At 68.9% G+C, this 54,876-nt stretch carries 59 protein-coding genes and 1 tRNA gene (1 of these 60 only partly in view); 45 read left to right on the top strand and 15 right to left on the bottom strand.

Annotation, left to right across the window (positions count from 1 at the left end):
- From ACIBX3_RS42115 to ACIBX3_RS42090, 6 genes are all read left to right on the top strand, one after another.
- Positions 1 to 691, top strand: the 3' portion of a protein-coding gene (locus tag ACIBX3_RS42115; RefSeq protein ID WP_397126198.1) for an energy-coupling factor ABC transporter ATP-binding protein. 47 nt of this gene lie to the left of the window's left edge; the window shows 691 of its 738 coding nt (coding positions 48–738); its start codon lies beyond the left edge, outside the window; the stop codon is at positions 689 to 691.
- A gap of 105 nt (positions 692 to 796) precedes the next feature.
- On the top strand, positions 797 to 1,135 hold the full coding sequence (locus tag ACIBX3_RS42110; RefSeq protein WP_090946873.1) for an STAS domain-containing protein: 339 nt from the start codon (positions 797 to 799) through the stop codon (positions 1,133 to 1,135).
- A gap of 48 nt (positions 1,136 to 1,183) precedes the next feature.
- Positions 1,184 to 1,957: an SDR family NAD(P)-dependent oxidoreductase gene (locus tag ACIBX3_RS42105; protein ID WP_397126197.1), complete on the top strand. Its 774-nt coding sequence runs from the start codon at positions 1,184 to 1,186 to the stop codon at positions 1,955 to 1,957.
- 73 nt (positions 1,958 to 2,030) lie between these two features.
- Positions 2,031 to 2,795 (top strand): crotonase/enoyl-CoA hydratase family protein, encoded by a 765-nt coding sequence (locus ACIBX3_RS42100; protein WP_397126196.1) that lies wholly within the window; start codon positions 2,031 to 2,033, stop codon positions 2,793 to 2,795.
- A 105-nt stretch (positions 2,796 to 2,900) separates the two neighbouring features.
- Positions 2,901 to 3,530 (top strand): rhomboid family intramembrane serine protease, encoded by a 630-nt coding sequence (locus ACIBX3_RS42095; protein WP_397126195.1) that lies wholly within the window; start codon positions 2,901 to 2,903, stop codon positions 3,528 to 3,530.
- Between the two features lie 248 nt (positions 3,531 to 3,778).
- Positions 3,779 to 4,147: a BlaI/MecI/CopY family transcriptional regulator gene (locus ACIBX3_RS42090; protein WP_397126194.1), complete on the top strand. Its 369-nt coding sequence runs from the start codon at positions 3,779 to 3,781 to the stop codon at positions 4,145 to 4,147.
- Here the strand turns inward: ACIBX3_RS42090 and serC are convergent.
- Entirely contained in the window at positions 4,126 to 5,259 is a 1,134-nt protein-coding gene (gene serC / locus ACIBX3_RS42085; RefSeq protein ID WP_397126193.1) for a phosphoserine transaminase, read from the bottom strand. The two genes, ACIBX3_RS42090 and serC, sit on opposite strands and share 22 nt — an antisense overlap.
- A 139-nt stretch (positions 5,260 to 5,398) precedes the next feature.
- On the opposite strand from serC, the gene ACIBX3_RS42080 reads away from it, so the two are divergent.
- Positions 5,399 to 6,262, top strand: a complete 864-nt coding sequence (locus ACIBX3_RS42080) for a LuxR family transcriptional regulator (protein ID WP_397126192.1) — start codon at positions 5,399 to 5,401, stop codon at positions 6,260 to 6,262.
- 15 nt (positions 6,263 to 6,277) lie between these two features.
- On the opposite strand, the gene ACIBX3_RS42075 is transcribed toward ACIBX3_RS42080, so the two are convergent.
- Entirely contained in the window at positions 6,278 to 7,846 is a 1,569-nt protein-coding gene (locus ACIBX3_RS42075) for a heme peroxidase family protein (protein WP_397126191.1), read from the bottom strand.
- Positions 7,847 to 8,078: 232 nt separating this feature from the next.
- Positions 8,079 to 9,185, bottom strand: coding sequence for a citrate synthase 2 (locus ACIBX3_RS42070; protein WP_397126190.1), 1,107 nt, complete (start codon positions 9,183 to 9,185; stop codon positions 8,079 to 8,081).
- Positions 9,186 to 9,366: 181 nt separating this feature from the next.
- On the opposite strand from ACIBX3_RS42070, the gene pdxH reads away from it, so the two are divergent.
- Positions 9,367 to 10,020 carry a pyridoxamine 5'-phosphate oxidase gene (pdxH, locus tag ACIBX3_RS42065; protein WP_397126189.1) on the top strand — a complete coding sequence of 218 codons (654 nt, stop codon included), beginning with the start codon at positions 9,367 to 9,369 and terminating at the stop codon, positions 10,018 to 10,020.
- Between the two features lie 10 nt (positions 10,021 to 10,030).
- Complete coding sequence (locus ACIBX3_RS42060) at positions 10,031 to 11,290, top strand: MFS transporter (protein WP_397126188.1); 1,260 nt, start codon at positions 10,031 to 10,033, stop codon at positions 11,288 to 11,290.
- Positions 11,291 to 11,318: 28 nt separating this feature from the next.
- Here the strand turns inward: ACIBX3_RS42060 and ACIBX3_RS42055 are convergent, their stop codons facing one another.
- A complete protein-coding gene (locus ACIBX3_RS42055) occupies positions 11,319 to 11,936 on the bottom strand; it encodes a UdgX family uracil-DNA binding protein (RefSeq protein WP_397126187.1) in 618 nt (205 codons plus the stop codon).
- Between the two features lie 103 nt (positions 11,937 to 12,039).
- On the opposite strand from ACIBX3_RS42055, the gene ACIBX3_RS42050 reads away from it, so the two are divergent.
- From ACIBX3_RS42050 to ACIBX3_RS42040, 3 genes are all read left to right on the top strand, one after another.
- Positions 12,040 to 12,744: a metal-dependent transcriptional regulator gene (locus tag ACIBX3_RS42050; RefSeq protein ID WP_397126186.1), complete on the top strand. Its 705-nt coding sequence runs from the start codon at positions 12,040 to 12,042 to the stop codon at positions 12,742 to 12,744.
- A gap of 123 nt (positions 12,745 to 12,867) precedes the next feature.
- Positions 12,868 to 15,090, top strand: coding sequence for a SpoIIE family protein phosphatase (locus tag ACIBX3_RS42045; protein WP_397126185.1), 2,223 nt, complete (start codon positions 12,868 to 12,870; stop codon positions 15,088 to 15,090).
- A gap of 16 nt (positions 15,091 to 15,106) precedes the next feature.
- Positions 15,107 to 15,877 carry an alpha/beta fold hydrolase gene (locus ACIBX3_RS42040; protein WP_397126184.1) on the top strand — a complete coding sequence of 257 codons (771 nt, stop codon included), beginning with the start codon at positions 15,107 to 15,109 and terminating at the stop codon, positions 15,875 to 15,877.
- A gap of 28 nt (positions 15,878 to 15,905) precedes the next feature.
- Here the strand turns inward: ACIBX3_RS42040 and ACIBX3_RS42035 are convergent, their stop codons facing one another.
- Positions 15,906 to 16,268 (bottom strand): MarR family transcriptional regulator, encoded by a 363-nt coding sequence (locus ACIBX3_RS42035; protein ID WP_397126183.1) that lies wholly within the window; start codon positions 16,266 to 16,268, stop codon positions 15,906 to 15,908.
- Between the two features lie 20 nt (positions 16,269 to 16,288).
- Between ACIBX3_RS42035 and ACIBX3_RS42030 the strand changes: the two genes are divergently transcribed.
- Positions 16,289 to 16,711, top strand: a complete 423-nt coding sequence (locus ACIBX3_RS42030; RefSeq protein ID WP_397126182.1) for a MarR family winged helix-turn-helix transcriptional regulator — start codon at positions 16,289 to 16,291, stop codon at positions 16,709 to 16,711.
- Here the strand turns inward: ACIBX3_RS42030 and ACIBX3_RS42025 are convergent.
- Entirely contained in the window at positions 16,708 to 16,869 is a 162-nt protein-coding gene (locus ACIBX3_RS42025) for a hypothetical protein (protein WP_397126181.1), read from the bottom strand. The genes ACIBX3_RS42030 and ACIBX3_RS42025 overlap by 4 nt on opposite strands.
- A gap of 44 nt (positions 16,870 to 16,913) precedes the next feature.
- On the bottom strand, positions 16,914 to 18,059 hold the full coding sequence (locus tag ACIBX3_RS42020) for an acyl-CoA dehydrogenase family protein (protein WP_397126180.1): 1,146 nt from the start codon (positions 18,057 to 18,059) through the stop codon (positions 16,914 to 16,916).
- Positions 18,060 to 18,291: 232 nt separating this feature from the next.
- Here ACIBX3_RS42020 and ACIBX3_RS42015 point away from each other — a divergent pair, with 232 nt between their 5' ends.
- The 6 genes from ACIBX3_RS42015 (at position 18,292) to ACIBX3_RS41990 (ending at position 24,168) form a co-directional block, all read left to right on the top strand.
- Positions 18,292 to 19,635, top strand: coding sequence for a hypothetical protein (locus ACIBX3_RS42015; RefSeq protein WP_397126179.1), 1,344 nt, complete (start codon positions 18,292 to 18,294; stop codon positions 19,633 to 19,635).
- The gene (locus tag ACIBX3_RS42010; RefSeq protein ID WP_397126178.1) at positions 19,635 to 20,426 is read left to right on the top strand and encodes a class F sortase; all 792 of its coding nucleotides are present in this window, start codon (positions 19,635 to 19,637) and stop codon (positions 20,424 to 20,426) included. The genes ACIBX3_RS42015 and ACIBX3_RS42010 overlap by 1 nt, the downstream gene beginning before the upstream one ends.
- A gap of 125 nt (positions 20,427 to 20,551) precedes the next feature.
- Complete coding sequence (locus tag ACIBX3_RS42005; RefSeq protein ID WP_397126176.1) at positions 20,552 to 21,436, top strand: hypothetical protein; 885 nt, start codon at positions 20,552 to 20,554, stop codon at positions 21,434 to 21,436.
- A gap of 5 nt (positions 21,437 to 21,441) precedes the next feature.
- Positions 21,442 to 22,212, top strand: a complete 771-nt coding sequence (locus tag ACIBX3_RS42000; protein ID WP_397126175.1) for a class F sortase — start codon at positions 21,442 to 21,444, stop codon at positions 22,210 to 22,212.
- A gap of 35 nt (positions 22,213 to 22,247) precedes the next feature.
- Positions 22,248 to 22,901 (top strand): hypothetical protein, encoded by a 654-nt coding sequence (locus ACIBX3_RS41995; protein ID WP_397126174.1) that lies wholly within the window; start codon positions 22,248 to 22,250, stop codon positions 22,899 to 22,901.
- Positions 22,902 to 23,022: 121 nt separating this feature from the next.
- Positions 23,023 to 24,168 (top strand): acetyl-CoA C-acetyltransferase, encoded by a 1,146-nt coding sequence (locus tag ACIBX3_RS41990; RefSeq protein ID WP_397126173.1) that lies wholly within the window; start codon positions 23,023 to 23,025, stop codon positions 24,166 to 24,168.
- A 66-nt stretch (positions 24,169 to 24,234) separates the two neighbouring features.
- On the opposite strand, the gene ACIBX3_RS41985 is transcribed toward ACIBX3_RS41990, so the two are convergent.
- Together ACIBX3_RS41985 and ACIBX3_RS41980 are read right to left on the bottom strand one after the other, a co-directional pair.
- Positions 24,235 to 24,375, bottom strand: a complete 141-nt coding sequence (locus tag ACIBX3_RS41985) for a hypothetical protein (RefSeq protein ID WP_397126172.1) — start codon at positions 24,373 to 24,375, stop codon at positions 24,235 to 24,237.
- A 247-nt stretch (positions 24,376 to 24,622) separates the two neighbouring features.
- A complete protein-coding gene (locus ACIBX3_RS41980) occupies positions 24,623 to 25,786 on the bottom strand; it encodes a transcriptional regulator (protein ID WP_397126171.1) in 1,164 nt (387 codons plus the stop codon).
- Between the two features lie 241 nt (positions 25,787 to 26,027).
- Between ACIBX3_RS41980 and ACIBX3_RS41975 the strand changes: the two genes are divergently transcribed.
- From ACIBX3_RS41975 to ACIBX3_RS41965, 3 genes are all read left to right on the top strand, one after another.
- Positions 26,028 to 26,432, top strand: coding sequence for a hypothetical protein (locus ACIBX3_RS41975; protein WP_397126169.1), 405 nt, complete (start codon positions 26,028 to 26,030; stop codon positions 26,430 to 26,432).
- On the top strand, positions 26,429 to 26,878 hold the full coding sequence (locus ACIBX3_RS41970) for a hypothetical protein (RefSeq protein ID WP_397126168.1): 450 nt from the start codon (positions 26,429 to 26,431) through the stop codon (positions 26,876 to 26,878). Before ACIBX3_RS41975 ends, ACIBX3_RS41970 begins: the two co-directional genes overlap by 4 nt.
- 148 nt (positions 26,879 to 27,026) lie before the next feature.
- Positions 27,027 to 27,314 (top strand): type II toxin-antitoxin system HicB family antitoxin, encoded by a 288-nt coding sequence (locus ACIBX3_RS41965; protein WP_397126167.1) that lies wholly within the window; start codon positions 27,027 to 27,029, stop codon positions 27,312 to 27,314.
- On the opposite strand, the gene ACIBX3_RS41960 is transcribed toward ACIBX3_RS41965, so the two are convergent.
- Positions 27,287 to 28,759 (bottom strand): serine hydrolase domain-containing protein, encoded by a 1,473-nt coding sequence (locus ACIBX3_RS41960; protein ID WP_397126166.1) that lies wholly within the window; start codon positions 28,757 to 28,759, stop codon positions 27,287 to 27,289. The genes ACIBX3_RS41965 and ACIBX3_RS41960 overlap by 28 nt on opposite strands.
- Before the next feature lie 69 nt (positions 28,760 to 28,828).
- Positions 28,829 to 29,299, bottom strand: coding sequence for an Lrp/AsnC family transcriptional regulator (locus ACIBX3_RS41955; RefSeq protein WP_397126165.1), 471 nt, complete (start codon positions 29,297 to 29,299; stop codon positions 28,829 to 28,831).
- A gap of 81 nt (positions 29,300 to 29,380) precedes the next feature.
- Between ACIBX3_RS41955 and ACIBX3_RS41950 the strand changes: the two genes are divergently transcribed.
- The 5 genes from ACIBX3_RS41950 to ACIBX3_RS41930 all read left to right on the top strand — a co-directional run bounded on the left by ACIBX3_RS41950 (position 29,381) and on the right by ACIBX3_RS41930 (position 35,862).
- On the top strand, positions 29,381 to 30,607 hold the full coding sequence (locus ACIBX3_RS41950) for an APC family permease (RefSeq protein WP_397126164.1): 1,227 nt from the start codon (positions 29,381 to 29,383) through the stop codon (positions 30,605 to 30,607).
- Between the two features lie 67 nt (positions 30,608 to 30,674).
- Positions 30,675 to 32,546 (top strand): acyl-CoA dehydrogenase family protein, encoded by a 1,872-nt coding sequence (locus ACIBX3_RS41945; RefSeq protein ID WP_397126163.1) that lies wholly within the window; start codon positions 30,675 to 30,677, stop codon positions 32,544 to 32,546.
- Between the two features lie 210 nt (positions 32,547 to 32,756).
- The gene (locus ACIBX3_RS41940; protein WP_397126357.1) at positions 32,757 to 34,016 is read left to right on the top strand and encodes an extracellular solute-binding protein; all 1,260 of its coding nucleotides are present in this window, start codon (positions 32,757 to 32,759) and stop codon (positions 34,014 to 34,016) included.
- 74 nt (positions 34,017 to 34,090) lie between these two features.
- Positions 34,091 to 34,975 carry a carbohydrate ABC transporter permease gene (locus tag ACIBX3_RS41935; protein WP_397126162.1) on the top strand — a complete coding sequence of 295 codons (885 nt, stop codon included), beginning with the start codon at positions 34,091 to 34,093 and terminating at the stop codon, positions 34,973 to 34,975.
- Positions 34,975 to 35,862, top strand: coding sequence for a carbohydrate ABC transporter permease (locus ACIBX3_RS41930; RefSeq protein ID WP_397126161.1), 888 nt, complete (start codon positions 34,975 to 34,977; stop codon positions 35,860 to 35,862). The genes ACIBX3_RS41935 and ACIBX3_RS41930 overlap by 1 nt, the downstream gene beginning before the upstream one ends.
- Positions 35,863 to 35,898: 36 nt before the next feature.
- Here the strand turns inward: ACIBX3_RS41930 and ACIBX3_RS41925 are convergent, their stop codons facing one another.
- Positions 35,899 to 36,636, bottom strand: coding sequence for a class I SAM-dependent methyltransferase (locus ACIBX3_RS41925; RefSeq protein ID WP_397126160.1), 738 nt, complete (start codon positions 36,634 to 36,636; stop codon positions 35,899 to 35,901).
- 126 nt (positions 36,637 to 36,762) lie between these two features.
- Here ACIBX3_RS41925 and ACIBX3_RS41920 point away from each other — a divergent pair, with 126 nt between their 5' ends.
- Positions 36,763 to 37,302, top strand: coding sequence for an RNA polymerase sigma factor (locus ACIBX3_RS41920; protein WP_397126159.1), 540 nt, complete (start codon positions 36,763 to 36,765; stop codon positions 37,300 to 37,302).
- On the top strand, positions 37,289 to 38,149 hold the full coding sequence (locus ACIBX3_RS41915; protein ID WP_397126158.1) for a hypothetical protein: 861 nt from the start codon (positions 37,289 to 37,291) through the stop codon (positions 38,147 to 38,149). The genes ACIBX3_RS41920 and ACIBX3_RS41915 overlap by 14 nt, the downstream gene beginning before the upstream one ends.
- Here the strand turns inward: ACIBX3_RS41915 and ACIBX3_RS41910 are convergent.
- Positions 38,138 to 39,160, bottom strand: coding sequence for an adenosine deaminase (locus ACIBX3_RS41910; protein ID WP_397126157.1), 1,023 nt, complete (start codon positions 39,158 to 39,160; stop codon positions 38,138 to 38,140). The genes ACIBX3_RS41915 and ACIBX3_RS41910 overlap by 12 nt on opposite strands.
- Before the next feature lie 173 nt (positions 39,161 to 39,333).
- On the opposite strand from ACIBX3_RS41910, the gene ACIBX3_RS41905 reads away from it, so the two are divergent.
- Together ACIBX3_RS41905 and ACIBX3_RS41900 are read left to right on the top strand one after the other, a co-directional pair.
- A complete protein-coding gene (locus ACIBX3_RS41905; protein ID WP_397126156.1) occupies positions 39,334 to 39,939 on the top strand; it encodes a hypothetical protein in 606 nt (201 codons plus the stop codon).
- 39 nt (positions 39,940 to 39,978) lie between these two features.
- Positions 39,979 to 40,491, top strand: coding sequence for a hypothetical protein (locus ACIBX3_RS41900; protein ID WP_397126155.1), 513 nt, complete (start codon positions 39,979 to 39,981; stop codon positions 40,489 to 40,491).
- Here ACIBX3_RS41900 and ACIBX3_RS41895 read toward each other — a convergent pair.
- Positions 40,488 to 41,699, bottom strand: coding sequence for a pyridoxal phosphate-dependent aminotransferase (locus ACIBX3_RS41895; RefSeq protein WP_397126154.1), 1,212 nt, complete (start codon positions 41,697 to 41,699; stop codon positions 40,488 to 40,490). The two genes, ACIBX3_RS41900 and ACIBX3_RS41895, sit on opposite strands and share 4 nt — an antisense overlap.
- A gap of 157 nt (positions 41,700 to 41,856) precedes the next feature.
- Between ACIBX3_RS41895 and ACIBX3_RS41890 the strand changes: the two genes are divergently transcribed.
- The 9 genes from ACIBX3_RS41890 to ACIBX3_RS41850 all read left to right on the top strand — a co-directional run bounded on the left by ACIBX3_RS41890 (position 41,857) and on the right by ACIBX3_RS41850 (position 48,756).
- Positions 41,857 to 41,929: transfer RNA gene (locus ACIBX3_RS41890), tRNA-Trp, on the top strand.
- A 79-nt stretch (positions 41,930 to 42,008) separates the two neighbouring features.
- Complete coding sequence (gene secE, locus ACIBX3_RS41885; protein WP_397126153.1) at positions 42,009 to 42,254, top strand: preprotein translocase subunit SecE; 246 nt, start codon at positions 42,009 to 42,011, stop codon at positions 42,252 to 42,254.
- Between the two features lie 70 nt (positions 42,255 to 42,324).
- Positions 42,325 to 43,089 (top strand): transcription termination/antitermination protein NusG, encoded by a 765-nt coding sequence (nusG, locus tag ACIBX3_RS41880; RefSeq protein ID WP_397126152.1) that lies wholly within the window; start codon positions 42,325 to 42,327, stop codon positions 43,087 to 43,089.
- Between the two features lie 200 nt (positions 43,090 to 43,289).
- The gene (rplK, locus tag ACIBX3_RS41875) at positions 43,290 to 43,721 is read left to right on the top strand and encodes a 50S ribosomal protein L11 (RefSeq protein WP_127939574.1); all 432 of its coding nucleotides are present in this window, start codon (positions 43,290 to 43,292) and stop codon (positions 43,719 to 43,721) included.
- Positions 43,722 to 43,785: 64 nt separating this feature from the next.
- Positions 43,786 to 44,505 (top strand): 50S ribosomal protein L1, encoded by a 720-nt coding sequence (rplA, locus tag ACIBX3_RS41870; RefSeq protein WP_397126151.1) that lies wholly within the window; start codon positions 43,786 to 43,788, stop codon positions 44,503 to 44,505.
- A 205-nt stretch (positions 44,506 to 44,710) separates the two neighbouring features.
- Positions 44,711 to 45,532, top strand: coding sequence for an LppX_LprAFG lipoprotein (locus ACIBX3_RS41865; RefSeq protein WP_397126150.1), 822 nt, complete (start codon positions 44,711 to 44,713; stop codon positions 45,530 to 45,532).
- 237 nt (positions 45,533 to 45,769) lie between these two features.
- On the top strand, positions 45,770 to 46,294 hold the full coding sequence (rplJ, locus tag ACIBX3_RS41860) for a 50S ribosomal protein L10 (RefSeq protein ID WP_397126149.1): 525 nt from the start codon (positions 45,770 to 45,772) through the stop codon (positions 46,292 to 46,294).
- Positions 46,295 to 46,365: 71 nt separating this feature from the next.
- Positions 46,366 to 46,755, top strand: a complete 390-nt coding sequence (gene rplL / locus ACIBX3_RS41855; protein WP_397126148.1) for a 50S ribosomal protein L7/L12 — start codon at positions 46,366 to 46,368, stop codon at positions 46,753 to 46,755.
- Between the two features lie 156 nt (positions 46,756 to 46,911).
- On the top strand, positions 46,912 to 48,756 hold the full coding sequence (locus tag ACIBX3_RS41850) for an ArnT family glycosyltransferase (protein ID WP_397126147.1): 1,845 nt from the start codon (positions 46,912 to 46,914) through the stop codon (positions 48,754 to 48,756).
- Positions 48,757 to 48,885: 129 nt separating this feature from the next.
- On the opposite strand, the gene ACIBX3_RS41845 is transcribed toward ACIBX3_RS41850, so the two are convergent.
- The gene (locus tag ACIBX3_RS41845; protein ID WP_397126146.1) at positions 48,886 to 49,278 is read right to left on the bottom strand and encodes a nuclear transport factor 2 family protein; all 393 of its coding nucleotides are present in this window, start codon (positions 49,276 to 49,278) and stop codon (positions 48,886 to 48,888) included.
- Positions 49,279 to 49,364: 86 nt separating this feature from the next.
- Between ACIBX3_RS41845 and ACIBX3_RS41840 the strand changes: the two genes are divergently transcribed.
- From ACIBX3_RS41840 to rpoB, 5 genes are all read left to right on the top strand, one after another.
- Positions 49,365 to 49,931, top strand: a complete 567-nt coding sequence (locus ACIBX3_RS41840; RefSeq protein ID WP_397126145.1) for a TetR family transcriptional regulator — start codon at positions 49,365 to 49,367, stop codon at positions 49,929 to 49,931.
- 40 nt (positions 49,932 to 49,971) lie between these two features.
- Positions 49,972 to 50,973, top strand: coding sequence for an ABC transporter ATP-binding protein (locus ACIBX3_RS41835; protein ID WP_397126144.1), 1,002 nt, complete (start codon positions 49,972 to 49,974; stop codon positions 50,971 to 50,973).
- Between the two features lie 141 nt (positions 50,974 to 51,114).
- Positions 51,115 to 51,615: a hypothetical protein gene (locus ACIBX3_RS41830; RefSeq protein WP_397126143.1), complete on the top strand. Its 501-nt coding sequence runs from the start codon at positions 51,115 to 51,117 to the stop codon at positions 51,613 to 51,615.
- Positions 51,612 to 52,109: a hypothetical protein gene (locus ACIBX3_RS41825; RefSeq protein WP_397126142.1), complete on the top strand. Its 498-nt coding sequence runs from the start codon at positions 51,612 to 51,614 to the stop codon at positions 52,107 to 52,109. The genes ACIBX3_RS41830 and ACIBX3_RS41825 overlap by 4 nt, the downstream gene beginning before the upstream one ends.
- Positions 52,110 to 52,561: 452 nt before the next feature.
- On the top strand, positions 52,562 to 54,876 hold a 2,315-nt coding region (gene rpoB, locus ACIBX3_RS41820), incomplete at its 3' end, for a DNA-directed RNA polymerase subunit beta (protein WP_397126141.1).

Raw genomic sequence — 54,876 nt, 5'->3', positions numbered from 1 at the left:
CGGCACGCAGGCGTTGTTCGGCGTGGACCTGTCGATCGCCCGCGGCGAGCGGGTGGCCCTGCTCGGCCCGAACGGCGCCGGCAAGACCACGCTCGTCATGCATCTCAACGGGATACTCACCCCGGGGCACGGCACTGTCACCGTGGCCGGCACCCCGGTGCGCAAGGACACGCTCAAGGAGGTCAGGCAGCGCGTCGGCCTGGTCTTCCAGGACCCGGACGACCAGCTCTTCATGCCTACGGTCCGGGACGACGTGGCCTTCGGCCCGGCCAACGCGGGCGTGCGGGGCGAGGAGCTGGACCGGGTGGTCAAGGACGCGCTGGAGCGGGTCGGCATGCTGGAGGCCGCCGACCGGCCGCCGCACCACCTGTCGTTCGGCCAGCGGCGCCGGGTGGCGGTGGCGACGGTGCTGGCCATGGAGCCGGAGATCCTGGTGCTCGACGAGCCCTCGTCCAACCTGGACCCGGCCGCCCGCAGGGAGCTGGCCGAGATCCTGCGCTCCTTGGACGTGACGGTGCTCATGGTCACGCACGACCTGCCGTACGCGCTGGAGCTGTGCGAGCGCTCGCTCATCCTCTCCGACGGCGTGATCGCCGCCGACGGGCCCACGCGCGAGCTGCTGGCGGACGCCGAACTGCTGTCAAAACACCGCTTGGAGCTCCCGTTTGGCTTCGCGATCCCGGTGGTGTGAGGTCGTTCAGCCGTAATTGGCGGCTTTTATCCTGCTCTTCGTAGTCTGTGAATGCCCGGTATCCGGGGATGTCGAAGTACAGTGGCTCATCGAGGAGGGGCCCAAATGAAGCTGCGGCTTGCGCGACATGCCCTGGGAGACGCCGTGGTGGTGGCCGTTGAGGGAGAGCTCGACCTGTTCACCGCACCGTTCCTCCGCGACGAGGTACGCGATGCCATCAAGCAGGACGGCGCAAGGCTCGTGCTCGACCTGCAGCAGCTGTCGTTCATGGATTCCAGTGGACTGTCGGTGCTGATCGAGGCCTGGCGGCTGGCGACGGGGGAAGGCGGCGGCGTGTCCCTGGCCGCGCCGCAGGCGCCGGTGGCGCGTATCCTCCGCACCACGGGGCTGGATCGGCGGATCAAGGTGTACTCCGATGTCGACAGCGCGGTGGGTGAGATTTGACCACCCCCGCGTAGAACTTCATTCGGTTGGCGGGTTAGGGTCCGGTCTATGGACGTGAACGGATCTGCAGCAATCATTTCCGGCGGCGCCAGTGGCCTCGGCGAGGCCACGGCCCGCGAGCTGGCCCGCGCCGGCGCCACGGTGGTCGTCGCCGACCTCAACGAGGAGCGCGGCAAGACCGTCGCCGACGAGATCGGCGGCGTTTTCGCCAGGACGGACGTGTCGGACGACGAGCAGGTGCAGGCGGCTGTGGACGCCGCCGTGGCCACCGGCAAGCCGCTGCGCGTGGTGGTCAACAGCGCCGGCATCGGCTGGGCGGAGCGCACGGTCAACCGCGACGGGCAGCCGCACAACCCGGCCACCTACCGCAAGGTCATCGAGGTCAACCTGATCGGCACGTTCAACCTCATGCGCATCGCGGCGGCCGCCATCGCCAAGACCGAGCCCGCCGACGCCGACGGGCAGCGCGGCGTCGTGATCAACACTGCCTCCGTGGCGGCCCTCGAGGGGCAGACCGGGCAGCTGGCGTACTCGGCCTCCAAGGGCGGCATCGTGGGCATGACGGTGCCGGCGGCTCGTGACCTGTCGGCGATCGGTGTACGCGTGAACACGATCTGCCCCGGCATCATCGACACCCCGATCTACGGGTTCTCGGGCAACGCCGAGGAGTTCAAGGCGAAGCTGGTGGCGCCGGTGGTGTTCCCCAAGCGGATGGGGCGGGCCGACGAGTTCGCGCACCTCGTGCGGTCGCTGGTCGAGAACGACTACATCAACGCCGAGGTCATCCGCTTCGACGGCGGCATCCGCTTCCAGCCCAAGTAACCGCCCCCACGGCCCCGCACCCCCTCACCACCTCGCGGGGACACCCGGCGAGGCCTCATCCGAAAGGGTTGTTGTGTCTGACGAAGTGCTCGTCGAGGAGTCCGGCAACGTCGCGATCATCACGATCAACCGCCCCAAGGCCCGCAACGCCGTGAACGGGGCAGTGGCCCGGGGGATCGCGGGCGCCCTGGACGACCTGGACGCTCGCCCTGACATTTCCGCGTATGTCCTGACCGGTGCCGGGGGCACGTTCTCTGCGGGGATGGACCTGAAGGGGTTCCTGGCCGGCGACTTCCCGGTGATAGCGGGCCGGGGCTTCGGTGGTCTGACCGAGTCGCCGCCCAAGAAGCCGCTGGTCGCCGCGGTGGAGGGCTACGCGCTGGCCGGCGGCTTCGAGCTGGCTCTGTCGTGCGATGTCATCGTGGCGTCGTCGGAGTCCACGTTCGGGCTGCCCGAGCCCAGGCGCGGGCTGGTGGCGGGCGCGGGCGGAATCATGCGGCTCCCGCGCCGGATTCCGTACCACGTGGCCATGGAGATCGCCCTGACCGGCGACCACTATCCGGCCTCCCGCCTGTACGAGCTCGGCCTGGTCAACCGGATCACCGAGCCGGGCAAGGCACTGGAGGGAGCGGTGGAGCTGGCCGGCAAGATCGCCGCCAACGCGCCGCTGGCGCTCGCCGCGACCAAGAAGGTGATCATCGAGTCGCAGGACTGGCCGCTGGAGGAGATGTTCGAGAAGCAAGGAGCGATCATCAACCCGGTGTTCGGCTCCAAGGACGCCATGGAGGGCGCCGCGGCCTTCGCCGAGAAGCGCGCGCCCCAGTGGAAGGGCGAATAGCCGGGTCCCTCTCCCGCCCCGGAACGGGAGGGGGACTCTTTTGGCGCGCGCATAGGACTTCCTGCGTACGGTAAAGAGAGAGAAGACGAGCTACCGGGAGTGCGCATGAGCGAGCGCGGCGACTATTCGGGTTCCAGGTTCGGGTCCGCCAAACGCGGCGCCGGAGCGCTGCTCTCGGGGGCGCTGAGCGCCCTCATGATCGTGGTCGCCATGCTCGCCGTGATGTGGGTCGTCGAGGGCGTGGACTACACGATGGGCGGCGCGCTGGACCGGTTCGGCATCCTGGGCTGGGACGCCGACGGGCTGGTCGGCATCCTGTTCGCGCCCTTCCTGCACGGCGGCTTCGGTCACCTCATGGCCAACTCGCTGCCGCTGCTGGTCCTCGGCTTCCTGGCCGGTCTGCGCAGCGTGGGCAGGTTCCTCTGGGCCAGCCTGATCATCATCCTGATCGGCGGCCTGGGCACCTGGGTGACGAGCCCCGAGGTCTACACGGTGGGGGCGAGCGGCCTGATCTTCGGCTACTTCGGCTACATCATGGCCAGGGGCGTGTTCGACCGGCAGCTGCTCGACATCGTCATCGCCGTCGGCGTGGGCATCGCCTACTACGGGATCCTGGCCGGCCTGCTGCCCAACCAGCCGGGCATCTCCTGGCAGGGACACCTGTTCGGCCTCATCGGCGGCGTGGTGGCCGGCTGGGTGCTACGCCGCAAGAAGCTCCACGTCACGGCCTACTGAAGGTGCGGCCGCGTGTGCTCGGCCGGGGACGAACGTCTGCAGCAGGTGCACCGACGAGATGCCGATGATGGCCGCATCGCCACGACCTCGGAGACGTACACCGCCTGGGCCATGATCAACCCCAGATAGAGCGGAACCTGCGGCCATCGGCTGGCGAACATGAGATACCCGAGGCTCGTGGGCCGTAAGGTTGGGGGGATTTCTGGCAAGAATGTTTCCTACTACTTGAGGCGGAAGGAATTGGTCAGTTGGCGAACCTGGGATCCCTGGAACGCGCGATCATGGACGTGCTCTGGGATGCCGGCAAACCGATGCGGGTCAGAGAGCTCCTGAACAGACTCAACGAGGACCGCGATCTCGCCTACACCACGGTCCAGACCGTCGCCGAGCGGCTGGTGAAGAAGGGGCTGCTCGTCCGCACGCCGTACCGCAACGCCTTCAGGTACGCCACGGCGAAGTCGAGGGACGAGCACGTCAGCGACCTCATGCTGGAGGCACTGGCGGCCAGCACCGATCGGCTGCCGGTGCTGGCGAGGTTCGCGCAGGGCGTCGAGGAGGCGGACGCGCTCGCCCTCATAGAGGAGCTGCTACGCCGTCAGAGGCGCTCGACCACGTAGTCGACGCACGTCGTCAGCGCGTCGACGTCGGCCGGGTCGACGGCCGGGAACATCGCGATGCGCAGCTGGTTGCGGCCCAGCTTGCGGTAGGGCTCGGTGTCGACGATGCCGTTGGCGCGCAGCACCTTGGCCACGGCGGCGGCGTCCACGTCGTCGGAGAAGTCGATCGTGCCGACCACCTGCGAGCGGAACTCGGGGGCGGCGAACGGCGTGGCGTACGACGACTTCTCGGCCCACGTGTAGAGGCGCGAGCTGGAGTCGGCCGTGCGGGCGGTGGTCCAGGCCAGGCCGCCGTTGCCGTTCATCCAGTCGAGCTGGTCGGCCAGCAGGAACAGCGTGGCCACGGCCGGGGTGTTGTAGGTCTGGTCCTTGCCGGAGTTGTCGATCGCGACCGGCAGGCTGAAGAACTCGGGCACGTAGCGGCCGGTCGCGGCGATCTCCTCGACCCTGGCCAGCGCGCGCGGCGACATGATCGCGATCCACAGGCCGCCGTCGGAGGCGAAGCTCTTCTGCGGCGCGAAGTAGTAGACGTCGCTCTCGGCGATGTCGACGGGCAGGCCGCCGGCGCCGGAGGTGGCGTCCACGAGCACCAGCGAGTCGTCGGAGCCGACCCGCCTGATCGGCATGGCGACGCCGGTCGAGGTCTCGTTGTGGGTGAGCGCGTAGACGTCGACGCCCTCCTCGGCCACCGCGGTGGGGTGGGTGCCGACCTCGGACTTGATGACGCTCGGCTCGGCAAGCCAGGGCGCCTTCTTGGTGACGGTGGCGAACTTCGAGGAGAACTCCCCGAACGACAGGTGCTGCGACTTCTCCCGGACGAGCCCGAAGGCGGCGATGTCCCAGAACGCGGTGGTGCCGCCGTTGCCCAGCACGACCTGGTAGCCCTCGGGGAGCGAGAACAGGTCGGCGAGCCCGGAGCGTACGCGGCCGACCAGGTTCTTGACCGGCTTCTGGCGGTGGGAGGTGCCCATCAGGCTCGCGCCGGAGGCGGCGAGCGCGGCCAGTTGCTCGGTGCGAACCTTCGAGGGCCCGCAGCCGAAGCGGCCGTCGGCGGGCTTGATGTCAGCGGGAATCACGATGTCAGCCACGTCATCGAGCCTACCGATCGGCATGGAGTGGCTCGCACGGGGTCCGGATTATGAGATCCATGAAAGTTTCACAAATGATCCCAGGTCAACGGCGGCAAGGGTGCCGGGGACTTGACGAAACGCCAGTTTGGTCTCACGTTCCTCGCTAGCAGCGGGAAGCGTGATGACCATGGTCGACGTGGATGTCCTCACCGCCAGAGAGTTGCAAGTCCTCTCCCTCACCTGTGCGGGTCACAGCGCCCAGGAGATCGCCGACCGGCTGCACATCGCCCGCTGCACGGTGGAGAACCACAAGCGTCACATCTACCAGAAGCTCGGCGTCGCCGGCCAGGGGCAGGCCGTGTCGCAAGGGCTCGCGCTCGATCTGCTCGACCTCGGCCCGGCCGTGCCGCGCCCGCGCGTGCCGGCCGGGCGCGACCTCGTGGTGCTCCATGCCAGGTGCCCCGTGGCGACGGAGTCGGTGACGCGGGCCATGATCAGGGACGGCAGGCCGCTGTGCGCCGTGCGGGACACGGTCGGCGGCGACGACGCCGACGCCTGGCCGGGAGCGCTCAGGTTCACGGCGGTGCTCGTGGACCCGCTACCGGCGGACTGGCAGCTGCCGCTGCGCCTCGGCGCGCGCGCCGTCGCCATACCGTCCGCGCCACCGTGCGCGGCCACGGTGTCGGACGCCATGGCGCGCGGCGCGTCCGCCGTGTTGTGGCTGGAGGACGTCCCCGACCACCTCTGCGCGGTCTTGGACCTGGTGGCCAGTGAGTACGTGGTGGTGGGCGCGGACATGTGCCGCCGCCTCCTGCCCACGCCACACCTCACCGGCCGCGAGCACGACGTGCTGGTCACGATCGCCGCGGGCCACACGGTCAGGCAGAGCGCACGCCTGCTGGGCATCGCGAGCAAGACCGTGGAGAGCACGCGGGCCCGCCTGTTCAGGAAGCTCGACGCGCGCAACAGGTCGGAGGCGCTGGCCAACGCCTACCGGGCGGGACTTGTCCCGGCGGAGCCGCCGGCACCTGCCGGGCGGGAGTGATCCCGGCGGAGCCGCTCACTGGCGCCGGCTGGCGGGATCGACCCGCGCGAACGTGAGCAGATCCACCATCCGGAAGTCACCCGCCGCTCCGGTCCTGCGCGGCAGCGTGGGCCGCCAGGACGGGTTGGTCCTGAGGTAGGAGGTCGGATCGAGCTGGAGCAGCCCGATGAAGACCTCGCCGACGATCCTCGCGCCCACCCCGGCCAGCCGGATGCCGCCGGCCAGGATCTCGGCTTCCTTGAGCGCGTAGTACCACAGGGGCGTGCTGGCGGGCAGGCCGTGCCCGAACTGCTGCAGTTCGGGGAAGTGCTGCGACTCCAGCGCCTGCACGCCGATGGCGCGGGCGATGTTCTGCCCGGACGGCATCGACCAGGTGATGTGGCGCAGCAGGTTGCGCTGCGGCAGCGAGGTCGGCGCCTCCCCGCCCGGGATCGCGATCAGCGGCAGGTTGAACAGCGGCGTCGAGATCTTGGTGTCGATGCGCTTGTTCGACCGCACCTCGCCGTCGTCGAAGTTGAAGAACGTCTGCCAGCCGATGAAGCGCCTGGGCGCCCTGGCCTGGCCGCGCAGGTCGACGGGATCGGCCTGGCCCTGGCCCGCCGGGTCGAAGACGAACCCGAAGAACGGCGTGCCGTCGGCGTTCCCCGCGAGGTTGGCCCGGTAGGATGGCCGGACCTGGCTGTGCCCGAACCGGTAGGCGGCGCCCTGGAACTCGACCGGGATGAACTGCTCGCCCTGCACCGGCCGGTAGAAGCGCCGCCCGTTGGCCAGGATGTCGTTGACCGCGCTCTGCCCGATGATCAGCGGCAGGAACTCGTGCAGGGTGATCCACTGATAATGCCACCTGACCTGCTGCCTGGCGGCCTCGAAGATGTCGCCGGTCTGTCCCGCCGCGCGCAGATGGTCGACCACCCGGTTGTGGAACAGCAGGAACGCCGCGTGCAGCCCGGAGATCATCAGGTTCTCGTCGTTGCGGGGGTCGGCGATGATCGCCTGGCGGTTGGCCAGCCGCGGCAGGTCCTCGAATCTGCCCCCGCTCTCCAACCGGAACTTGGCGCGGTCGTTGGGGTCGTAGAACCGCGGGTCGGCCGTGGGACCGCGGCCGTAGACGCTGTCGAGGTCGAGGCCGGGCGTCCGGGTGTTGGGCGACTGCTCGGGAGCGGTGGGGACGCCGAGCGGCGAGGTCTCGTCGAACGTCAGGTCGTGGTCGAGGAACTGGCCCAGGAACGTTATGCCGGCGGTCTGCGCGCCGTTGTCGAGGTTGCCGGGGCTGAGCTCCGGGTTGGTGATCAGCCGGATCGGACCCTCCTGGAGCGGGTCCCGGGCGTCGATCACGCCCCCAGGACGGCCCATCGACATGAGGGCCTGCCGGAGGGTGGGCGCGTTGAAGTCGGCGAACGGGGCGAGGTTGAAGATCCGGCCGAACCTGTCGGGGGACGTGGCCAGGCCGCCGGCCTGGGCCGTGACGACCTTGGCAAGCGCCTCGGCGGGGGTGAGCGTCAGGGCCGCGGCCCCGGCTCCCACGCCGGTGAGGAATCCTCGCCTGCTTAAGCCTGACTTGGCGTCATCGCTGGACTGAAGCATGACGTGCCTCCTTGCGGGCCTCCCACCGGAGGAGGGCAGGCAGGCGTCAGCAACCCGCTGGGGAGGGGGTGTCCGGCCTGCTCGTGGGAGGTTGGGGGGTGCCTGCGCTCAGGCTGGGCCTTTGACAACAGGCGGTCAAGGACGACTTTCCCCTAGTGCTGTTCGCACGGTGGAAACATGAAAACGGCTACCGCGCGGGTGCGAGCCGCGCGGTAGCCGTGACACGAATCGATCAGTACTTGCCGACCACCTCGTCGGCGCCGGGCACCTCGGTGAGCGGGCGCGAGGCGGGGCCCACGTAGTTCGCGCTGGGGCGGACCAGCCTGCCCGTGCGCTTCTGCTCCAGGATGTGCGCGGCCCAGCCGGCCGTGCGGGCGCAGGTGAACATCGAGGTGAACATGTGGGAGGGCACCTCGGCGAAGTCCAGCACCACGGCCGCCCAGTACTCCACGTTGGTGGCCAGCACCCGGTCGGGCTTGCGCGCGTGCAGCTCCTCCAGTGCGGCCTGCTCCAGCGCGGCCGCGACCTCGTACCGGGGCGCGTCGAGCTCCTTGGCGGTGCGGCGCAGCACGCGGGCGCGCGGGTCCTCGGCGCGGTAGACGCGGTGGCCGAAGCCCATGAGCCTGTTGCCCTTGTCGAGCTCGCTCTGGACGTACTTCTTGGCGTCGCCCAGGTGCTCCACGCCCTCGATCATGTGCAGCACCCGGGCCGGGGCGCCGCCGTGCAGCGGACCCGACATGGCGCCCACGGCGCCGGAGAGCGCGGCCGCCACGTCGGCCCCGGTGGAGGCGATGACGCGCGCGGTGAACGTGGAGGCGTTCATCCCGTGCTCGGCAGCGGAGGTCCAGTAAGCGTCGATGGCCTTGACGTGCTTGGGGTCGGGCTCACCGCGCCAGCGGATCATGAAACGCTCGACGATGGTCTTGGCCTCGTCGACCCGGCTCTGCGGCACCATCGGCAGGCCGAGCCCGCGCGCGGACTGCGCCACGAACGACAGAGCCATCACCGAGGAACGCGCGAGCTGGTCGCGGGCCTCTTCGTCACTGATGTCGAGCAGCGGCTTGAATCCGTAGGCCGGAGCCAGCATGGCCAGCGCGCTCTGTACGTCTACGCGGATGTCACCGGAGTGGACAGGAATGGGGTACGGCTCCGCCGGGGGCAGGCCCGGCTGGAACGTGTTGTCGACCAGCAGGCCCCAGACGGCCCCGAACGGGACACGGCCGACCAGCTCTTCGATGTCGACGCCCCGGTATCGAAGGGCGCCCCCTTCTTTGTCCGGTTCCGCGATCTCGGTCTCGAAAGCTACGACGCCTTCGAGCCCGGGTTTGAAGTCGGACATACTCGGCCGCCTCCCTTTCTGCCATGTTCCGGCAATGCAATGCCTTGATGTCGAGATACCGGCGGGTCAATTTAACCCCCTCCCAGCTCATGGTCGGTCTCGGGACCCGCCGTAAGGCCAAACCCGCTGGTGGGGAGGGGTGGATGAGACCCGTCGCACGAGCGCGCAAGAATACCGTCTCGTGGATGCCACCCCGCGCCCGCCCGTACTGGCGGGGCTTCGCCGTACGTACGAGGGCGAGCCGCTGCTCGAATCAGACCTCGCGTCCGACCCCATCGCGCAATTCACCGCCTGGTTCCAGGACGCGCTCGACGCCGGCCTGCCCGAACCCAACGCCATGATCCTGGCCACCGCCTCCGCAGGCGGCCGCCCGAGCGCCAGGACGGTCCTGCTGAAGGGCTATGACGAACGCGGATTCGTCTTCTACACCAACTACGAGTCGCGCAAGGGCCGCGACCTGGCCGAGAACCCCCGGGCCTCGCTGCTGTTCCCCTGGCATCCCATCCGCCGCCAGGTCCGCATCGAGGGCACCGTCGCCAAGATCTCCCACGAGGAGTCGGCGGAGTATTTCAACTCCCGCCCCTACGGCTCGCGCATCGGCGCGTGGGCCTCGCGCCAGTCGGCGGTCGTGCGCTCCAGGGAGGAGCTGGACGCCCGCTACCAGGAACTGGCCGACCGCTGGCCGGACGACCCGCCGGTGCCCGACTTCTGGGGCGGCTACCGGGTGACGCCGGTGGAGATGGAGTTCTGGCAGGGACAGCTCGATCGGATGCACGACCGGCTCCGCTACCGGCGGACCCGACCCGGCTGGGCCTTGGAGAGACTTGCACCTTAATGTGCATTGAGTGGCAATCGGGGAGCTGCTCAAACGTCATTTCGTAGACACCCGGCCGCTCGGCGTGCCCGCGTACCGGCGGATCTGGCTCGGCCAGGCCGTCACGCACGTGGGCGTCGGCGTGACCGTCGTCGCGGTCGGGAAGCAGGTCTTCGACCTCACACAATCCTCGTTCTGGGTGGGCCTGCTCGGCCTGGCCAACCTGATCCCGCTGATCGTCTTCGGGCTGTGGGGAGGGGCGGTCGCCGACGCCGTGGACCGGCGGCGGCTGCTGATCGCAGGCTCGGTGGTGGCCTGGGCGGCGACCTTGCTCATCCTCGCGCAGGCGCTGCTCGACCTGCGCAACATCTATGTGATCTTCGCCGCGGTCGCGCTGAACGCCACCGGGTTCGCGATCACCGGGCCGACCAGGGGCGCGATCATCCCTCGGATCCTGGAGCCGGAGCTGGTGCCCGCCGCGAACGCGCTCAACTCGCTGGTCTACAGCATCGGCTCGGTGGCCGGGCCGATGGTCGCGGGGGTGCTGCTGAACTCCGGCGGGCTGGCGGTCGCGTACGCGGTGGACGCCGTGCTCTTCACCGGCAGCCTCTACGCGGCCCTCAGACTCCCCTCACTGCCCCCGCTGGGCGTGGTGCGGCGCCCGGGTGCACGGGCCGTCTTCGAGGGGCTCAGCTTCATCGTCAGGAGCCCCGTGCTGCTGATGTCGTTCGTCGTGGACATCATCGCGATGGTGTTCGCCATGCCGCGCGCGCTCTTCCCCGAGGCGACCGCCGGCAGGTTCGGCGGCTCGGTGATCGCGCTCGGCTGGATGAGCGCGGCCATGGCCATCGGCGCCGTCGCCGGCGCGCTGTTCTCCGGATGGGTCGGGCGGGTCAGGCGCCAAGGGGTGGCGCTGGTCGTGGTCATCGCCGTGTGGGGCCTGGCCGTGGCCGCCGCCGGGCTCTCGGAACAGTTGTGGCTGGTGGTGGCGTTCATGGCGGTCGGCGGGACGGCGGACGTGATCTCGTCGGTGTGGCGGCAGTCCATCCTGCAGCTGTACGCCCCCGACGAGATGCGCGGGCGGATGCAGGGGGCGTTCATGGTGGTCGTGGCCGGCGGGCCGCGCCTGGGCGACCTGCGGGCCGGGGCGACCGCGACGGCGTTCGGGCTGACCGGCGCGTGGGTCGGCGGCGGCCTGGCGTGCGCCGTCACGGTGCTCGTCGTGGGGCTGTCCGTGGCCGGCTTCAGGAACTACCGGGCGGGCGCCGTGGCCAAGGCCGAGCCCGGCTGAGCGGTCCGAGACGCCGGCTGAAGGCCGGCTAAGCCGCTCGGGCCGCCGCCTGGAGGTCGGCGAGGAAGCCCGCGTAGGCCGCGTCCCTGTCCGGCGCGCGCAGCACGGCCGACGGGTGGATGGTGGCCACGGCGAGGGCGTCGCCGAGCGGCACCGGCTCGCCCCGGCTCCGCGTCACCCGGAACTCCCGTCCCAGCAGCGCCCGAGCGGCCGTCGCGCCCAGCACCACGACCACCCGCGGCGCCACCACGGCCAGCTCGGCGTCCAGCCACGGATGGCACGCCTCGATCTCGGCGGCCGTCGGCTTCTGGTGGATCCGCCGCTTGCCCCTGAGCGTGAAGGAGAAGTGCTTGACCGCGTTCGTCACATAGACGTCGTCGCGCGCGATCCCCGCCTCCGCCAGCCCTTTGTCCAGCACACGGCCCGCGGGCCCGACGAACGGATGCCCCTGGCGGTCCTCCTGGTCCCCGGGCTGCTCGCCCACCAACATGAACCTCGCCTGCCGCGGGCCCTCGCCGAAGACCGTCTGCGTGGCGTTCCTGTAGAGACCGCAGCCTTCGCAGCAGGCCGCCGCGCTCCGCAACGCATCCAGGTCCAGCCGGTCGGGAAGGAAGTCGGCCGCACTGGTGTTGCCGTCCTTAGCCATTGTCGGTCGTTCTCCCAATAGGGTTCCTGTTGACCAATGTGCCCGAGGCGGACGTGCTCAGTCCCCACTACGACCGGCGTAACATTCAGTTGGGAGGACTGTCTTGACCGCACACGGCCTGATCGACACGACGGAGATGTATCTCCGGACGATTTACGAGCTAGAGGAGGAGGGCATCGTCCCCCTTCGCGCTCGGATCGCCGAGCGCCTGCAGCAGAGTGGCCCCACGGTGAGCCAGACCGTCGCGCGCATGGAGCGCGACGGCCTCGTCCGCGTCGAGGGTGACCGGCACCTGTCCATGACCGAGCTCGGCCGCCAGCTCGCCACCCGTGTGATGCGCAAGCACCGGCTCGCCGAGTGCCTGCTGACACAGGTGATCGGGCTCCCCTGGGAAGAGGTGCACATCGAGGCGTGCCGTTGGGAGCACGTCATGTCGGAGTCGGTCGAGGCGCGGCTGGTGACGCTGCTCGACAACCCCACGGTGTGCCCGCACGGCAACCCGATCCCCGGGCTCGCCGAGCTGGGCGCCAAGGAGCCCGCCGAATCCGGGGCCGACGCGTTGACCTCGATGTGCGACCTCGCAGGACCGAGAGGTATACCCGTCGTCGTCCGGCGAATTAGCGAACAAGTGCAAAGTGATCCCGCTGTGATGCTTAAACTCAAGCAAGTTGGGATACAACCCGGACGCGAGGTCACGCTCGCGGCGAGCGACGACGGTGTGCGGGTGACAGGTGACGGTGACGCGAACGACACTCCCGCGGAGCTTCCGCGCGATGTTGCCGCGCACGTTTTTGTCTCCAAGCGCTGACGCGCGCGTAGCGGCACGGTTGAATCCCTCCTGGGAGGCCCTCCACTCTCCCCTGGCCAAGACTGTTGCAGGAGCGCCCGTGGTCTTGTTTGCGTGCTCGCCACCCCGAGGAGTGGTCTCCGGATGAAGCGATGGGGGGATCTGTCACAGGATGCGGCTGATCACCTTGCGGCCGGATCCGTGCTGGACCACGCTGAGATGGCGGTGGTCGTCACCGACCGTTTCAGCAACCTCCTCTACTCCAACCCTTTCGCCGAAAAGCTCTTCGGCCACGCGGGCAGGACCCCGACCAGGGAAACGTCGGTCCTCTCCCTCGGGATCATGGAGAAGGACCACCCGCTGGCGATCGAGCTGGCCAAGCACGTGCTCAAGGGCGGCGTGTGGGAGGGCACGTTCGACGTCAAGCGCGGCGACGGCACCATCATCTACGTCCGCGCCCAGGCCGTGCCGCTGCGTCACCCGTCGGGCGCGGTGACGGGCATCGTCATCATGGCCCGCGAGGCGCTGCGCAGCAACGAGCGGGAAAAGGACCGGTTCGGGCTCCTCGAGCGCATCGGCGAGCGGCTGGCCGGCTCCCTCTACGTCGAGGAGACGCTCAAGCGCGTCGCCGAGATGCTCGTCCCGCAGTTCGCCGACCACTGCTTCATCGAGCTCATGGAGGGCGACCGGCTCGTCCGCCGGGTCTCACAACACGTGCAGGGGTGGACGCCGCCGTCGGGCACATGGAAGCCGGTGGGCGCGGAGATCCGCTACCCCTCCGGCCACTACGCGGACACGGCACTGCGCCGTCAGGAGACCATCCTCGTCGAGGACTTCTCCACCAGCAGCTACCCGACGACCCATGAGAGCAGCGCGCGGCTGTGCGGCGAGATCGGCATGACCTCGGCCATCGTCGCCCCCCTGCTGGTGCGCGGTGAGACGCTCGGCCTGATGTACCTCAGCCTGTCCAACCTCACCGACCGCCGCAGCCCCCACTACGACGCCTTCGACCGTGACTTCGTGGGCGCCATCGCCACCCGGGTCGCCCTCGCGATCGACAACGCGCTGCTGTTCGAGGAGGAACGGCACACGGCGGAGTCGTTCCAGAAATACCTGCTGCCCCGGGCGCTGCCGCAGCTCGACGGCCTGCAGATCGCGGTGCGCTACTACCCGGCGGCCCCGCTGGCCTCTCACGGGCAGGGCATCCAGACCCAGGTCGGCGGCGACTGGTACGACGTGATCCCGCTGTCCGCCGGCCGCGTCGGCATCGTGATCGGTGACGTCGAGGGCAGGGGCGCCAAGGCCGCGGCCATCATGGGCCAGCTCAGGGCCGCGCTGCGGGCCTTCGCGCAGGACGACAAGTCGCCCGCCGACATCCTGGCCAGGCTCGACGAGTGGACCCGCATCATCGCCACCCCCGAGCAGGACGACGCCGGGACCGACGTGAGCATCCCGCCCATCGTGACCTGCCAATACCTGGTCTACGACGCCTGGTCCCGTCAGCTGTCCTTCGCCAACGCCGGCCACGCGCCGCCGCTGCTGCTGGTCGACGGCCAGTGCGTCGAGCTGGACATCGAGGAGGTCGGCCAGCCGCTCGGCGTACGCGCCAAGGGCATGCACGCCGACTTGGTCTACAAGGAGGAGACCCGCACCCTCCCGCCGGGCGCGGCGCTGCTCCTCTACACCGACGGCCTGGTCGACCGCAGGCCGGGGCGCGACGGCCGGATGCCGACCGACGCCGAGACGCTCGGCGTGCTCTGTGACAAGCTCGCCAAGATGTCGGACGCCGACGTCGAGCGCATCGCCGACGTCGCCACGGTCGCGGTGCCAGGCGAGATCGACGACGACATGGCGATCCTGGTCGTCCGCTCCAGCGACGTGGACCTCGACGTCGAGGAGCGCACCTTCCCCGCCCAGCCGATCATGGTCGGCGAGGCGCGCCGCATGGCGTCGGAGGCGTTCGCCGGCTGGAACGTGCCCGAGGAGCGCGCCGAGCTGGCCTGCCTGCTGGTCTCCGAGGTCGTCACCAACGTGGTGCTGCACGCCGCCGCCGCCGGCGTGCCGCGCAGGGATCTGGTCGTGGAGGGGCCGCCGCTTCCGTTCGAGGAGTCCTGGGACATGCCGGGCTTCGAGGACGAGGTGGTCGGCGACAAGGAGTTCACGCTGAGGCTGCGCAGGGGCGACGAGGCGGTCTGGGTCGAGGTGTTCGACCAGGACCTGCGCCTGCCCCGCATCCGCAGCGCGGGGGAGAACGACGAGGGCGGGCGCGGCCTCTACCTCGTCGACCAGTTGGCCAGACGCTGGGGCTCGCGACCCACCAGGGAAGGCAAAGCCGTCTGGTTCGAGATTCCCACGCGCGGCAGGTGAGTGGTCTACTGGCGCCATGGAGCTGGCCTTCGAACGACGGGGCACCGGCCCGCCGCTGATTCTCATCCACGGCATCGGCCACCACTGGCAGGCCTGGTTGCCGGTGATGGACCGCCTGGCCGTCTCACGTACGGTGATCGCGGTGGACCTGCCCGGCTTTGGGGTGTCACCAGGGTTGCCCGACCCCATCCCGTACACCGCCGAGTCGCTGGCCGACGCGGTCGAGTCGTTCTGCGCGCTGCTCGGCATCCGTGAGCCGGACGTGGTGGGCAACTCGCTCGGCGGTTACCTCGCGCTGGAGCTGGCCGCGCGCGGTGTCGTACGAACGGCCACCGCGCTGTCGCCCGCCGGCTTCTGGTCCCGCTCCGAGCTGCTCTACTGCCAGAGCGTGCTGCGCGCGCTGCGGGCCACGGCCCGCTCGCTGCCGCCCGATCAGGCCGTCCGCGTGGCGGAAAACCCGTTCCTGCGGGCCGTGTCCGCAGGGCTGCTGGTCGCCCACCCGTCCAGGCTGGAGCCGGCCGCGCTGGTCGCGGCCACCCAGGCGCTGGCCGCGTCGAGCGGCTTCGACGAGACGCTGGAGGCGTTCTCCGGGGTGATGCCGCCCGCGCCGCCCAAGGCGCCGATCACGATCGCCTGGGGCGAGCACGACCGGCTGCTGCCGCGCCGCCAGGCGGTGCGTGCTGCCCGTTGGTCGGGTCAGCGGGTCAAGCTGCTGAAGGGCTGCGGGCACGTGCCGATGAGCGACGACCCTGAGCTCGTGGCCCGCGTCATTCTGGAGGGCGCGTAGTGCTGGAGGACGGGGGCCACCGAGCAGCCTAAGCCGCGGAGTGCTCCAGGTTGGCGGCCATGCGGCGGAGGACGTCGACGGTCGCCTGATACTCCTCCGGGGTCACGCCCTCGCTCACCCGCCGCCTGAAGCGGGCCACCCGCTCGGCGATCTCCGTGTGCGCGGCCCGGCCCGCCTCGGTGATCCGGCTGTCGGCCAGCCATCCCCGGGCGGTGAGCCGCTCCACGGCCTCGTTCACCCCGTCGAACGGTTCCAGCTCGTCCGGCCGGGCGCCGTGCGCGGTGGTGTTGAGCACCTGCCACTCACGCCGGGACATCTGCAGCGCTTCGTCCATGCTGGCTTCCAGCAGCGTGTCCAGATTCTTCAGCCAGTAGCCGATCTGCTTCTCCATGCATGTACAATAGCAACTATATGTATAAAGACAAGGAAATTGCGGCGATCGAGCGGGCGATGGTCGCCATCAGGCGCAGGCAGAGCCGGCGCGTGCTCGCGAAGACCCAGGGTGCCGGGCCCGAATTCGACGTGCTCGACGTGATCGAGGGCGCGCGCGAGCCCGTCACCGTGACCGCGGTCGCGGAGGCCTTGAGCGTGGACCAGCCGCGGGCGAGCAGGCTGGTCACGGCGGCCGTGGCGGCGGGCGTGGTCAGGCGGGAGGCTGACCAGGGTGACGGGCGCAGGTCCTGTCTCGTGCTGACCGACGCCGGGCGGGCGGCACTGGAGCAGGCCCACCGGGCGAGACGGGAGACGTTCGCGGCGGCGACGGAGGGTTGGTCGGCGGCCGAGCGAGCGGAGTTCGCCCGGCTGCTCACCCGCTTCGTCGAGGCGATCCGTTAGAGCTTGGTCTGGCCCCAGACGAGCAACATGGCGATGATGAACACGATCATCACGCCGGCATAGCCCACGGGCCCCAGGCGGAACGCTCGGCGCACGCGGTTGAGCCCCCAGGCGACGAGCAGCGCCAGGAAGACCAGGAGGATCAGGCCGCCGTCCATGCTGTCCAGTATGCGACGTCCGGCGGCTTCCCGCGCGGCATGGGTCAGAACCCGAATGACCGGCCGATGATCTCCTTCATGATCTCGGTGGTGCCGCCGTAGATCGTCTGGACGCGACTGTCCAGCCACGCCTTGGCGACCGGGTACTCCGTCATGTAGCCGTACCCGCCGTGGAGCTGGAGGCAGCGGTCGATGACCTTGGTCTGCAGCTCGGTCGTCCACCACTTGGCCTTGGCCGCGTCCACCACGGTCAGCTGTCTGGCGTTGAGCGCCAGGATGCACTTGTCGACGTAGTGGCGGGCGATCTCCGTCTCGGTGGCCAGCTCGGCCAGGACGAACCGGGTGTTCTGGAAGGAACCGATGTTGCGGCCGAAGGCCTGGCGGGTCTTGCAGTACTCGATGGTCTGCTCCAGCACGGCCTCCGCCGCGGCCACCGCCGCCACCGCGATCGACAGGCGCTCCTGCGGCAGGTTGTTCATGAGCTGGAAGAAGCCCTCGCCGTCGGCCGGGCCGAGGCGGTTGGCGACGGGAACGCGGACGTTCTCGAAGAACAGCTCGGCCGTGTCCTGGGCCTTCATGCCGACCTTGTCGAGGTTGCGCCCGCGGCTGAACCCCTCCATGCCCCGCTCCACGACGACCAGCGTCGTGCCCCTGGCGCCCGCCTCCGGGTCCGTCTTGGCCACCACGACCACCAGGTCGGCGTTGATGCCGTTGGTGATGAACGTCTTCTGCCCGTTGACCACGTAATGATCGCCCTGGCGGACGGCCGTGGTCCTGATCCCCTGGAGGTCACTCCCGGCGCCCGGCTCGCTCATCGCGATCGCGGTGATCAGCTCGCCGCTGACGAAGCCGGGCAGCCACCGCTGCTTCTGCTCGTCGTCGGTCAGATCGACGACGTACGGCGCCATGACGTCGTTGTGCAGCGAGAACCCGAGCCCGGTCGCGCCGTGCCTCATGATCTCCTCGACGATCACCGTGTTGTACCGGAAGTCCGTGATGCCGGCGCCGCCGTACTCCTCGGGGACCGAGAACCCGAACATGCCCAGTTCTCCGGCCTTCTTCCAAGCCTCGCGCGGGACGACGCCGTCCTTCTCCCACTGCGCGTGGTGCGGAACGACCTCGCGGGCCATGAATTCGCGCACGGTGTCCCTGAAGAGAAGGTGCTCCTCGTCGAAGAGGTCTCGCTGCATCGGTCGCCTCCAAGCAGGTGTGATGCACGCCAGAATACGATTCTGCTATTGCCTGTGGACACGGGTTCATCACAAGTGCTGGAAGATGCGGGATTCGGTATGTGTTGCGGGTGTTTTCGACTCTAGGATCTACCCTCGGTCTATTTGTGGGTGATCGGAGTCTCCCGTGAGTCGGTGGCGCAACGCGTTGATCGCCGCATCGGTCGGTTCTGCGGCGACGTTAGGTCTTGTCGTGTTGCCGAACGTACCAGCATCGGCGGCGCCGGCCGATCTTGTCATCGACTATGAATGCACGCCGGTCGGAACCAGCAGCATCGTCAGGCACGGCCCGGTGCGGCTGACCACCAACCTCACCTTCGCCACGGACCTCATGGTCGGTGACCCGCTCAACTTCGCCTGGTCGCTGAACTACACGGGTGACGGCAGCCGGCTTCAGGCGCCCGGCTACTTCGGCACGGGCGGCCAGGTGCACGCCACCGGGAACGTCGAGCTTCGCAGCAGCTGGGTGGGCATCCTCCAGCCCAGGGGCAGCTCCGACCCGGAGGACGCGCTCCGTCCCGACGACCCCCTCGGCCTGCCCCCGATGCTGAACGACCCCGGCCTGACCAACAAGGCCGGCAAGATCAGGATCACACCGAAGAACATCGAGCTCGACTTCACCCCGCCGGACAACAGCGTGGTCATCAACGACGGGGAAGACACCGACAACCCGAGCGACATGAAGATCGTCTACAGCGGGGGCTGGGACTCGGTGGACGACCGTCCGAGCTCGGAGCACCACGTGCACAATGACCTGCACGAGACCACCACGATGGGAGCCTCCGCCGAGCTGAAGTTCGTCGGCACCAGCGTGGAGTACATCGGGCCGCACGACAAGGACGCGGGCCCGGTCGACATCTACATCGACGGCAACAAGCGGGCCACGGTGGACCCCTCCCGCGACGCCAACGACGACCCCGTCAACGACGATCTCGACGGCGGCCACACGCTGTGGACGTCGCCGGAGCTGACGTACGGTGAGCACACGATCAAGGTCCAGAGCGCCTCGGTCAAACCGGTGTGGGTGGACGCGTTCGAGGTGTCGACCGCCACGTCCCAGACGCCGACCGGCTACCACAGCGCGCTCTGCAAGCCGGTTGCCACGCCGGTGTCGATCGAGGTGACCGTGCGGGAGCGGACGAGCCCCACGGACACGGGGACGCCCACCGGCACCCCGACGACCCCAACGCCTGACCCGACGAACCCGACGAGCAACCCGACGGGTTCCTCCCCCTCGGCCAGCCAGACCCACGCGGCTACCATCGCGCCCCCGCCGGTCATCGTGGTCCCGAGAGTGTCGGGAACGGGCACGACCACGGCCACGCCGAAGACCACGGGGCCGACCGCGACCAAGTACGTCAGGGCTCAGGTGTCGAAGATCCCCAAGGGTGGCGTGGACAGCGGTGAGGCGCCCGATGGTCCGCAGGAGGCGCCGTACGGGCTGTTGGCCGGCGGGGCGATGTTGATGATGGGCAGTGCGGGCGGCGGACTGCTGCTGCGGCGGCGTAAGGCCGCGCACGCGGGAGGAGTGAACTGATGGCCGAGACCCCGACGCAGAAGACCCCCATGCAGAAGGCGATGCCGGGGCTGCTGATCGCCGGGTCGCTGGGCGGCATCGGCGCGATCATGGTGGGCCTGCTGTCGCTGGCACCCCCGGTCGACGACGGCTCGGGCACTCTCGCCGCGGGCCAGGACGAGCCGACCGCGGTTCAGATCGAGAACGCGGGCGCGTTCGTCCTGCCGGCCACGGTGGGTCCCGGCGGCAAGAACGCGCCGCTGACGCCTGCCCGACTGGACGCGCCGCCGCCGCTGGCGGCCCTCCCGGCCATCGCCCCGATCCCCGCGCCCAAGACCAAGGTCGCCAAGGCCAAGGCCAAGCCGACCCGCATCAAGATCCCCAAGATCAAGGTCAACTCCACGATCGGGTCGGTCACCGTGGACCTCAAGGGCAACCTGGGCGTCCCCCCGCTGAGCAGGCCCAACCGGACCGGCTGGTACCGCTTCTCGCCGGTCCCGGGCGAGGCCGGCCCGGCGATCATCAACGGTCACGTGAGCACCCGCAAGGGGCCGGCCGTCTTCGATCGGCTGCGGGAGCTGGCCAAGGGAGATCACATTTACGTGTACCGGTCGGACGGGAAGGTCACGCGGTTCACGGTGAGCGGGATCGAGCAGGTCAGCAAGTCCACGTTCCCGACGTCGCGGGTGTACGGGAACACGAACGACTCGCAGCTCAGGCTCATCACGTGTGGCGGTGTCTACAACAAGCAGGCGCACAGCTACACGGACAACATCATCGTGTATGCGACGTTGTCCAAGAAGAAGGGGTGAGGACGTAGGTGTGGCACAATCAGCGGTTTACCGGAAGTTGACAGGGACAGTTCGTAAGATCTCAACCAATCTGTGACCAATGGCTGGGATTCTGGCACGACTGTTGATACTGCGCTGAAATGGAGATGGAAGTGCTGACGTCAAAGGCGCGGCGCCGCCTCGCCCTCAAGACATCTGCCATGGCCGTCCTAGGCGCAGGGATTTTCGGTGGTCTGCCGGTGATGGCAGCCATCGCCGCCCCGGTGGATGTGCTGTACAGCTGCGGGCCGCAAGGGGGGACGTCATCATCGTCCGCCTGGTTCGCCATGGAGCTGAGGACTCCGGCCGGGGCCATCACGCCCAGCTCCACGGTGACGGTCACGTGGGACGTCCTTCCTCCGACTGGTGTGGCCTCGCATACTCCGGCACTGACGGCGACCGCGACGGCGACGCTCACAGCGGGCAGCACCATCGCGGCGGCGGGAACCGTGAGCCCGAGCGGGTCACCAGTGCCTTCGGCTCCGATCACCGCTGGCGGCGTTGCTACTCAGCAGGCGCTCGCGACGGTGACGCCCGGCGCCACCGTGTCCGTGCCGGCCATGGCGGTGGTGGTCACGCCCACCGCATCGGGGACCGTGGCCCTCAAGGGCGGTGGGTTCTCGCTCCAGGCCAACGGCGTCACCTATAACTGCGTGCCGGGCGCCTCCGGAGGTCCCTCAACCAACCTGGTCGTCGGCACCAGCACCGCCACAGGGACCGCCTCGAACACGGCGACCAGCACTGCGACCAACACCCCGACGACGACACCGCCCACGTCGAGCACCCCCAGAAACACCAAGACGACCACCGCGACGGTCACTGTGACCCCGACCGAGCGCAAGTCCAGAACCCCCAAGGCCGGCGCCGACACCGGAGCCGGTGGGGAGATGGGTCCCGATGGGCGGATGTTCATCCTCACCGGCGGCGCGCTGATCGTGGCCGCCGCCGTGGGCGGGCTCGTCATGCGTCGTCGTAACGTCACCCGGGGCTGACCGAAGTGTCCGGCTACTACCCGTACGGCGGCAGCGGCGGACCCGCACCCACGCCGCCCGACGACAAGGGCAGCACAGCGCTCAGAACCGTGCTGCTCGTGGCGGCCATCGCGGGCGTCGTGACCGTGGTCGCCGGTCTGGTGATCGTGCTGCGCTCCCCGGACGAGTACGGCCTCGCCTCGAACAGAGACGCCCTGACGGTGCAGGCGCAGCCGGACGGCAAGGCCACGGGGCAGCCGGAGCAGGCGCTGTTCCAGGCCGCCCCTGACGTGCCGCCGCCGCTGCCGCAGATCACCCCGGCTCCGCCGATGCTGCCGTCCACCCCCATCCGGATCGTGGTCAAGAGGCTGGGGATCAACGCGCCGATCAAGTCCGTCGGCCTGGCCAAGGACGGCACGATCGAGGTGCCGCCGCCGAACGACCCCAACCTGGCCGGCTGGTACCGGAACATGTCCACCCCGGGCGAGGCCGGTCCCGCCGTGCTGCTCGGGCACAAGGACACCAGGACGCGCCCCGCGGTGTTCAGTCCCTTGTTCAAGATCAAGAACGGTGACACCATCGAGGTCAAGCGCCAGGACGGGACCACGGCGGTCTTCACCGTCGGCGGCGTGGAGCAGGCGAACAAGAAGACGTTCCCGACCCAGCGGGTGTACGGGACGCAGGAGAACGCCCAGCTCCACCTGATCACCTGCGGCGGGACCTACGATCGGCGTACCGGGCACTACACCGACAACATCATCGTCTACGCGACGATGACAAGCTCCTACCGAAGCTGAAAAGCTGACCGAGCGCGGAGGCGGGCATGGGCTGGATGGCGAAGCGGAGACTGCGTACTGGCCCGACGGCGGCGCTGCCGGCGAAACCGAGTCCGGCCGAGCTGCTGCGCATTGTCCAGCTGGCCGATCCGGGCGCCAAGGCGGACGGCGACGACGTCGTGGCGACCGACGTCCGGGTCTGTGCGCCCGTGGAGGCGGAGCCCGACCTGGTGGGCGGTGAGCTGGAGAAGGTCTGGGCGGTGCGGGTGGCCGCCGAGGGGCCGCTGCCGCTGGACTTCTTCGACCGCTACCTCGCCGAGGGCATCGCCTTCCGGCTCAAGGGGCTCGCGGTCTGCCGGGGCGAGGTGAGCGATCCCTCAGACGTGGAGAACACGGGACCGGCGGTGATCCTCCCGGTACGGCCGACCGCCGAGGAGCTGGCCCCGCTGCTGGAGCCGCAGGAGGACGACGAGTTCACGTTCACCGCGGGCGACGTCAAGGCCGTGCTGGTGCCGCAGAAGGGCCAGCCGCCGGCCGTACAGGAGCTGCTGCCCTTCGCCACCGAGCTGACCGCGATCGAGCTGCGCGGGGACGAGCGGGTCAAGCTGGCGACGCTGGCCCTGGAGCTGGCCGACAAGCTGAACGGCCTGGTCGTGGACCGGTGGCGGTTCCGGGTGGACGTGGCGGAGGACCTTCTGCCGCCGGAGTAGGCGCGGAAATCGCCGCCTGTGGCCGGACCGCTGAACGCGGCCTGCCGTGATCGCCGCAGAACGTCGTTCTGTTGTAGTCTGCCCCTAGTAACCGAATAATGCTCGGTTTCGAGGAGGCACTGTGGCAGAGGCGTACATCGTCGGGGCGGTCCGCACCCCGGTCGGCAAGAAGAAGGGCGGCCTTTCCACCGTCCACCCCACTGACCTGGCCGCTCACACGCTGAAGGCGCTGATCGACCGCACCGGCGTCGACCCCGTCGCGGTCGAGGACGTCATCATGGGGTGCGTCATGCAGTTCGGCCCCCAGAGCATGGACATCGCGCGCAACGCCTGGCTGTCGGCGGGCCTGCCGGAGACCACCGCGGGCGTCACGATCGACCGGCAGTGCGGCTCCTCGCAGCAGTCGATCCATTTCGCCGCCCAGGGCATCTTGTCCGGCACGCAGGACCTGGTGGTGGCCGCCGGCGTCGAGTCGATGAGCGTTGTGCCCATGGGCTCCTCGATCACGGCCGCCCTGGAGAAGGGCATGCCGTTCCCGTTCGGCGACAAGTGGGTGGAGCGGTACGGCAAGCAGGAGATCTCGCAGTTCCGCGGCGCGGAGCTGATGTGCGAGAAGTGGGGCTACACGCGGGAGGTGCTGGAGAAGTACGCCCTCGAGTCCCACCAGCGGGCCGCCAAGGCCATCGCGAACGGTCACTTCAAGGACCAGATCGAGCCCGTCAACGGCGTCGAGGACGACGAGGGCCCGCGCCCGGACAGCACGCTGGAGAAGATGGCCGGGCTGAAGACGCTGAAGGAGGGCGGCCAGATCACCGCCGCCACCTCCTCGCAGATCTCCGACGGCTCCGGCGCCGTGCTGATCGCCTCCGAGCAGGCCGTCAAGGACCACGGGCTGCGTCCGCGCGCCCGGATCCACCAGCTCGCGCTCATGGGCGACGACCCCGTCTACATGCTGACCGCGCCGATCCCCGCCACGCAGCGGGCACTGAAGAAGGCCGGCATGTCGATCGACGACATCGACGTCGTGGAGATCAACGAGGCGTTCGCCCCCGTCCCGCTGGCGTGGATGCAGGAGCTCGGCGCCGACCCCGCCAAGGTCAACCCCAACGGCGGGGCCATCGCGCTCGGCCACCCGCTCGGCGGCACGGGAGCGATCCTGATGACCAAGCTCCTGCACGAGCTGGAGCGTACGGGCGGCCGTTACGGGCTGCAGACGATGTGCGAGGGCGGCGGCCAGGCCAACGTCACCATCATCGAGCGGTTGTGAGATGTGGAGCGCCGCCTCCAGGCGTAACAGGGGAGGCGGCGCTCCGAACTACCATCCCGGTAGTTGTCAGCGGCCCTTGGACGGGATGCGCCGGGGCGGCGCGATCGGACGCTGCGGCATCCGGGGCATCTGCCTGGGCACGGGCATCGTCTCCCGGCCGGGGAAGGCCGAGGTCTTCTTGCCCTTCTTGGCTGCGCGAACTCGCATAAGAGGCTCCTCTACGTAATTCACGACGCGGCTCACTCACGAAGGCCGGTCGGCATGCTCAGCTGCCGCGTCTGGATGGGCGGACGGACTGAAGCGGCGAATTACAGGTAAAGGCGCATGTCCATGACATTAGGACCCCACCGGAGCGCCGTGCAACCGAATTAAATCGGCGTGGCCAGCCAAGGACGTTCGCGGCGATCCGTGGCGTGGCTGGGATCGCTCACTTCCCGTGGCCGGACTCGGATGCTCATGGCCGGACAGGGTGGCTCACGAGGAGTTCTCGAACTTGCGGAACATCTCGATAGGGCTCCAGATGCTTGAGCACCACCTGTGCCCGCCGTGCGGTCCGATCGCTGGCCACATCCGCGGACAGGTCCAGCACCCGTCCCGCGGCGCGGGCCGCCTCCTCCGGCTCGTTCGCATCGGCCAGGGCTACGGCGAGCCACGACATGTATAGAGCCAGTTCCCGAGCGTGGGTGGCGTTGTAGCGCCGCAGGACCTCGGTCAGCAAGGGCACGGCGCGCAACGGACGGCGCAACTCGGTGTAGACGCGAGCTTCCATGACCTGGAGTTCATTCGCGTCCACCCAGTAGAGGTAGCCCGGGTCTTCCTCGCCGTTGTGGTCACTCAGGGCTGTTGCCGCCTCACCGAGAGCGCGCATAGCGTTCTGCGGCTGGCCTGCTCGCGCGTACGCCCATGCGAGCCGATCCCATGCCAGCGCCCTAGCCCGTGCAGGCACCTCAATCCCGGCCATGTCCACGGAGACCCGGCCAAGCGCCACGCCATCGCGGGGATCGCCGACGTTGGACACCTGGTACGCCAGGCAACCGATGAGGTTCGACTCCAGCGTGCGATCTCCGGCCTCGTGCGCGGCACGGATCCCGAGTCGATACGTATGCGCCGCCTGCTCATGCGCTCCAGCATCGCTGGCGATCCACCCTGCGATCTGCGCGAACTCCCCTATGGTGCCCAGCAGTGCGCGGCCTATCCCTTCGGGGAAGACGCTTCGATGGTAGGTTCGCGCGGCCGTGTCCAACTCACGGAAGGCGGGCCGGATGAGGTCCTTTCCCGCGATCACGTCATCGGCCAGTCGCAGGCCGTGAACCCGCGCCGCCAGATCGTCCACCGTGCTCTGGCCGAGCCGTCGCCCCCCAAGACCGCTGTGGGTGCCGAACCGCTCGGTCGGGCCGAGCAGGTCCGCGAGCACTTCGTCCGGCGTGCTCTCCGGCGTGACCTGCTTCTCGTCGAACAGGTCGGCCTCGTTGAGGTCGAACACGCGACAGTACAGCAGCCGGTACGGGTCCTTGGGCTGATGCCGGCCAGCCTCCCAGTCCTTGATCATGCGGACCAGGGAGTCCCGTTCGGGCAGCCGGACATGACCATCCGCAGCGTCGGTGAGCTGCCTGGCCACATCCCGCTGAGTCCAGAACCGCTCTCGTCTCATGGCCCGCAAGCGCGCGGCCCAGGTCGGTAGATCGTGCATCCGCATCAACCTCGGGCGACTCGGCTCCGCCTGTCTCCCCAAGTCTCCCCTACTCACACTGACGCCGGGGGCTACCTCGGAGATCTGATGAAGATGTCTCCATTAACGGGACCCGCAGGCGTTCGCACCGCCGTACGGGTCCCTGAACCGCACGTCGGAGGTGCGATCCATGGCACAGACTACGGCCACCCCGCCCTACGGGATCGAACAACCGCGACCGCACGCCGGAAGCCATCCAATGTTGAGCGCCGAGGCGGCTCACCAGCTCCGTGCACAGCTTCAGTCCCTCGACATCCCATCGGACGTACACGTCGGCAACGGCTACGACCTCGCGCTGGTCTCGGTCTGGGTCGGCCTCGTGGTGTGGTGCGACGGCGACTGGTTCTGGTGGCGCGCGGGCTGGGACGACAGGCGCAAGAGGGTCGTGTACGCCCGGCACCGTGCGATCGAACCGGCTCGGGCGGCTCGACGGGTGGCCTTCCGGTACGTCGATCTCCGCAAACACCATCCTCTCTCAGAGGTGGTGGATGATCTTCCCTCTTCCATACGACCCTCAGACGAGAGCCCTGAATGAGCACTCCCTCGTCGCTGGTGGGGTGCCGCGCAAAGATCGTGGACATGCTGCACAGCCCGGCGCGGACACGGGCCGTCGACAACTGGCTGCTGGGCCGACGCGGGACCGTGGTGGGCGTCCTGCGGAACGGGACCTTGGCCCTCGTCGAAGTCGACGGGAAGCCGGACGAGATGCCCGGCGGGGTGCGACGCTGGCCGGTCCACTGGGACGACCTGCATGTGCAGACGGTACAACCTGCGCCGCAGGAGCGCCGCACCACGTACCAACTGGGTTTATCACACACCGAACGGGATGCCGTGCACCATGCCGTACCGGCCAACCAGGAGATCAGCTTGTGCGGCAAGTCAGTGCACCCGTTGCCAGTCCTCGGCTGGTCCCTGTCGTTCCTGCCCACGGCCAAGCGAGCCTGTCCGACCTGCGTCCACCTGATCGAACGGGGCTCATAGGCGAGGCGGCGGCGCAGGCGGCCCTGTCAGCGTTACCCGATGCGCTGACAGGCCGACCGCCTAGCGTCGCCGCCGTGGTCGGCGCATCCCACGGTCACTCTTTGGCGCATCAGCCACGGTGCGTCGTGAGTCCGCCATAATCGCCATCGTGGACGCCGACAGACTGCGCTACTACCTCCCTGCGGCTGCTCGGTCTCGTGCGCAGGTGGTTTCGGAGGACGGCGGTTGGTCGATCTTCATCCCCGGGTTGCCGATCGCGGCGGACGGCCACACCTTCAATGAAGCCATCACAGAGATGGTGGGTGCCCTGCGTGAGTACGCCGAAGACTGGCAGGACCACTTGCTCGATGCACCGAACCACCGTCAGAACTGGGGGCTGGTGCAGTTGATCAGTCTCAATGATGACGATCAGCTGCGTGAATGGCTGGTGGGGTAATCGGTGGCCTGACCTCGGACAGTCGGCCGCCGCTGAGTCCGCACCGGTGCCCGCCCGTGAGAGAGCCGTAGCTGGAACGCACGGGCCGTCACTACGAGCACTCCTGCGAGCGCCGCCACGAGCAGTGTGATCGACATCGGTGCGGGGAAGTACGTGAGCTGCTCCCACGTGACCGTGCGCCCGTTCATCAGGAACGAGATCAGGTCCGGGTAAGCCACCAGCACCATCACTGGCAGGAGCGAAGGCACCAGGCGGAGCCCGGTCCGCCACCGCGGCTTCCCTGCCCGCCGGGCGGCCCAGCGCCGGGCCCGCACCACGCCCACGGTCCCGAGCCCGAGCGCGGCCAGGGCGATCACGCCTAGGACCAGCTCGAACAGCTGCCGGTCACCCCCGGGCGGCTCCGAGGTCCGGCCCTCGCTCATCGCTGCGAGCCCCAGCATGATGGTGTAGGCGTCGTCCTGCAGCGCGGCGCTGTTGGCCATGACGGCGATGCCGTAGCCGGTCTTCGGGGAGATGGCCTCGACGGCGGTGTATGTGAACAGGTTCCCCGAATGCATGAGAAGCCCGGTCTCGTCGTCCACGCCCCAGCCCATGCCGTAGTCGCGGATCTCGGTGGGCGCGTGCATGGTTTCCAGGCTCTGACGCTTGACCAGCGGGCGGCCGTCGCCGGTCTGGGTGATGAGCCATTTGCCCATGTCGGCGGCCGTGGTGATGACGCCGCCGGAGCCGCTGCCATCGAGGAAGGCAGGCAGCTCGGGGCGGGGGAGCCAGGCACCGAAGATCGAGTTGTAGCCGTCGGCGGGCTTGACGATCCGGTCACTGACGGCGCTGGACTTCATGCCGAGCGGGCCGAAGACCCGGTCGCGCAGGTAGTCGCCGAACGGCCGGCCGCCCGCCACCTCGACCAGCCTGGCGGCCAGGTTGTAGTTGACGTTGCAGTACTCCCAGCGGGTGCCGGGATCGGCACGCAGCCGGTCGTCGGCCAGGCGGGCGGTGTAGTCGGCGAGCGACGTGGCGCCGTCCAACTCGCTGATGTCGACCGTGGTGTCCGACAGACCGGAGGTCTGGTTCAGCAACTGCCGAACGGTGATCCGGGCCGCGCGAGGGTCGTCCATCGTGAAGTCAGGGAGCTGCGCGGCCACCGGCTCGTCCAGCCGGATCTTGCCCTGCTCCACGAGCGTCATGACCGCCATCGCGGTGAACGACTTGCTCACCGAGGCCACCCGCATCGGGGTGTCCTCGGTGATCTCGCGGCCTTGGGAATCGTGGCCGTATCCAGCGGCGTGCACCACCTCGCCGCCATGTGTGACGACCACGGACACGCCGGGCAATCCGGTGGACTCCAGCGCGTCGCGCATGTAGGCGTCGATGGCGGCGGGGGCCATGGTGGGAGCCGGGGCGGCGATGGACATGGCCGCGTAAACGCCGATCATGAGTATCTTCACGCGAGAAACCTAGAAAAGGGCGACCTCCCGCCGGATCCGCCGTCCGTCCAGTACGACCCCTGACGAAAGTCAGGTCTCGCCGAGCGCCGGCAGGCGCGTCGGGACGGCCTTCTGGACCTGCTGGAAGATCACCGACGTGCGGAAGCCGACGATCTCCTTGCGTTTGCTCAGCTTGTCCAGCAGGAACGCGTGCAGCTGATCGAGGTCCTGGACCGCCACGTGGAGCAGGAAGTCGTCCCCGCCCGCGAGCACGAACACGCTGAGCACCTCGGGCATCTCGGCGGCCGACGACTTGAAGGCGTTGATCACCGCTCGGCTCAGCGGCCGCACCTGGACCGACACCATGGCCTGCACGCCGCGGTTGAGCGCGGCCGGGTCGATGTCGGCGTGGTAGCCGCGGATGACGCCGCGGCGGGTGAGCGCCCGGACCCGCTCGAGACAGGTCGAGGGGGCGATGCCGAGCTGACGTGCGAGCTCCCTGTTGGACTGCCGCGCATCCGTTTGGAGCAACCGCACGATCGCCGAATCAAGTTCATCCATGGAGCGATATTTGCACATCGAGTCGGCCGGACGTTCGGCACAAAGGGCATAGGCCCGCTCATATGGATTAATTTCAAGCACATGACACAACGAATGAGCGCGGGTCAGGGTACGGCGCTGCTGGTCGGGGCGGTGCTGGGGCCGGGGATGCTGGTGCTGCCGCACCTGGCCGCCTCCGCCGCCGGGCCGGCGTCCGTGCTGGCCTGGGCGGGGCTGCTCGCGCTGAGTGTCCCCGTCGCGCTGACCTTCGCCGCGCTCGGCACGCGCTACCCGGACGGCGGGGGAGTGGCGAGCTTCACGGGGCTCGCGTTCGGCCGGCGCGCCTCCGCCGTGACCGGATGGTGGTTCTTCGGCGCGGTCCCCATCGGCACCGTCGCGGGTGCGCTCGTGGGCGGCCAGTACGTCGAGGCGTGCTTCGGCGTGAACGGCACCCTGGCCGCCTGGCTCATCATGATCGCTGCTTTCGCGGCCAACGCCGCGGGCCTGCGTACGTCCGGGCGGCTGCAGATCGGCTTCGTCGTACTGCTGGTCGGGCTGCTGGCCGCCGCCGTGATCAGCGCCGCCCCGCACACCGACCCGGCCAACTTCACCCCCTTCGCCCCGTACGGCCTGGAGGGCGTGGCCAGCGCGGCCGGTGTGCTCATGTTCGCGTTCGTCGGCTGGGAGGCGGCCAGCCATCTGTCGGCCGAGTTCACCGACCGGACGAACGGACTGGTCAGGGCCACGGTGGTGACGCTCGCCGTGATCACCGTCCTCTACGTGGGGGTGTCGGTGGTCTCCGTCGCCGTGCTGGGCGCGGACATGACCGAGGTGCCGCTGACGGCGATGCTGGAGATGGGCATCGGCGAGGCGGCGCGGCCCGTGACCGGCGTGGTCGCCGTGCTGCTGACGTTCGGGGCGGTCAACACCTACATCGCCGGGGCCGCGCGGCTCGGGGCGGCCATGGCCAGGGACGGGGCGCTGCCCGGCTGGTTCAGGCGGGGCGGGGAGCCGGGGCGCACGCCGTACCGGAGCCTGGGGTTGCTGGCCGGGTTGTGCCTGCCCGTGCTGGTGTGGGCGGTGGACCTGGACCTGCTGATGCGGGCGACCTCGGCGTGCCTGGCCGCCGTCACGGCGGCCGGCGTGGCGGCGGCGGTGCGGATGTTGCCCGCGGGGCCGCGCCGGAACACGGCCGTGGTGGGGGTCGTGCTGTCGCTGGCGGCGCTCGCGTTCTGCGGTGTCTACCTCGTGGTTCCCGCCGTGCTCGCGCTCGTGGCGGCGGCCGTGCAGGCGGTCGGCGCTCGCCGTCCGGATAAAAAGGGCATATAAACGGCGAAGGGCGCCGTCAGGCGGGCACTACTCATAAGCACAGGACGGCGCAACGTCGGGAGGTGCTATGACCGAGCACGCCAAATACGCGGAGTCCAGGGCAGTCGGTGAGCAGGCCCGTGAAAAGGAATGGACGCTGCCGAGCTTCGCCAAGCAGCTGTTCCTGGGAGACTTCCGGCTGGATCTGGTGTATCCGGCGCCCACGCTGCCCGACGAGGCCACCAAACGCGGCGAGGAGTTCGTCCGCACGGTGCGCCGCTACCTCGACACGCATGTCGATCCGGCGCTCATCGAGCGGACCGGGCAGATACCGGACGAGGTGGTCAAGGGGCTGGCGGGGCTCGGCGCGTTCGGGATCACGATCGGCGAGGAGTACGGCGGCCTCGGCCTGCCGTACCTGTACTACTGCCGCGCCCTCATGCTGGTCGGCTCGTACTGCCCGGCCCTGGCCACGCTGCTGTCGGCGCACCAGTCGATCGGGGTGCCGCAGCCGCTGAAGTTGTTCGGCACCGAGGAGCAGAAGCGGGAGTTCCTGCCCCGCTGCGCGGCGGGCGAGATCTCGGCGTTCCTGCTGACCGAGCCGGACGTGGGCTCCGACCCGGCGCGACTGTCCACGACCGCCGTCCGCGACGGCGACGACTACGTGCTCGACGGCGTCAAGCTGTGGACGACGAACGGCGTCGTCGCCGATCTGCTCGTGGTCATGGCCAGGACCGGCAAGAAGATCAGCGCGTTCGTGGTCGAGGCCGACTCGCCGGGCATCACGGTCAAGCGGCGCAACGGCTTCATGGGGCTGCGCGGCATCGAGAACGGCGTCACCGAGTTCTCCCAGGTCAGAGTGCCTGCCAGGAACCTGATCGGGCGCGAGGGCGAGGGTTTGCGGATCGCGCTCACCACGCTCAACACCGGCCGCCTGTCGCTTCCTGCCACGTGCGCGGGCAACGCCAAGTGGGCACTGAAGATCGCCCGCGAGTGGGGCAACGCCCGTGTCCAGTGGGGCCAGAAGATCGGCACGCACGAGGCCGTCGCCACCAAGCTCGCCTTCATCGCGGCCACCGCGTACGCGCTGGAGGCCGTCATGGAGCTCACCAGCCGCCTGGCCGACGACAAGCGCAACGACATCAGGATCGAGGCGGCGCTGAGCAAGCTGTACGCGACGGAGCTGTCGTACCAGGCGCTCGACGAACTGGTCCAGATCAGGGGCGGGCGCGGCTACGAGACCGCCGAGTCGCTGGCCGCCCGCGGCGAGCGCGGCGTGCCCGCCGAGCAGATGCTGCGCGACTCGCGCATCAACCGCATCTTCGAGGGCTCCTCCGAGATCATGCGCCTGATGATCACCAGGGAGGCGGTGGACGCGCACCTGTCGGCCGCCGGAGAGCTGATCAACCCGGAGGCCTCCCGCCAGGAGCGCACCCAGGCGCTCAAGCGGGCCAGCCGCTTCTACGCCAAGTGGCTGCCCACGCTGGTGGCCGGCACCGGCAACCTGCCCACCGCGTACGCCGAGTTCGGCCCCCTGGCCGCGCACCTCCGTTACGTGGAGCGGACCAGCAGGAAGCTGGCCCGGTCCACCTTCTACGGAATGTCCCGATGGCAGGGCAGGCTGGAGCACAAGCAGTCCTTCCTGGGCAGGATCGTGGACATCGGGGCGGAGCTGTTCGCCATGACCGCCGCGTGCGTCAAGGCCGAGGAGGACGCCAAGGACCTGGGGCGGCGGCCGTACGAGCTGGCCGACACCTTCTGCCACCAGGCACGACGCCGCGTGGACGCGCTGTTCGACCGGCTCTGGGACAACAGTGACGCCCAGGACGCGCGGCTGGCCGGCTACGTCCTGGAGGGCCGCTACGGCTTCGCCGAGGAAGGCATCCTCGACCCGTCCACCGAGGGGCCGTGGATCGGCGCGCCCGAGGGCGGGGAGAACCTCAGGAGAAAGATCCTCTGACATCCGGTCTAGACCGGATGTGCGTAGTTTCTGGCAGGTTTGTTTCCAAATCGAGACAAGCCGGTATAGACCGGCTCCTTAACACAGGCTTACGCTGTCGCAAACGCGTCGAGCTCCCGCCTCACGCGTGCCCATCCCCCAGGGCGGGGTCCGGTGGCTGGTACGGACCAGCGTCACCCGTCCGACGAGAAGGCGGTATCTCCAGTGAACATGAAGCTTGTGGGCGGCGCCGCTCTCGGCCTTGCCACGGTGCTGGTCCTGTCCAGCTGCGGCTCCGGTGACTCCGGTGGCGGCACCCAGGCGTCGGCAGGCGGCCAGGTCACGCTCAAGATGGTCGCCGCCGACTACGGCGACGGACCCGGCAAGCCGAACTCGGGCGAGACGTTCTGGAAGGGCGTCGTGGACGAGTTCCAGGCCGCGAACCCGAACATCAAGGTCGAGGTCCAGGTCATCAACTGGAACGACATCGACAAGCAGGTCGCCACCATGGTCCAGAACGGCCAGGTGCCCGACATCCTGCAGACCGGCGACTACTCCGGCTTCGTCAAGGACGGCCTGCTCCACAAGGTCGACGAGGTCCTGTCCCCGAACGTGTCCGGCGACATGCTGCAGAAGTTCGCCGAGTTCGGCAAGGTCGACGGGGCCGCGTACGGCATCCCGTTCGTCTCCTCCGCCCGCGCCCTGTTCTACAACAAGGACCTGTTCACCAAGGCCGGCATCGCCGAGCCGCCGAAGACGTGGGACGAGCTCAAGGCCGCGGCCGAGAAGCTGAAGAAGGCCGGCGTGACGCAGCCGTTCGGCCTGCCCCTCGGCCAGGAGGAAGCCCAGGCCGAGTCGTTCCTGTGGATGCTCGGCAACGGCGGCGGCTACAAGGACGCCTCCGGCAAGTGGGCGATCAACTCGCCGCAGAACGTCGAGACCTTCACGTACATGAAGGGCCTGGTCGACGCCGGCCTGACCACCCCGAACCCGGGCACCAAGGACCGCAAGACGGTCTGGGAGGACTTCGGCGCCGGCAAGGTCGGCATGGTCAACGGCGGCCCCATGTCCATCCCGATCTTCGACGCGGCCGGGCTGAAGAACTACGGCGTCGCGCCCATCCCCGGCAAGGCCGGCCCGCTCGACACCACGCTCGGCGTCATGGACTGGATCATGGCGTTCAACAAGAACGGCCACGCCGCCGAGATCAAGAAGTTCTTCGACTTCTTCTACACCGGCAGCGCCGCGGAGAAGATCTCCGACACGTACAAGCTGCTGCCCGTCACCAACGGCGGCATCCAGAAGCTGTCGAGTGACGAGAAGCTCAAGCCGTTCCTGGACGCGCTCCCGAACGCCAGCTTCTACCCGTTCCAGGACCCCAAGTGGGCCGAGGTGAACCCGGCGATCAAGCAGACCATCGGCGGAGCCGTCAAGGAGGACCCGGCCAAGGTCCTCGGCGAGCTCCAGAAGACCGCCGAGTCCGCCGGCTGATCGTCTGCGGCCCGGCGCCCCGTGACGGTGCTACGTGACGGGGCGCTGGGCCGCACCCTTCTGGAAGGTTTCGCATGAAAAGGTTGCGCGCCCTCGAGCCCCTCGCCTGGGTCGGGCCGGCCGTGGCGCTGATCGCGGTGGTCGTGCTCTGGCCTGTGATCGAGATGATCAGGTCGTCGTTCCTCAAGATCAGCCGATTCGGCGTGGTCCAGGGCGGCAACGGGTTCGCCAACTACGAGAAACTGTTCGGCGAGAAGGACTTCGCCGACATCATGGTCCGCAGCGTGATCTGGGTGGTCGCGGTCGTCGCGCTCACCGTGGTGATCTCGCTGGCCCTCGCCCAGCTGTTCAACCAGAACTTCCCGCTGCGCAAGGCCGCCCGCTGGGCGCTCATCGCGCCGTGGGCCGCCTCGGTGCTGATGACGGCGATCATCTTCAAGTGGATGCTCGACCCCGAGGTCGGCGTGATCAACCAGATCCGGCTGAAGCTGGGGCTGATCGACGCCATGGGAGGGGCCGCCGCCGACCAGCTCGGCGACGCGTCCACCGCGATGCCGTGGCTGGTGTTCGTGGCGGTCTTCGTCTCGGTGCCGTTCACCACGTACGCGCTGCTGGCCGGGCTGGCGACAATCCCCGGCGACGTCTACGAGGCGGCCAGGATGGACGGGGCCGGACGGTTCCGTACGTACTGGTCGATCACGCTGCCGCTGCTGCGCCCCGCGCTCACCGTGGCGGCGCTGATCAACGTGATGAACGTCTTCAACAGCTTCCCGATCATCTGGGCGATGACCCACGGGCAGCCCGGCTATTCGACGGCCACCTCGACGATCCTCATGTTCATCCTCAAGGGATCCAACATCGGTGAGTCGGCGGCCATGTCCGTCGTCAACTTCGGCATGGTGATCGTGCTGACCCTGATCTTCCTGCGGGTGTCCCGGTGGAACAAGGAGGTGGCGTGATGGCCGTCAAGACCATGCCGGCGCAGGCCAAGCCGCATCATCACGCCAGGCCGCGGGGCGCCGCGCCCCGGCGGATGCCCCGGCTCAAGACCGTGATCGTCGCGGCGAGCGCGTACGTCATCGCGTTCGTCTTCCTGTTCCCGTACGTGGTGATGTTGCTCACCTCGCTGCGGGCCCAGGACTCGCTGCGCGACGTCACGTTCTGGCCCGACGAGTGGGTGTGGTCCAACCTCACCAACTTCTGGACCAGCGGACTGGCCGGGAACCTCTGGGTCACGATCAAGGTGGCCGCCGGATCGACGATCCTCGTGCTGCTGGTGGCGCTGCCCGCGGCGTACTACTCGGCCAGGCACCACTTCAGGGGGCGCACCGCGTTCCTGATCCTGGTGCTGATCACCCAGATGTTCCAGCCCACGGCCATGCTGGTCGGCATCTACCGCGAGTTCTTCCAGTTCGGGCTGGTGGACTCGATCTGGTCACTGATCCTGGTCAACGGCGGGTTCAACCTGGCGTTCGCGGTGTGGATCCTGAACGCGTACTTCGCCTCGATCCCGCGCGAGCTCGAGGAGGCCGCGTTCATCGACGGGAACGGGCGCTTCGGCGCACTGTTCAGAATCACGCTGCCGCTGGCCATGCCGGGCGTCATCACCGCGCTGATCTTCACGTTCATCGCGGCGTGGAACGAGTTCGTGGTCGCGCTGACCCTGACCACGACGCCCGAGAACCAGCCGCTCACGGTGGCGCTGAACTCGTTCATCGGGCAGTACCAGGTGGACTGGCAGAACCTGTTCGCCGGATCGGTGATCGCCACCATCCCGGTGATCATCCTGTTCGCCCTGATCGAGCGGAAGGTGGTCGGCGGTCTGACCGCAGGCTCCATCAAGTGAGGCCCGGGGGGAGAGGATCTCCCCCCGGCCGCCTGCTTACTTCTGCGGCACCCGCGCGACGCAGAACACCGTCTGGCCGAACGGCGGCCGCACGAACCGCTCGATGAGGCGCGTCAGCGGGACCACCGTCCGGTCGTAGATCTTGACCAGCCGCGGGTCCGGGTAGCCGACGCCGCCCCGGCGCACCGCCACCCACCAGGCGATGCCGCCCAGGAAGTTGATCGGCTTGAGCACCTCGACGTCCAGGCCCGCCTTGGCGACCGCGGCGGCCAGCGTCTTGGGCGTGTAGCGCTGGACGTGGCCGACCTTGCGGTCGAAGTCTCCGTACAGCTGCATGTAGCCGGGCACCCATATGATGATCCGCCCGCCGGGCAGCGTGACCTTGGCCAGCGAGCGCAGCGCCTCGGCGTCGTCCTCGATGTGCTCCAGGACGTTCATCATGACGACGGTGTCGACCTTGTCCTTGAGCGGGATGTCGGTCGGGAGCCCGAACTGCAGGACGTCGATGTCGTCGCGGTCCGCGAACCGCTTCTCCAGCTGCTCGACGCAGTAGGGGTCGAAGTCGCTGACGACGAGACGGTCGAGCCGGGGCAGGAACTGCTCGGCGAAGTGGCCCAGCCCCGAGCCGATCTCCAGCAGCGAGCGGCCGACATGCGGGGCGACCATGTCGAACTCGTACTGCCGATAGTTCTTGGCCTCGTCCCCACCTAGGTGGTTCTCCAGGGCCTCATCACCGGCCGCCGGTTGTACTACACGGTCATACCCAGAAGACATAGTCCCGTTCCTTCTCGGGGGCTCATGGATTGCCCGAGTCTAATGCCCCGGTCAGCGATCAGGGTCACGCGATCTGCCGAACGCCCTTCCCCGCGGGCCCTCCGGTGCGGTGGAATCTGACTCGCCATGGATGACGACGAGGCGGTCACGCGCTCGCTCGACGGCGACCTAGCCGCCTATGAGGTGCTGGTCGCCCGCTACAGCGCGCTCGCCCACCGTACCGCGTACCTGCTGGGTGCGGGTGACGAAGCCGAGGACGTGGTGCAGGAGGCGTTCGTCAAGGCGTTCCGTCACCTGCCGAGCTTCCGCAGGGACGCGCCGTTCCGGCCCTGGCTGCTGCGTATCGTGGCCAATGAGACGCACAACCTGACCCGGTCGCGGGGGCGGCGCGCTGAGCTGGCGTTACGCCTTGGGGCCACCGCCGACGTGCGGGCTCCCGACGACCCCGAGGGCGAGGCCGTGGCCACCGACCGGCGTGCCCGGCTCCTGGCGGCGGTGCGCGGGCTGCCCGAGCGGGAACGTCAGGCCGTCGTCTGCCGGTACTTCTTACAGCTGACGGAGGCGGAGACGGCGCAGGTGCTCGATTGCCCGGTGGGCACCGTCAAGTCCAGCACCCACCGTGGACTGGCTCGGCTGAGGGAGGAGGTGGGGAATGAGCTCGCGTGAGCCTTTCGAGGAGCTGGAGGCGGAGCTGCTCGCCCTCGGCGACCTTCTCGACGTCCCGGCCCCACCCCCGGCCGACGTCGCCGCCGCCGTCCGCGCCCGCCTCGAACCCACCTCCCAGCCCACGTCCCCCGCCGCCGAACCATCCACAACCCCCGGTCCTGTAGGTCCGCCCGGCGACGCCGAGAGCGGGGGAGGACCTGATCCCGCCCATGGGCCCCATGCCACGCCCGTCAGGCCGCACACCCGCGCACCGCGGCGGCGGGGCCGGCAGACGCGGTGGAAGGTCGTGACGGCGGTCGTCGTCGCGGTCATCGCCATCACCGCCGCCACCCCCCAGGGCCGGGCGGCCGTGGTGAAAATCCTGCGGTTCGCCGGGATCGAGCTCCAGATAGGCGGCACCCCGCCCCCGCCGGTCACCACCACGGCCGACCTGCCGGGCGAGCGGACCGTGCCGCCGTCCGAGGTCCCGAGCCGGGCGAGGTTCCAGACCAGGACGCCGTCCCGCCTCGGCGCCCCGGAGCGCACCTCCGTCTCCGACAACGGCAGGGTGGTGTCGATGTTCTGGCCGGACGGCATCAGGCTCGACCAGTTCGACGGCACGATGGACCCGTACTTCTTCAAGAAGCTCGGCCCGCCGTTCCCGGATTTCGTCGACGTCGGCCCGTACCAGGCGTGGTGGCTTCCGGGAGAGCATCCTCTGGGCTACATCCAGCGCCAGGACGGCTCGACGGTGCCGCTGCGCCAGGCGGCCGCGACCCTCATCTGGCAGCAGGACGGTGTCAACTACCGCCTGGAGGGCGTCCGCACCAAGGAGGAGGCGATCAGGATCGCCGCGTCACTCCAGTGACCCGGACAGCCAGTCGTCCACGCCCTTGAGCAGCTCCTTGCGCACCGACTCGGGAGCCGCCGACGAGCGTACGGACTGCCGCGCCAGCTCGGCCACCTCGGCGTCGCCGAACCCGTGGACGTCCCGGGCCAGCTCGTACTGCCGCAGCAGCCGCGCGCCGAACAGCAGCGGGTCGTCGGCCCCCAGCGCGAGCGGCACCCCCGCGTCGAACAGCCGCCGCACCGGCACGTCGGAGATCTGCTCGGCCACCCCCAGCCCCAGGTTGGAGGTCGGGCAGATCTCGCAGCAGATCTGCCGGTCGGCCAGCCGGTGCATCAGCCGCTCGTCCTCGGCCGCCCGCACCCCGTGCCCGATCCGGTCCGCACCCAGATCGTCCACGCACTGGGCCACGCTGCGCGGCCCCATCAGCTCGCCCCCATGCGGCACGGCCAGCAGCCCGCCCCGCTTGGCGATCCTGAACGCCCGCTCGAAGTCCCGCGCCTCGCCCCGGCGCTCGTCGTTGGAGAGGCCGAAGCCGACCACGCCGTGGCCGGCGTACTGGATGGCCAGCCTGGCCAGGGTGTTCGCGTCGAGCGGATGCCGGGTCCTGTTCGCCGCCACGATCACCCCGATCCCGATCCCGGCGTGCTCGGCCGCCTGTTTCACGGCGTCCAGCACCAGCTCCAGCGTGGCCGTCAGGCCGCCGAAGCGCTGCGCGTACCCCGAGGGGTCAACCTGGATCTCCAGCCAGCGCGACCCTGCCGCCGCCTCGTCCTCCGCCGTCTCGCGCAGCAGCCGGTAGACGTGCTCGGGCTTGGTCAGCACGGACCTGGCGATGTCGTACAACCTTTGGAACCTGAACCAGCCGCGCTCGTCGGTGGCCCGCAGCTTCGGCGGCCAGTCCTGCTCCAGCGCGTCGGGCAGATGCAGCCCCTGCTCCCTGGCCAGCCCGATCAGCGTGGCGTGCCGCATCGAGCCGGTGAAATGCAGGTGGAGATGGGCTTTCGGAAGCGCGTGTAGGGGCCTTGGCATTTGCTTATCTTGCCACTCAACCTGGGGACGGGTTCGCACGTCGGGGAGGTCGAAAGGGGGACGGCACTGCCGCGGTCGCCGGCGGCGAGCAGACGCGGCCGGCGTGGTTTCGATCGCGGAACGCATCCGGGTGACCAGGTGATGACTGGGAGCTGACCGGGGATCTACCCTGCATGCTCCCTGAGAGGCGCGGCGGTGGACAGGGGTGGCGCGCGGCGCTCGCGGTGCTGGCGTTCGCCGTGACAGCTCTGATCATCCACGCGCTCTTCTCGTCGGGGTTCGGGCGCGTCCCGCGTCCGGCCGGTGGGACGCCCGAGCCCGTCGCCGCGCCCACCCCGCCGGGGAATGAGCCGGGCGCGGCCGGGGCCGCCCGCCTCGCGGTCTCCCCGGCCACCCTCGCGGTCGTCTCCGACGACTTCTGGCTGACGTACCTGCCCCGCGGGCTCGCGCGCTGCGGCGGCGGCTTGATCGAGCCGGAGCCGGGCGTCGAGGGCGGCCGGGCCAGGTTCGGCGCCGCGGACAGGTTCGTCGAGGCGCAGGTGGAGCACGGGGCCGTGGCCGCCGACTGGCGGAGCTACCGCGCGCGGGCCACCGTGCTGGACGCCCGCGACACCACCGTGCGCGGCAAGCCGGCCGTGGTCGGCGGGCACCCGGACGGCGGCCGCGTGATCGTCTGGCTGGAACGCGCAGGCACGGGCGCGTGGGTCAGGGTCAGCGAATCCCTTCGCGAGGAACTGATCGCAGTTGCCGTCTCTGTCAAGGCTCCTGTAGGAGACTAGGACCCCTTTCCGGGGATCCACACACGTCATGGGGGGTCGATGCGGCGTCTGGCGGCGGTGCTCCTCGTGTGCGCGCTCACCGGCTGCGCCGGCGGCGACGACGTGCCGACCCCGCGCGCCACCACCTCCACCGCCGTTACCCCCACCACGCCTCCGTCCCCCGAGCCGGCGCGCGCCCGGGGGCTCTCGCTGTCCTGCGGCGCCATCAATGTGACGCTCCCGGCCATGCCCCTGGGCCTGTCCCGGGCCGGCTCGTTCACCCGCCTGGCCTCGCTCACCCGCCGGCTCGACGTCGAGGGCCTGGTCTGGCGCCGCGACGACGAGCACATGTACGTCGGCGTCGTGTGTGGCGTGCGGACCGCCGAGCAGTTCGCCACGCTGGTGGCCAGGTCGCGGCTGACGGCGTACAAGGGCAGGCCCGCGCTGCGCTGGACCACGCGGGGCGGGCTGCGCAACTTCATGTGGCTGGAGCAGCCCGGCACCGCGGTCTACATCGGCGCGACACCCGGCCTGGCCGGCCAGATCAGGGACATCGCCGCGGGAGTCGGCTAGGAGCGGGCCTCGGCCAGCAGCTTGCTCAGGCGGCTGACGCCCTCGACCAGGTCGTCGTCGCCCAGCGCGTACGACAGGCGGAAGTAGCCGGGCGTGCCGAACGCCTCCCCGGGCACCACCGCCACCTCGGCCTCCTCCAGGATCAGCTCGGCCAGCTCGCCGGACGTCTGGGGACGCCGGCCCCGCAGCTCCCTGCCGAGCAGCTGCTTGACCGACGGGTACGCGTAGAACGCCCCCTTCGGCTCAGGGCAGAACACGCCCGGGATCTCGTTGAGCATCCGCACCATCGTCTGGCGGCGCCGGTCGAACGCCGTGCGCATCTCGGCCACCGCCGACAGGTCGCCGGAGACGGCCGCCAGCGCCGCGATCTGGGCGACGTTGGAGACGTTGGAGGTGGCGTGCGACTGCAGGTTGGTGGCGGCCTTGACCACGTCGGCCGGGCCGATCATCCAGCCCACGCGCCAGCCGGTCATCGCGTATGTCTTGGCCACGCCGTTGAGGATCACGACCCGGTCGCCCAGCTCGGGGACGGCCGTGGCGATGCTGGTGAACTCGGCGTCGCCGTACACCAGGTGCTCGTAGATCTCGTCGGTGACGACCCACAGGCCGTGCTCGGCCGCCCAGCGGCCGATCGCCACGGTCTCCTCGCGCGAGTAGACGGCGCCCGTCGGGTTGGACGGCGAGACGAACAGCACGGCCTTCGTCCGCTCGGTGCGCGCCGCCTCCAGCTGCTCGACGCCTGCCAGGTAGCCGGTGGACTCGTCGGTCACGACGTCGACCTGCACGCCGCCGGCCAGCTTGATCGCCTCGGGATAGGTCGTCCAGTAGGGCGCCACGACCAGGACCTCGTCGCCCGGGTCGAGCAGCGTCGCGAACGCCTCGTAGACGGCCTGCTTGCCGCCGTTGGTGACCAGTACCTGGGACGCCTCGGCGGCGTAGCCGGAGTCGCGGCGCGTCTTGGCGGCGATGGCCTGCTTCAGCTCGGGAAGCCCGCCCGCCGGGGTGTACTTGTGGAAGCGCGGGTCGCGGGCCGCCTCGATCGCCGCCTCGACGATGTAGCCGGGTGTCGGGAAGTCGGGCTCGCCCGCGCCGAAGCCGATGACGGGCCGTCCGGCCGCCTTCATCGCCTTCGCCTTGGCGTCCACGGCGAGCGTGGCGGACTCGGAAATCGCGGAAATTCTTGCGGAGATGCGAGGTCGGGTGGACATGCCTCCATCGTCCCACGCACTCGTGACCTGGGCGATCGGGTTCGGGTTCGACGTACCGGGCATTCCCCCGTATGCTTTCGCCTGGTCCTTCCGCCGCATGTCGGCGAGCGGTTCGGTCCGGGCAGTGAGTCGATCAGGGTAGTCTGGTTGACGACATAGGGCACTGGCGCAATTGGTAGCGCACCGGTCTCCAAAACCGGCGGTTGGGGGTTCGAGTCCCTCGTGCCCTGCGAGTGCGGTCCGCGCAATGATTGGCGTGTAAGCGCGCCGCAATAACTGCGTTGGATACGACGAATTCAGGTGAGGACTGTGGCGATCGACACGCGCGGCGAGACCGCAGACAAGCCCAGTGGCGACAAGAAGACACGCACTTCACCTGCCCTTTTCTATCGGCAGGTCGTTGGCGAGCTGCGTAAGGTCATCTGGCCGACACGCAAGGATCTCGTCACCTACACCACGGTCGTTCTGATATTCGTTCTGATCATGGTTGCCATCGTGTACGGGCTCGACACCGCCCTGGGGTGGTTGGTCCTCCGCGTCTTCGGCGGAGCCTGACCCCGGACGTCGCCTGTAGCCTTGTAGGTACGGAGCCGCCATTCGATACGACGAAAGAGGAAGAGTCACCGTGTCCGAGTCTTCAGTTCCGGCGGACGAGTCCCGCGACGAGTGGGGCGACGAGCTGGAAGAGGCCACTGAGGAGGCCGCCGAGGCGGCTCTCGATGAGGCCGAGGTCGCGGAGAGCGACGAGGCAGCCGATGCCGAGGCTTCCGCCGTCGAGGACGGTTCGGATCTTCCCGACGTCGACCCCGTCGAGGAGTTCAAGCAGTCGCTGCGCGGCCTGCCCGGCGAGTGGTATGTCATCCACTCCTACGCCGGTTACGAGAACCGCGTGAAGTCCAACATCGAGAGCCGCAACGTGTCGCTCAACATGGAGGACTACATCTACCAGGTCGAGGTGCCGACGCACACCGTCCAGGAGTTCAAGAGCGGCAAGAAGGTGCCGGTCAAGGAGCGCGTGCTGCCCGGCTATGTGCTGGTGCGCATGGAGCTGACCGACGAGTCCTGGGCCGCGGTGCGCAACACGCCCGGCGTGACCGGCTTCGTGGGTCTGTCCAACAAGCCGAGCCCGCTCAGCCTCGACGAGGTCGCCAAGCTGCTCGCGCCCGAGCCGACCGAGGAGACGAAGAAGGCCACGGCCAAGACGCCGTCCGGCCCTGCCGTCGAGTTCGAGATCGGCGAGTCGGTCACGGTGATGGACGGCCCGTTCGCCACGCTGCCGGCCTCGGTGAGCGAGATCAGCCCCGAGTCGCAGAAGCTCAAGGTGCTCGTCTCGATCTTCGGCCGCGAGACCCCGGTCGAGCTGTCGTTCAACCAGGTCTCCAAGATCTAGGACGATCACCTACACTTAGACGTTCGGCCGGCCGCCTTTCGCGACCGATGAGAAGTCTGCACAACGGACTGCCGCTACGGTCCTGACCGGTTACGGCAGTTCGAGAGCAGGTTTCTCGTTGGGGAGGCGGCCTCCGACATGTCCGGACCCGCAACCCGCGGCCCGGACGGCATCGCAATCAAGGACCCGGAGAAGGACAAATGCCTCCGAAGAAGAAGATCGCCGCGTTGGTGAAGGTCCAGCTTCCCGCTGGCCAGGCCACCCCGGCGCCGCCGGTGGGTACCGCCCTCGGTCCCCACGGCGTCAACATCATGGACTTCGTCAAGCAGTACAACGCTGCGACGGAGGCCCAGCGGGGCAACATCATCCCCGTTGAGATCACCATTTTCGAGGACCGCAGCTTCACCTTCATCACGAAGACGCCGCCGGCCCCCGAGCTGATCAAGAAGGCCCTCGGCCTCGACAAGGGCAGCGCGGTCCCGCACCGTGACAAGGTCGGCAAGCTCAGCCGCGAGCAGCTGCGCAGCATCGCCGAGACCAAGATGCCCGACCTCAACGCCAACGACATCGAGGCCGCCGAGAAGATCATCGCCGGCACCGCCCGGTCGATGGGCATCACGGTCGCCGAGTAACACCCTTTCCCAGACGCCGTGGGAGGGCCGGAGCAATCGGCCCGCACACCACTAGGAGTGAGAAATGAAGCGCAGCAAGGCGCACAAAGACGCGGCCGCCAAGGTCGACCGCGACAAGCTCTACACGCCCGTCGAGGCCGCGAAGCTCGCCAAGGAGACGTCGACCACCAAGTTCGACGCGACCGTCGAGGTCGCGCTGCGGCTGGGCGTCGACCCTCGCAAGGCCGACCAGATCGTGCGCGGCACGGTCAACCTTCCGCACGGCACCGGCAAGACCGCCCGGGTCCTGGTCTTCGCGACCGGTGAGCGTGCCGAGGCCGCCCGCGAGGCGGGCGCCGACATCATCGGCGCCGACGAGCTGATCGACGAGATCTCCAAGGGCAACAGGCTGGGCGAGTTCGACGCCGTCGTGGCCACGCCGGACCTGATGGGCAAGGTCGGCCGCCTGGGCCGGGTGCTCGGTCCGCGTGGTCTCATGCCCAACCCGAAGACCGGCACCGTGACGCCCGACGTCGCCAAGGCCGTGACGGAGATCAAGGGCGGCAAGATCGAGTTCCGTACCGACCGGCAGGCCAACCTGCACTTCATCATCGGCAAGACGTCGTTCGGCGAGCGCCAGCTCCTGGAGAACTACGCCGCCGCCCTGGACGAGGTGCTGCGTCTCAAGCCGTCGGCGGCCAAGGGCCGTTACCTGAAGAAGGTCACCTTCTCCACGACGATGGGCCCGGGCGTCCCGGTCGACCCCAACGTCACCCGCGGCATCACCGCCGAGCTGGAGAGCTGATCCTCCTGCATCTGTGAAGGCCCTCGCCCGCGCTGCGGGCGGGGGCCTTTCCGTTTCGGGGGTGAGCCGTCTCTGTCTGTCACGCTGGAGAGGTACAGGCGGTTGTGCAGGACTTGTGCAGCCTGTGTGGGGGATAACCCTGGGTTTTCCCCTAATTCCGTGGGGAAGTTGCTACGGCGGCGCAATGTAAACGTAAGGTCAAGACATGCTGAAGCGCACTATAAGTCTCGCCGCGGCGGGAGCCGCACTGGTCGTGGCCGCGGTTGCCGGTTGTGGCACGAATGCCCAGCCCATCCAGGTCAACCTGGCGGCCTCTGAGGTGCTGGCGCAGGCCGCGCAGAAGACCGCGGAGGTCACCAGCTACACGGTCGACGCCGTGGTGAACGCGACACACCCCCAGCAGGGCAACGGCCGGGTGCAGGGGCGCATGATCTACCAGAGCAAGCCCCAGCTGGCCGTGGATCTCACCCTCGACACGGTCGACATGGGCGGTAAGAGCCTGCCGGGCGGCGTACGCGCCGTGCTGCAGGGCGACACCGTCTACGTGAAGGTCGAGGCGCTCAAGGACCTCGTGGGCGGCACCAAGCCGTGGATCAAGGTCTCGCTGAGCGAGATGGGTGACTCCGCGCAGGTCAACCAGTACCTCGCCCAGATCCAGCAGTTCGACCTGGCCAACGTGACCAAGCTCGTCACGGCCTCGCAGGACGTCAAGTCGGTCGGCAACGAGAGCGTCAACGGCGAGGACACCACCCACTACAGCGGAACCTTCCCGGTCGAGGCGGCCGTGCTGCTGCTCCCCGCGGACAAGCAGGAGCAGGCGCGTACGAACCTCGCCGAGCTCAAGGACGTCAAGTTCGATCTCTGGGTGGCCGCCGACGGGCTGCCGCGCAAGCTCGCGCTGAACGGCCAGAAGGAGGGCGGCACGCTCGACGCCACCCTGTTCTTCAAGGACTTCAACAAGCCCGTGACCATCGAGGCCCCGCCCGCCGACCAGGTCGGCGAGCTGCCCAAGACCACCACCAACTGAGAGCGATTTGGAAACTCGGCGACCAGCACGTAGTCTGGTCGTTGCCGAAGACCGCCGGTCGTCGTCAGGTGCTCAAACCTGACGGCCGAAGGTTCCACGTCATGTGGACGACCCGCGCAGGTGTGATGCGAGTTTCCCACATGGTGTGATTCATGTGAGCGAAGCCCCGTGCGCCCTGCGCCCGGGGCTGTTCTCATTTCGAGGGCCTTCGCCGGCGGCACATCTGGAAGGAGGCCCATGGCGAGGCCGGATAAGGCGACAGCGGTTGCCGAGCTCAAGAGCGAGTTCGAAGGCAGCTCCGCCGCCGTTCTGACCGAGTACCGCGGTCTCACCGTTGCTCAGCTCAAGGAGCTGCGCACCTCTCTCGGTGAGAATGCGAAGTTCGCCGTGGCGAAGAACACCCTGACCAAGATCGCGGCCAACGAGGCCGGCGTGACGGGTCTGGACACCCTGCTGGTCGGTCCGACGGCCGTCGCCTTCGTCAAGGGCGATGTCGTCGAGGCGGCCAAGGGTCTGCGTGACTTCGCCAAGGCCAATCCCCTTCTGGTGATCAAGGGCGGTGTCCTCGAGGGCAAGACGCTCGACGCCACCGAGATCACCAAGCTCGCCGACCTCGAGTCCCGCGAGGTCCTCCTCGCGAAGCTTGCCGGTGCGCTCAAGGCGAAGCAGAGCGCCGCTGCCGCGATGTTCGCCGCGCTGCCCACGCAAATGGCTCAGCTGGCCGACGCCCTCCGCGCGAAGCGCGAAGAGGCGGGCGAGTAACACGGGGGTTGCCGCACCTACCGCGGTCCCGTTCCTAGTTTTCTGCAAGTCCTAAACGTAAGGAAAACATCATGGCGAAGCTCAGCACCGACGAGCTGCTCGACACGTTCAAGGAGATGACCCTCCTCGAGCTGTCCGAGTTCGTGAAGCAGTTCGAAGAGGTCTTCGACGTCAAGGCCGCCGCCCCCGTCGCGGTCGCCGCCGCCCCCGCCGGCGCTGGTGCCGAGGCTCCGGCCGTTGAGGAGCAGGACGAGTTCGACGTCGTCCTCGAGGCCGCCGGCGACAAGAAGATCCAGGTCATCAAGGAGATCCGCGCCCTCACGTCCCTGGGCCTCAAGGAGGCCAAGGACCTGGTGGACGGCGCTCCGAAGAACGTCTTCGACGGCAAGGTCAACAAGGAGCAGGCGGAGAAGGCCAAGGCTGCCCTCGAGGGCGCCGGCGCCACCGTGACCGTGAAGTAACTCACGCTCGCAGCTCTACGGAAAGAGGCGGACGCACCCTGGTGCCGGGTGCGCCGCCTCTTTTTCTATGTCCGGGTTTTCTGTGTCCAGGCGGGGCTCAGGGGATTTTCATACGCGTCTCATCGCCTCCCGAGGCGGCTTGCCTAGCGTCGCGGTGTGGTTAGGGAAGCGAAGTATCGTTGGGCGCCGGCCGCCCTGTTGATAGGCGCCGGCGTCCTGTACGTCTGGGGCCTGGGTGCCTCTGGATGGGCCAATTCGTACTACTCGGCGGCCGTTCAGGCGGGCAGCCAGAGCTGGAAGGCGTTCTTCTTCGGCGCCTCCGACGCCGCGAACGCCATCACCGTGGACAAGACGCCCGCCTCGCTGTGGCCAATGGTGCTCAGCGTGCGGCTGTTCGGGCTGAACACGTGGGCCATCCTCGCCCCGCAGGCGTTGATGGGTGTCGGAACCGTGGCCATGGTGTACGCCTCCGTCCGCCGGCTGTTCAACCCCTGGGCGGGGCTGCTGGCGGGAGCCGTCATGGCGCTCACGCCGGTGGCCGTGCTGATGTTCCGGTTCAACAACCCCGACGCGCTGCTGGTTCTGCTGCTGACCGTCGCCGGCTACTGCGTGGTACGCGCCCAGGAGCGCGGCGCCACCCGGTGGCTGGTGCTGGCCGGGGCCGCGATCGGGTTCGCGTTCCTGGCGAAGATGTTGCAGGCGTTCCTGGTGCTGCCGGGGTTCGCGCTGGTCTACCTCGTGACCGCGCCGGTGGCGTTCTGGCGGCGGGTGTGGCAGCTGCTCCTGGCCGGGGCCGCCATGGTGGCCGCCGCCGGGTGGTGGCTGCTGGCTGTGGCGCTGGTGCCCGCGTCGGAGCGGCCGTACATCGGCGGCTCGCAGACCAACAGCGTGCTGGAGCTGGCGCTCGGCTACAACGGCATCGGGCGGCTCAACGGCGGCGACTACGGCGGGCTGGGGAACCTCGACCAGCAGGCCGGCTGGCTGCGCATGTTCGACACCGAGGCGGGCGGGCAGATCTCGTGGCTGCTGCCGGCGGCGCTGGTGCTGCTGGTCGCGGTCACCTGGCTCACCCGGCGGGCGCCTCGTACCGATCCGGTCCGCGCCGCCCTGTGGGTGTGGGGGAGCTGGGTGATCGTGACGGGGCTGGTGTTCAGCCTCATGCAGGGGATCTTCCACGCGTACTACACGGTGGCGCTGGCTCCGGCCATCGCGGCGCTGGTCGGGATGGGGGTCGCCGTGCTGTGGGAGCGAGGGGCGCGCCGGCTGCTCGCCGTGCTCACCGCGGGCACTGCCGTGTGGTCGTACGTCCTGCTGTCCCGCAGCTCCGACTGGAACCCGTGGCTGGGCGTCGTGGTGCTGGTGGCCGGTGCGGTGGCCGCGCTGGGCATGCTCCTGACGCGCCGGGTGACGGCCGTGGTGGCGGTCGCGCTGGTGGCGTGCCTGGCTGGGCCGGCGGCGTACGCCGTGGACACGGCCGCGTCATCGCACACCGGGGCGATTCCGACGGCCGGACCCTCCACGGGTGGTGGGTTCGGAGGGCCCGGCGGTGGCGGGTTCCAGCGTCCTGGTGGCGGGGGCCAGGGGCGCGGTCTCACGGATGGGCGGGGCGGGATGGGGCGTGGCGGCATGGGCGGGCTGCTCAACGCCGGTACGCCGGCCGCCGAGCTGACCGCGCTGCTGAAGGACGGCGCCTCCGGCCACACGTGGGCGGCGGCGACCGTCGGGTCGAACAACGCGGCCGGCTACCAGCTCGCGAGCGGCGTGCCGGTGATGGCGGTGGGCGGGTTCAACGGCACCGATCCCGCGCCGACGCTGGAGCGGTTCCAGCAGTACGTGGCGGAGAAGAAGATCCACTATTTCGTGGGCACCGGGATGGGCGGCTTCGGCAGGCGGAGCGCGGGCGGGAGCGACGACGCGGCGCAGATCGCCGCCTGGGTCCAGGAGAACTTCGCCGCCACCGCCGTCGGCGGCACCACGGTCTTCGACCTCACCCGCTCCTGACCCGCCCGACGGCATCCCCGGCCGGGGCCCGCCGCCTGTCCAGGCAGCCGGCCTCCCCGGCGGGGGAGACCGTGCCGATCTCGGCCACGGGTGTCTCCGGCCGGGCCGATGTGGCGTTCCCGGGTGCGGCTAGCTCGCGGCGGCGCGGACCTGGGTGACGGCGCTGGTGTCCATGTAGTCCCTCGTGTGGACGATCTCGCCGTTCCTGATCCTGAGGACCAGGAGACCGGGGACAGTGATGGGCCGGTCCCCGACCGTGACGTGGACGTTCTGCTCCACCACCACGACTTCCGGATCCTCCGTACGGTGCAGGGCGAGCCTGCGTACCTCCCGGACCTCGGCCGGCGATGTGCCCCACGACGCGCGATAGCCCGCGCGGACCTCCTCCCGCCCCCGGTACGGCGGCAGCCCGCCGAACGGGAACTCGTGCAGCCCATCCGCCGCGTAGAGGTCGGCCAGCGCGTCGGCCGACTTGCGCAGCATCGCGTCGTGGAAGCCGGTGACGATCTCTTCGATGGACATGGACGCCCTACTTTCGCTCAACGTGCGTTGACTCAACGAGCGTAGAGCGAAGGAACGAGAAAGGTCAACGCATGTAGAGTCAGAGCGTGAGCGAGAAGCTGCTTCCCCGGGCCGAGAGGCGGCGCAGGACCGAGGGAAGGATCCTCGGCGCGGCCAGGGCGCTCTTCGCGGAGATGGGGTTCGAGCGCACCACGATCAGGGCCGTCGCCCGGGCGGCCGAGGTCGATCCCGCCCTGGTCATGCAGTACTTCGGCAACAAGCAGGAGCTCTTCCGCCAAGCCGTGCGCGTGACGCCGGTCCCGGACGCCGGCCTCGACGCGGACGGCCTCGTCGAATACCTCCTCGGCACCATCACCATGAAGATGGGCGAGCTGCCGCAGGGCTCGCTGGCCATGATGCGCTCCATGCTGACCCACCCCGAGGCCGCCGCATCGGCGCGGGAGGTGCTGGGCAGGCAGATCGACCGGCTCGCGGAGTCCATCCCCGGCGACGACGCCCGCCTGCGGGCGGCGCTCATGACGACGATCATGCTCGGCCTGGCGGTCGGCCACCAGTTGCTGGAGCTCGACGAGCTGCGCGGGGTGCCGCAGGAGGAGATCGCGCGGTTGCTGCGCCCGACCCTCCGGACGCTTACTGGACCAGAAGTCTCATAGCGGCTACGGTGGTACTCCCCTCGGCAAGGGAAGGTGACCAGTGGGCGTGGAAGTCGTCGTGGACGGTCTCACCAAGTCGTTCGGACGCCAGGTCATCTGGGAAGACGTGTCGCTCACGCTGCCCGCCGGCGAGATATCGGTGCTGCTCGGCCCGTCCGGCACCGGCAAGTCGGTCTTCCTCAAGACCCTGGTCGGGCTGCTGCGCCCCGATCGCGGCCACATCTGGATCGACGGCTACGACCTCGCCAACTGCACCGAGAGCAAGCTGTACGAACTGCGCAGGCTCTTCGGGGTGCTTTTCCAGGACGGCGCGCTGTTCGGCTCGCTCAACCTCTACGACAACATCGCCTTCCCGCTGCGTGAGCACACCAAGAAGACCGAGACCCAGATCCGCCAGATCGTGATGGAGAAGATGGAGCTGGTCGGCCTGCTCGGCGCGGAGCGGAAGCTGCCCGGCGAGATCTCCGGCGGCATGCGCAAGCGGGCGGGGCTGGCCAGGGCGCTGGTGCTGGACCCGGAGATCATCCTGTTCGACGAGCCGGACTCCGGCCTCGACCCGGTGCGGACGGCGTACCTCAACCAGCTCATCGTCGACCTCAACGCCGAGGTCGAGGCCACGTTCCTGATCGTGACGCACGACATCAACACCGCCCGCACGGTGCCCGACAGCATCGGGCTGCTCTTCCGGCGCGAGCTGATCATGTTCGGGCCACGCGAGATGCTGCTGTCGAGCGACGAGCCCGTCGTGCGGCAGTTCCTCAACGCCAGGAGACACGGCCCGATCGGCATGTCGGAGGAGAAGGACATCTCCGAGCTGGAGGCCGAGGCCCAGATGGGGCACGACCCCGGCGCTCTGCCGCCGATCCCGCCGCAGCTCATGCCGACCGGCAACCGGATCCGCCGCACCCAGGAGCCGCCCGGCACCTGGCTGGCGGCCAACGGCGTGATCCCGCCGCCGGGCTCGTTCGTGGACGAGCGCGGCCGGAACTGGCTGGAGGAGTACCCGCGCCTGGTCAACGCCCACCTGCACGGCATCGCCTGAGCGAGGCGCTCAGCGAGCCTCTGAGAGCCTTCTGGAGGCATTTCTCGCCCTCCCTTACCGCCTTCGTCGTTTTGGGGGCTCCAGGCGTGACGGTCGCGTTATGATCCGGCGACCGGCCCGGCGGGGAAGGGGTGATCGGACGTGGCAGGGCTCGCCGTTCGACCTGCTCGGATCCTCATCGCGGCGCTCAGCGGGGCGCTCGCGGTGCTCGCCGGCTCGGGCGTGTGGATCGCCGCGCAGGCTCGCGACGAGCAGGGAAGAGCGGGTGACAAGGAGGCCGCCCTGCTGGCGGCCGGGGCTCATGCCAGGAACCTGATCTCGCTGGACTACCGGACCGTGGAAGCCGACCTGCAGCGCATCGTCGACACCTCCACCGGGGCGGCCAGGGCCGAGTACGTCGCCACCGCGGACAAGCTGAAGTCCACCACCGTCCAGAGCAAGGTCGTCCAGCACGGCGTCCTGCGCGCCACCGGACTCGTCTCGCTGGCCGGCACCAAGGCCAAGGTGCTGGCCGTGGCCGACGTGGAGATCCGCTGGGACGGCTCCAAGAACCCGCCGCAGGCGCGGTACCACCGATGGTCGATGGACCTGGACAAGATCGGCGGCGTCTGGCTGGTGTCGAAGGCGGTGCAGGTGTTGTGAGGACCTTCGTGATCGTGCTGCTGGGCGTCCTGGTGATCGTGGCGGGCGTGCTGGTGCCGACGATGTGGTTCAACCTGCGCGATCTGCGCGACGCCGACATGGCAGCCGCCGAGGCCGTGGCCGAGGCCAGGAAGGTCGCGCCCGACCTGCTCTCGTACGACTACCGGACCGTCGAGGAGGACCTGGCGCGGGCCGGCGCGCACACCACCGGCGAACTGACCAAGCACTACAAGCAACTGACCACGAGCCTGGTCTCCAGGGCCAAGGCGCAGAAGATCGTGCAGACCGTGGCCGTGGCGGGGGCCGGGGTCGAGCGGGCCGAACCCGACCGTGTCGAGGTCCTGCTCTTCGTGAACACTGGTACGGTCAAGGAGATCCCCGGCAAAGCCGGGGCCCAGCAGCAGTTCACGCAGAGCCGGGCCAGGTTCGTCATGGTGCGGAGTGACTCTCGCTGGCGGGTCGCCGAGCTGTCGACCTTGCTGGGGACCGCCTGACGCCCCAGCCTTGGCCCCCGGCGGGCGCGCCGCTTCTTTCAATTGTTACCAAAAATCTGGTTTAGCGAAGCCTCCGACAGGGGTACGCCAGTCACAGCTACACCGGTTGTCGGCATGGGTTCGGCCCTCGGTGTGACGGAGCGTTAACCGCCCCCGTTCGCGGGTATCGTCTTGGGCCTGGCGGTAGGCGACTGGTCACACAGGGGAGAAAACCCAGCGTCCGGGCCCTTGTTCGACTAAAAGTCGGGCTCGTGGGCTTGACGTTTCCGCCTGAACGGGCGATGCTGCGACCAACGTGAAGCATGCAGCGAGAGCGAAGTGGACAGGCGTGTGCCGTTCGGCTACACTGCCCCTTTGCGCTGCCCTTTGACGACCCGCGATGCTTGCTCACGTTGCGAGGTTGTCTGGCGTGCGTGTAGTCAGTCCGCCGCGAGCCCTCGGAAGGACATCTGTTGGCAGCCTCGCGCAACGCCTCCGCCGTACCCGCTGGTCCCCGTCGCGTCTCTTTCGCGCGTATCCAGGAGCCTCTCGAAGTTCCTGACCTTCTTGCCCTGCAGACCGAGTCTTTCGATTGGCTGCTCGGAAACGAGAAGTGGAAGGCCCGGGTAGAGGCGGCTCGTCAGGCCGGGCGCAAGGACGTCCCGACCCAGTCGGGCCTCGAAGAGATCTTCGAAGAGATCAGTCCCATCGAGGACTTCTCGGGGACCATGTCCTTGTCGTTCCGCGACCACCGCTTCGAGCCGCCGAAGTACTCCGTAGACGAGTGCAAAGACAAGGACATGACCTTCTCCGCCCCGATGTTCGTCACGGCGGAGTTCATCAATAACACCACCGGTGAGATCAAGAGCCAGACGGTCTTCATGGGCGACTTCCCGCTCATGACCCCGAAGGGCACCTTCATCATCAACGGCACCGAGCGTGTCGTCGTTTCGCAGCTGGTCCGTTCGCCGGGCGTCTACTTCGAACGCAACGTCGACAAGACCTCCGACAAGGACCTCTACGGCTGCAAGGTCATCCCGTCCCGGGGTGCCTGGCTGGAGTTCGAGATCGACAAGCGCGACAGCGTCGGTGTGCGCATCGACCGCAAGCGCAAGCAGGCCGTCACCGTGCTTCTCAAGGCACTGGGATGGACCAACGACCAGATTCTCGAGCGTTTCGGCCAGTACGAGTCGATGCGGGCGACCCTGGAGAAGGACCACACGGCCGGCCAGGACGACGCGCTGCTCGACATCTACCGCAAGCTGCGGCCGGGTGAGCCGCCGACCAAGGAGTCGGCGCAGACCCTGCTGGAGAACCTGTACTTCAACCCCAAGCGGTACGACCTGGCCAAGGTCGGCCGATACAAGATCAACAAGAAGCTGGGCGTCGACTCGGAGATCACCCAGGGCACGCTGACCGAGGACGACATCGTCGCCACGATCGAGTACATCGTGCGTCTGCACGCCGGCGAGGAGTCGATGCCGGGCGTCAACCGCGAGATCATCGTCGAGGTCGACGACATCGACCACTTCGGCAACCGCCGCCTGCGCAGCGTCGGCGAGCTGATCCAGAACCAGGTCCGCCTGGGCCTGGCCCGCATGGAGCGGGTCGTGCGCGAGCGCATGACCACGCAGGACGTCGAGGCGATCACGCCGCAGACCCTGATCAACATCCGCCCGGTCGTGGCGTCGATCAAGGAGTTCTTCGGCACCTCGCAGCTGTCGCAGTTCATGGACCAGACCAACCCGCTGGCCGGGCTGACGCACAAGCGGCGTCTGTCCGCGCTCGGTCCCGGTGGTCTGTCGCGTGAGCGGGCCGGCTTCGAGGTCCGTGACGTGCACCCGTCCCACTATGGCCGGATGTGCCCGATCGAGACCCCTGAAGGTCCCAACATCGGCCTGATCGGCTCGCTGGCCTCCTACGGCCGGATCAACGCCTTCGGCTTCGTCGAGACGCCGTACCGCAAGGTCGCGGACGGCAGGGTGACCGAGCAGATCGACTACCTGACCGCCGACGAGGAAGACCGCTACGTCAAGGCGCAGGCCAACACGGTGCTCAACCCCGACGGGTCGTTCGCCGAGTCCCGCGTCCTGGTCCGCACCAAGGGCGGTGAGACCGAGCTCGCCCGTGCCGAGGAGGTCGACTACATCGACGTGTCGCCGCGCCAGATGGTGTCGGTGGCCACCGCGATGATCCCCTTCCTCGAGCACGACGACGCCAACCGCGCGCTCATGGGCTCCAACATGCAGCGCCAGTCGGTGCCGCTGCTCAAGAGCGAGGCGCCGCTGGTCGGCACCGGCATGGAATACCGTGCCGCGACCGACGCCGGCGACGTCATCAGCGCCGAGAAGGCAGGCGTGGTCGAGGAGGTCTCCGCCGACTACGTCACGGTCATGAACGACGACGGCACGCGGACGACGTACCGCGTGGCGAAGTTCAAGCGCTCCAACCAGGGCACCTCGTTCAACCAGAAGCCCATCGTGGCCGAGGGCGACCGGGTGGAGGTCAACCAGGTCATCGCCGACGGTCCGTGCACCGACAAGGGCGAGATGGCGCTGGGCAAGAACCTTCTGGTGGCGTTCATGCCGTGGGAGGGCCACAACTACGAAGACGCGATCATCTTGTCCCAGCGGCTGGTGCAGGACGACGTGCTGTCCTCGATCCACATCGAGGAGCACGAGGTCGACGCCCGCGACACCAAGCTGGGTCCCGAGGAGATCACCCGCGACATCCCGAACGTGTCGGAGGAGGTCCTGGCCGATCTCGACGAGCGCGGGATCATCCGCAT

This window comes from Nonomuraea sp. NPDC049480, assembly GCF_044465905.1.
Classification (GTDB): domain Bacteria; phylum Actinomycetota; class Actinomycetes; order Streptosporangiales; family Streptosporangiaceae; genus Nonomuraea.
Note: the sequence above shows the minus strand (reverse complement) of the source record. Positions and strands in the feature narration are given on the sequence as shown.

Excerpts from the sequence above, each read along its gene's own strand:
- ACIBX3_RS42095 (WP_397126195.1), top strand. The coding sequence starts at position 2,901 with ATGAGCGAGCGCGGCGACTATTCGGGTTCCAGGTTCGGGTCCGCCAAA.
- ACIBX3_RS41900 (WP_397126155.1), top strand. The coding sequence starts at position 39,979 with ATGCGGCGTCTGGCGGCGGTGCTCCTCGTGTGCGCGCTCACCGGCTGC.
- ACIBX3_RS42045 (WP_397126185.1), top strand. The coding sequence starts at position 12,868 with ATGAAGCGATGGGGGGATCTGTCACAGGATGCGGCTGATCACCTTGCG.
- rplA (WP_397126151.1), top strand. The coding sequence starts at position 43,786 with ATGAAGCGCAGCAAGGCGCACAAAGACGCGGCCGCCAAGGTCGACCGC.
- ACIBX3_RS41915 (WP_397126158.1), top strand. The coding sequence starts at position 37,289 with ATGAGCTCGCGTGAGCCTTTCGAGGAGCTGGAGGCGGAGCTGCTCGCC.
- rplK (WP_127939574.1), top strand. The coding sequence starts at position 43,290 with ATGCCTCCGAAGAAGAAGATCGCCGCGTTGGTGAAGGTCCAGCTTCCC.
- ACIBX3_RS42070 (WP_397126190.1), bottom strand. The coding sequence starts at position 9,185 with ATGTCCGACTTCAAACCCGGGCTCGAAGGCGTCGTAGCTTTCGAGACC.
- ACIBX3_RS42040 (WP_397126184.1), top strand. The coding sequence starts at position 15,107 with ATGGAGCTGGCCTTCGAACGACGGGGCACCGGCCCGCCGCTGATTCTC.
- ACIBX3_RS42075 (WP_397126191.1), bottom strand. The coding sequence starts at position 7,846 with ATGCTTCAGTCCAGCGATGACGCCAAGTCAGGCTTAAGCAGGCGAGGA.
- ACIBX3_RS41905 (WP_397126156.1), top strand. The coding sequence starts at position 39,334 with ATGCTCCCTGAGAGGCGCGGCGGTGGACAGGGGTGGCGCGCGGCGCTC.
- ACIBX3_RS41975 (WP_397126169.1), top strand. The coding sequence starts at position 26,028 with ATGGCACAGACTACGGCCACCCCGCCCTACGGGATCGAACAACCGCGA.
- ACIBX3_RS42020 (WP_397126180.1), bottom strand. The coding sequence starts at position 18,059 with ATGCAGCGAGACCTCTTCGACGAGGAGCACCTTCTCTTCAGGGACACC.
- ACIBX3_RS41950 (WP_397126164.1), top strand. The coding sequence starts at position 29,381 with ATGACACAACGAATGAGCGCGGGTCAGGGTACGGCGCTGCTGGTCGGG.
- ACIBX3_RS41920 (WP_397126159.1), top strand. The coding sequence starts at position 36,763 with ATGGATGACGACGAGGCGGTCACGCGCTCGCTCGACGGCGACCTAGCC.
- ACIBX3_RS42030 (WP_397126182.1), top strand. The coding sequence starts at position 16,289 with ATGTATAAAGACAAGGAAATTGCGGCGATCGAGCGGGCGATGGTCGCC.
- ACIBX3_RS42005 (WP_397126176.1), top strand. The coding sequence starts at position 20,552 with ATGGAAGTGCTGACGTCAAAGGCGCGGCGCCGCCTCGCCCTCAAGACA.
- ACIBX3_RS41985 (WP_397126172.1), bottom strand. The coding sequence starts at position 24,375 with ATGCGAGTTCGCGCAGCCAAGAAGGGCAAGAAGACCTCGGCCTTCCCC.
- rplJ (WP_397126149.1), top strand. The coding sequence starts at position 45,770 with ATGGCGAGGCCGGATAAGGCGACAGCGGTTGCCGAGCTCAAGAGCGAG.
- ACIBX3_RS41865 (WP_397126150.1), top strand. The coding sequence starts at position 44,711 with ATGCTGAAGCGCACTATAAGTCTCGCCGCGGCGGGAGCCGCACTGGTC.
- rplL (WP_397126148.1), top strand. The coding sequence starts at position 46,366 with ATGGCGAAGCTCAGCACCGACGAGCTGCTCGACACGTTCAAGGAGATG.
- ACIBX3_RS41935 (WP_397126162.1), top strand. The coding sequence starts at position 34,091 with ATGAAAAGGTTGCGCGCCCTCGAGCCCCTCGCCTGGGTCGGGCCGGCC.
- ACIBX3_RS41925 (WP_397126160.1), bottom strand. The coding sequence starts at position 36,636 with ATGTCTTCTGGGTATGACCGTGTAGTACAACCGGCGGCCGGTGATGAG.
- ACIBX3_RS41945 (WP_397126163.1), top strand. The coding sequence starts at position 30,675 with ATGACCGAGCACGCCAAATACGCGGAGTCCAGGGCAGTCGGTGAGCAG.
- ACIBX3_RS42080 (WP_397126192.1), top strand. The coding sequence starts at position 5,399 with ATGACCATGGTCGACGTGGATGTCCTCACCGCCAGAGAGTTGCAAGTC.
- ACIBX3_RS42055 (WP_397126187.1), bottom strand. The coding sequence starts at position 11,936 with ATGGCTAAGGACGGCAACACCAGTGCGGCCGACTTCCTTCCCGACCGG.
- ACIBX3_RS42025 (WP_397126181.1), bottom strand. The coding sequence starts at position 16,869 with ATGGACGGCGGCCTGATCCTCCTGGTCTTCCTGGCGCTGCTCGTCGCC.
- ACIBX3_RS41895 (WP_397126154.1), bottom strand. The coding sequence starts at position 41,699 with ATGTCCACCCGACCTCGCATCTCCGCAAGAATTTCCGCGATTTCCGAG.
- ACIBX3_RS41995 (WP_397126174.1), top strand. The coding sequence starts at position 22,248 with ATGGCGAAGCGGAGACTGCGTACTGGCCCGACGGCGGCGCTGCCGGCG.
- ACIBX3_RS41970 (WP_397126168.1), top strand. The coding sequence starts at position 26,429 with ATGAGCACTCCCTCGTCGCTGGTGGGGTGCCGCGCAAAGATCGTGGAC.
- ACIBX3_RS42035 (WP_397126183.1), bottom strand. The coding sequence starts at position 16,268 with ATGGAGAAGCAGATCGGCTACTGGCTGAAGAATCTGGACACGCTGCTG.
- ACIBX3_RS41910 (WP_397126157.1), bottom strand. The coding sequence starts at position 39,160 with ATGCCAAGGCCCCTACACGCGCTTCCGAAAGCCCATCTCCACCTGCAT.
- ACIBX3_RS41955 (WP_397126165.1), bottom strand. The coding sequence starts at position 29,299 with ATGGATGAACTTGATTCGGCGATCGTGCGGTTGCTCCAAACGGATGCG.
- ACIBX3_RS41930 (WP_397126161.1), top strand. The coding sequence starts at position 34,975 with ATGGCCGTCAAGACCATGCCGGCGCAGGCCAAGCCGCATCATCACGCC.
- ACIBX3_RS42110 (WP_090946873.1), top strand. The coding sequence starts at position 797 with ATGAAGCTGCGGCTTGCGCGACATGCCCTGGGAGACGCCGTGGTGGTG.
- ACIBX3_RS41845 (WP_397126146.1), bottom strand. The coding sequence starts at position 49,278 with ATGTCCATCGAAGAGATCGTCACCGGCTTCCACGACGCGATGCTGCGC.
- ACIBX3_RS42105 (WP_397126197.1), top strand. The coding sequence starts at position 1,184 with ATGGACGTGAACGGATCTGCAGCAATCATTTCCGGCGGCGCCAGTGGC.
- ACIBX3_RS41940 (WP_397126357.1), top strand. The coding sequence starts at position 32,757 with ATGAAGCTTGTGGGCGGCGCCGCTCTCGGCCTTGCCACGGTGCTGGTC.
- ACIBX3_RS42010 (WP_397126178.1), top strand. The coding sequence starts at position 19,635 with ATGGCCGAGACCCCGACGCAGAAGACCCCCATGCAGAAGGCGATGCCG.
- serC (WP_397126193.1), bottom strand. The coding sequence starts at position 5,259 with ATGCCGATCGGTAGGCTCGATGACGTGGCTGACATCGTGATTCCCGCT.